This window comes from Paraburkholderia sp. MM5477-R1 (assembly GCF_050436385.1).
Classification (GTDB): Bacteria; Pseudomonadota; Gammaproteobacteria; order Burkholderiales; family Burkholderiaceae; genus Paraburkholderia; species Paraburkholderia tuberum.
In genome coordinates this window covers 396674-454344 of the sequence record NZ_JBNDMC010000007.1, presented here as the reverse complement: position 1 = coordinate 454344, position 57671 = coordinate 396674, and the positions used below count along the sequence as shown (strand labels likewise).

General features: G+C 56.7%; 51 protein-coding genes and 3 pseudogenes (2 of these 54 running past the window's edge). 28 read left to right on the top strand and 26 right to left on the bottom strand.

Features of this window, described 5'->3' with window-relative positions; all coding sequences use genetic code 11:
• Nucleotides 1-329, top strand: the 3' portion of a protein-coding gene (locus tag OKW35_RS30910) for an enoyl-CoA hydratase-related protein (protein ID WP_429554056.1). The gene continues 10 nt to the left of window position 1, outside the view; only the last 329 of its 339 coding nucleotides appear in the window; the start codon falls outside the window, past its left edge; it ends in the stop codon at nt 327-329.
• A gap of 378 nt (nt 330-707) precedes the next feature.
• On the opposite strand, the gene OKW35_RS30905 is transcribed toward OKW35_RS30910, so the two are convergent.
• Together OKW35_RS30905 and OKW35_RS30900 are read right to left on the bottom strand one after the other, a co-directional pair.
• Nucleotides 708-1640, bottom strand: coding sequence for an SIR2 family NAD-dependent protein deacylase (locus tag OKW35_RS30905; RefSeq protein WP_429554055.1), 933 nt, complete (start codon nt 1638-1640; stop codon nt 708-710).
• A gap of 424 nt (nt 1641-2064) precedes the next feature.
• Nucleotides 2065-2985, bottom strand: coding sequence for a LysR family transcriptional regulator (locus OKW35_RS30900; RefSeq protein ID WP_429554054.1), 921 nt, complete (start codon nt 2983-2985; stop codon nt 2065-2067).
• Between the two features lie 94 nt (nt 2986-3079).
• Between OKW35_RS30900 and OKW35_RS30895 the strand changes: the two genes are divergently transcribed.
• The 3 genes from OKW35_RS30895 (at nt 3080) to OKW35_RS30885 (ending at nt 6538) form a co-directional block, all read left to right on the top strand.
• Entirely contained in the window at nt 3080-4072 is a 993-nt protein-coding gene (locus OKW35_RS30895; protein WP_429554053.1) for an LLM class oxidoreductase, read from the top strand.
• Between the two features lie 54 nt (nt 4073-4126).
• The gene (locus OKW35_RS30890) at nt 4127-5257 is read left to right on the top strand and encodes an alkene reductase (protein WP_429554052.1); all 1131 of its coding nucleotides are present in this window, start codon (nt 4127-4129) and stop codon (nt 5255-5257) included.
• A gap of 267 nt (nt 5258-5524) precedes the next feature.
• The gene (locus tag OKW35_RS30885; protein ID WP_429554051.1) at nt 5525-6538 is read left to right on the top strand and encodes an EthD domain-containing protein; all 1014 of its coding nucleotides are present in this window, start codon (nt 5525-5527) and stop codon (nt 6536-6538) included.
• A gap of 206 nt (nt 6539-6744) precedes the next feature.
• Here OKW35_RS30885 and OKW35_RS30880 read toward each other — a convergent pair whose 3' ends face one another.
• The 8 genes from OKW35_RS30880 to OKW35_RS30845 form a co-directional block, all read right to left on the bottom strand.
• The gene (locus tag OKW35_RS30880) at nt 6745-7731 is read right to left on the bottom strand and encodes a CocE/NonD family hydrolase C-terminal non-catalytic domain-containing protein (RefSeq protein WP_429554050.1); all 987 of its coding nucleotides are present in this window, start codon (nt 7729-7731) and stop codon (nt 6745-6747) included.
• Between the two features lie 90 nt (nt 7732-7821).
• Nucleotides 7822-8613: a CocE/NonD family hydrolase gene (locus OKW35_RS30875; RefSeq protein WP_429554049.1), complete on the bottom strand. Its 792-nt coding sequence runs from the start codon at nt 8611-8613 to the stop codon at nt 7822-7824.
• Between the two features lie 148 nt (nt 8614-8761).
• Nucleotides 8762-9451: an EthD domain-containing protein gene (locus OKW35_RS30870; protein ID WP_408279852.1), complete on the bottom strand. Its 690-nt coding sequence runs from the start codon at nt 9449-9451 to the stop codon at nt 8762-8764.
• Between the two features lie 42 nt (nt 9452-9493).
• Nucleotides 9494-10204 carry an ABC transporter ATP-binding protein gene (locus tag OKW35_RS30865; protein WP_106305395.1) on the bottom strand — a complete coding sequence of 237 codons (711 nt, stop codon included), beginning with the start codon at nt 10202-10204 and terminating at the stop codon, nt 9494-9496.
• A gap of 13 nt (nt 10205-10217) precedes the next feature.
• On the bottom strand, nt 10218-11999 hold the full coding sequence (locus OKW35_RS30860) for an ABC transporter permease subunit (RefSeq protein WP_429554048.1): 1782 nt from the start codon (nt 11997-11999) through the stop codon (nt 10218-10220).
• Entirely contained in the window at nt 11996-12919 is a 924-nt protein-coding gene (locus OKW35_RS30855; RefSeq protein ID WP_429555105.1) for a branched-chain amino acid ABC transporter permease, read from the bottom strand. Before OKW35_RS30855 ends, OKW35_RS30860 begins: the two co-directional genes overlap by 4 nt.
• A gap of 53 nt (nt 12920-12972) precedes the next feature.
• Nucleotides 12973-14169 (bottom strand): ABC transporter substrate-binding protein, encoded by a 1197-nt coding sequence (locus OKW35_RS30850; protein WP_429554047.1) that lies wholly within the window; start codon nt 14167-14169, stop codon nt 12973-12975.
• Nucleotides 14170-14233: 64 nt separating this feature from the next.
• Nucleotides 14234-15445: a porin gene (locus tag OKW35_RS30845; protein ID WP_429554046.1), complete on the bottom strand. Its 1212-nt coding sequence runs from the start codon at nt 15443-15445 to the stop codon at nt 14234-14236.
• Nucleotides 15446-15984: 539 nt separating this feature from the next.
• On the opposite strand from OKW35_RS30845, the gene OKW35_RS30840 reads away from it, so the two are divergent.
• On the top strand, nt 15985-16761 hold the full coding sequence (locus tag OKW35_RS30840) for a glucose 1-dehydrogenase (protein ID WP_128584350.1): 777 nt from the start codon (nt 15985-15987) through the stop codon (nt 16759-16761).
• Between the two features lie 230 nt (nt 16762-16991).
• Here OKW35_RS30840 and OKW35_RS30835 read toward each other — a convergent pair whose 3' ends face one another.
• Both OKW35_RS30835 and OKW35_RS30830 read right to left on the bottom strand, forming a co-directional pair.
• Entirely contained in the window at nt 16992-17780 is a 789-nt protein-coding gene (locus tag OKW35_RS30835) for an IclR family transcriptional regulator (protein ID WP_429489888.1), read from the bottom strand.
• A gap of 157 nt (nt 17781-17937) precedes the next feature.
• A complete protein-coding gene (locus OKW35_RS30830) occupies nt 17938-19701 on the bottom strand; it encodes an FAD-dependent oxidoreductase (protein ID WP_429554045.1) in 1764 nt (587 codons plus the stop codon).
• A 314-nt stretch (nt 19702-20015) separates the two neighbouring features.
• Between OKW35_RS30830 and OKW35_RS30825 the strand changes: the two genes are divergently transcribed.
• The gene (locus tag OKW35_RS30825; protein ID WP_429554044.1) at nt 20016-20669 is read left to right on the top strand and encodes an EthD domain-containing protein; all 654 of its coding nucleotides are present in this window, start codon (nt 20016-20018) and stop codon (nt 20667-20669) included.
• A 205-nt stretch (nt 20670-20874) separates the two neighbouring features.
• Here the strand turns inward: OKW35_RS30825 and OKW35_RS30820 are convergent, their stop codons facing one another.
• Entirely contained in the window at nt 20875-22218 is a 1344-nt protein-coding gene (locus OKW35_RS30820) for an MFS transporter (protein ID WP_116117925.1), read from the bottom strand.
• A gap of 422 nt (nt 22219-22640) precedes the next feature.
• On the opposite strand from OKW35_RS30820, the gene OKW35_RS30815 reads away from it, so the two are divergent.
• On the top strand, nt 22641-23810 hold the full coding sequence (locus tag OKW35_RS30815) for an MFS transporter (protein ID WP_429554043.1): 1170 nt from the start codon (nt 22641-22643) through the stop codon (nt 23808-23810).
• Between the two features lie 82 nt (nt 23811-23892).
• Here OKW35_RS30815 and OKW35_RS30810 read toward each other — a convergent pair whose 3' ends face one another.
• Nucleotides 23893-24726: an IclR family transcriptional regulator gene (locus OKW35_RS30810; protein ID WP_429554042.1), complete on the bottom strand. Its 834-nt coding sequence runs from the start codon at nt 24724-24726 to the stop codon at nt 23893-23895.
• Nucleotides 24727-24823: 97 nt separating this feature from the next.
• Between OKW35_RS30810 and OKW35_RS30805 the strand changes: the two genes are divergently transcribed.
• From OKW35_RS30805 to OKW35_RS30780, 6 genes are all read left to right on the top strand, one after another.
• Nucleotides 24824-25633, top strand: a complete 810-nt coding sequence (locus tag OKW35_RS30805; protein WP_429554041.1) for an IclR family transcriptional regulator — start codon at nt 24824-24826, stop codon at nt 25631-25633.
• 653 nt (nt 25634-26286) lie between these two features.
• Nucleotides 26287-27243 (top strand): MBL fold metallo-hydrolase, encoded by a 957-nt coding sequence (locus OKW35_RS30800; RefSeq protein WP_429554040.1) that lies wholly within the window; start codon nt 26287-26289, stop codon nt 27241-27243.
• Between the two features lie 146 nt (nt 27244-27389).
• Nucleotides 27390-28724 carry a homogentisate 1,2-dioxygenase gene (gene hmgA, locus OKW35_RS30795; RefSeq protein ID WP_429555104.1) on the top strand — a complete coding sequence of 445 codons (1335 nt, stop codon included), beginning with the start codon at nt 27390-27392 and terminating at the stop codon, nt 28722-28724.
• Entirely contained in the window at nt 28724-30106 is a 1383-nt protein-coding gene (fahA, locus tag OKW35_RS30790) for a fumarylacetoacetase (protein ID WP_429554039.1), read from the top strand. Before hmgA ends, fahA begins: the two co-directional genes overlap by 1 nt.
• Nucleotides 30103-30750: a maleylacetoacetate isomerase gene (gene maiA / locus OKW35_RS30785; RefSeq protein WP_429554038.1), complete on the top strand. Its 648-nt coding sequence runs from the start codon at nt 30103-30105 to the stop codon at nt 30748-30750. The genes fahA and maiA overlap by 4 nt, the downstream gene beginning before the upstream one ends.
• A gap of 225 nt (nt 30751-30975) precedes the next feature.
• Nucleotides 30976-32967: an acyl CoA:acetate/3-ketoacid CoA transferase gene (locus OKW35_RS30780; RefSeq protein WP_429554037.1), complete on the top strand. Its 1992-nt coding sequence runs from the start codon at nt 30976-30978 to the stop codon at nt 32965-32967.
• A 209-nt stretch (nt 32968-33176) separates the two neighbouring features.
• On the opposite strand, the gene OKW35_RS30775 is transcribed toward OKW35_RS30780, so the two are convergent.
• Nucleotides 33177-33683, bottom strand: coding sequence for a phasin family protein (locus OKW35_RS30775; protein ID WP_429554036.1), 507 nt, complete (start codon nt 33681-33683; stop codon nt 33177-33179).
• 275 nt (nt 33684-33958) lie between these two features.
• Between OKW35_RS30775 and OKW35_RS30770 the strand changes: the two genes are divergently transcribed.
• Nucleotides 33959-34705 carry a lipase family alpha/beta hydrolase gene (locus OKW35_RS30770; protein ID WP_429554035.1) on the top strand — a complete coding sequence of 249 codons (747 nt, stop codon included), beginning with the start codon at nt 33959-33961 and terminating at the stop codon, nt 34703-34705.
• 826 nt (nt 34706-35531) lie between these two features.
• On the opposite strand, the gene OKW35_RS30765 is transcribed toward OKW35_RS30770, so the two are convergent.
• The 5 genes from OKW35_RS30765 to OKW35_RS30745 all read right to left on the bottom strand — a co-directional run bounded on the left by OKW35_RS30765 (nt 35532) and on the right by OKW35_RS30745 (nt 38473).
• Complete coding sequence (locus tag OKW35_RS30765; RefSeq protein ID WP_429554034.1) at nt 35532-35822, bottom strand: putative phosphothreonine lyase domain-containg protein; 291 nt, start codon at nt 35820-35822, stop codon at nt 35532-35534.
• A gap of 311 nt (nt 35823-36133) precedes the next feature.
• Nucleotides 36134-36754: an RNA 2'-phosphotransferase gene (locus OKW35_RS30760; protein WP_429554033.1), complete on the bottom strand. Its 621-nt coding sequence runs from the start codon at nt 36752-36754 to the stop codon at nt 36134-36136.
• An 82-nt stretch (nt 36755-36836) separates the two neighbouring features.
• Entirely contained in the window at nt 36837-37220 is a 384-nt protein-coding gene (locus OKW35_RS30755) for a hypothetical protein (protein ID WP_429554032.1), read from the bottom strand.
• Between the two features lie 33 nt (nt 37221-37253).
• The gene (locus tag OKW35_RS30750) at nt 37254-37937 is read right to left on the bottom strand and encodes a hypothetical protein (protein WP_429554031.1); all 684 of its coding nucleotides are present in this window, start codon (nt 37935-37937) and stop codon (nt 37254-37256) included.
• A 152-nt stretch (nt 37938-38089) separates the two neighbouring features.
• Nucleotides 38090-38473 (bottom strand): hypothetical protein, encoded by a 384-nt coding sequence (locus OKW35_RS30745; RefSeq protein WP_429554030.1) that lies wholly within the window; start codon nt 38471-38473, stop codon nt 38090-38092.
• Nucleotides 38474-38630: 157 nt separating this feature from the next.
• Between OKW35_RS30745 and OKW35_RS30740 the strand changes: the two genes are divergently transcribed.
• From OKW35_RS30740 to OKW35_RS30715, 6 genes and pseudogenes are all read left to right on the top strand, one after another.
• On the top strand, nt 38631-38990 hold the full coding sequence (locus tag OKW35_RS30740; protein WP_429554029.1) for a helix-turn-helix domain-containing protein: 360 nt from the start codon (nt 38631-38633) through the stop codon (nt 38988-38990).
• 918 nt (nt 38991-39908) lie between these two features.
• Nucleotides 39909-41468 carry a hypothetical protein gene (locus OKW35_RS30735; protein WP_429554028.1) on the top strand — a complete coding sequence of 520 codons (1560 nt, stop codon included), beginning with the start codon at nt 39909-39911 and terminating at the stop codon, nt 41466-41468.
• A gap of 655 nt (nt 41469-42123) precedes the next feature.
• Nucleotides 42124-43764, top strand: a complete 1641-nt coding sequence (locus OKW35_RS30730) for a VPA1269 family protein (RefSeq protein WP_429554027.1) — start codon at nt 42124-42126, stop codon at nt 43762-43764.
• 98 nt (nt 43765-43862) lie between these two features.
• Complete coding sequence (locus OKW35_RS30725) at nt 43863-44507, top strand: hypothetical protein (protein WP_429554026.1); 645 nt, start codon at nt 43863-43865, stop codon at nt 44505-44507.
• A 70-nt stretch (nt 44508-44577) separates the two neighbouring features.
• Nucleotides 44578-45273 carry a hypothetical protein gene (locus tag OKW35_RS30720; RefSeq protein WP_429554025.1) on the top strand — a complete coding sequence of 232 codons (696 nt, stop codon included), beginning with the start codon at nt 44578-44580 and terminating at the stop codon, nt 45271-45273.
• A 400-nt stretch (nt 45274-45673) separates the two neighbouring features.
• Nucleotides 45674-45994: pseudogene (locus OKW35_RS30715) on the top strand (Arm DNA-binding domain-containing protein); the annotation flags it as partial.
• Nucleotides 45995-46288: 294 nt separating this feature from the next.
• Here OKW35_RS30715 and OKW35_RS30710 read toward each other — a convergent pair.
• Both OKW35_RS30710 and OKW35_RS30705 read right to left on the bottom strand, forming a co-directional pair.
• The gene (locus tag OKW35_RS30710) at nt 46289-46705 is read right to left on the bottom strand and encodes a DUF4279 domain-containing protein (RefSeq protein WP_090801512.1); all 417 of its coding nucleotides are present in this window, start codon (nt 46703-46705) and stop codon (nt 46289-46291) included.
• A gap of 10 nt (nt 46706-46715) precedes the next feature.
• Nucleotides 46716-47492, bottom strand: a complete 777-nt coding sequence (locus OKW35_RS30705; RefSeq protein WP_429554024.1) for a hypothetical protein — start codon at nt 47490-47492, stop codon at nt 46716-46718.
• Between the two features lie 631 nt (nt 47493-48123).
• Here OKW35_RS30705 and OKW35_RS30700 point away from each other — a divergent pair.
• The 3 genes and pseudogenes from OKW35_RS30700 (at nt 48124) to OKW35_RS30690 (ending at nt 50351) form a co-directional block, all read left to right on the top strand.
• Nucleotides 48124-48978 (top strand): PA4780 family RIO1-like protein kinase, encoded by an 855-nt coding sequence (locus tag OKW35_RS30700; protein ID WP_184051664.1) that lies wholly within the window; start codon nt 48124-48126, stop codon nt 48976-48978.
• Nucleotides 48979-49077: 99 nt separating this feature from the next.
• Nucleotides 49078-49702, top strand: a pseudogene (locus OKW35_RS30695) (tyrosine-type recombinase/integrase).
• 115 nt (nt 49703-49817) lie between these two features.
• Nucleotides 49818-50351, top strand: coding sequence for a GNAT family N-acetyltransferase (locus OKW35_RS30690; protein ID WP_429335195.1), 534 nt, complete (start codon nt 49818-49820; stop codon nt 50349-50351).
• Between the two features lie 97 nt (nt 50352-50448).
• Here the strand turns inward: OKW35_RS30690 and catB are convergent.
• Both catB and OKW35_RS30680 read right to left on the bottom strand, forming a co-directional pair.
• Nucleotides 50449-51090 (bottom strand): annotated as a pseudogene (gene catB / locus OKW35_RS30685) (type B chloramphenicol O-acetyltransferase).
• Nucleotides 51091-51315: 225 nt separating this feature from the next.
• Nucleotides 51316-51867 carry a GNAT family N-acetyltransferase gene (locus tag OKW35_RS30680; protein ID WP_429554023.1) on the bottom strand — a complete coding sequence of 184 codons (552 nt, stop codon included), beginning with the start codon at nt 51865-51867 and terminating at the stop codon, nt 51316-51318.
• Nucleotides 51868-52461: 594 nt separating this feature from the next.
• Here OKW35_RS30680 and OKW35_RS30675 point away from each other — a divergent pair.
• The 3 genes from OKW35_RS30675 to OKW35_RS30665 all read left to right on the top strand — a co-directional run bounded on the left by OKW35_RS30675 (nt 52462) and on the right by OKW35_RS30665 (nt 54189).
• Nucleotides 52462-52998: a hypothetical protein gene (locus tag OKW35_RS30675; protein ID WP_429554022.1), complete on the top strand. Its 537-nt coding sequence runs from the start codon at nt 52462-52464 to the stop codon at nt 52996-52998.
• Nucleotides 52999-53033: 35 nt separating this feature from the next.
• Entirely contained in the window at nt 53034-53453 is a 420-nt protein-coding gene (locus tag OKW35_RS30670) for a hypothetical protein (protein ID WP_429554021.1), read from the top strand.
• A gap of 175 nt (nt 53454-53628) precedes the next feature.
• Entirely contained in the window at nt 53629-54189 is a 561-nt protein-coding gene (locus tag OKW35_RS30665; protein WP_429554020.1) for a hypothetical protein, read from the top strand.
• Between the two features lie 448 nt (nt 54190-54637).
• Here the strand turns inward: OKW35_RS30665 and OKW35_RS30660 are convergent, their stop codons facing one another.
• A complete protein-coding gene (locus OKW35_RS30660) occupies nt 54638-55900 on the bottom strand; it encodes a glycosyltransferase family 87 protein (protein WP_429554019.1) in 1263 nt (420 codons plus the stop codon).
• 104 nt (nt 55901-56004) lie between these two features.
• Between OKW35_RS30660 and OKW35_RS30655 the strand changes: the two genes are divergently transcribed.
• Together OKW35_RS30655 and OKW35_RS30650 are read left to right on the top strand one after the other, a co-directional pair.
• Nucleotides 56005-56259 (top strand): hypothetical protein, encoded by a 255-nt coding sequence (locus OKW35_RS30655; RefSeq protein ID WP_429554018.1) that lies wholly within the window; start codon nt 56005-56007, stop codon nt 56257-56259.
• Nucleotides 56260-56575: 316 nt separating this feature from the next.
• Nucleotides 56576-57469, top strand: a complete 894-nt coding sequence (locus tag OKW35_RS30650) for an alpha/beta fold hydrolase (protein WP_184072613.1) — start codon at nt 56576-56578, stop codon at nt 57467-57469.
• A gap of 24 nt (nt 57470-57493) precedes the next feature.
• On the opposite strand, the gene OKW35_RS30645 is transcribed toward OKW35_RS30650, so the two are convergent.
• Nucleotides 57494-57671: the 3' end of a M55 family metallopeptidase gene (locus tag OKW35_RS30645; RefSeq protein ID WP_184058140.1), read on the bottom strand. The gene runs 656 nt beyond the window's last position; 178 of the gene's 834 nt are visible here — the last part of the coding sequence; its start codon lies off the right edge, out of view; it ends in the stop codon at nt 57494-57496.

The following is a 57671-nucleotide window of genomic DNA, read 5'->3' as shown; positions in this document are numbered from 1 at the left end:
GCCGAAGTGACGACGTAATCGTTCAGTTTACTGACGGCCGGCTTGATATTGTCTTCAATCGTCCTACGCGAAAAAACGCACTGACGGACGCGATGTGTCGGACGGTCATTGGGGCGCTAGAACAGGCAGATAAAGCGAGCGACGTGAAGGTTGTCGTTCTGTCGGGCAAAGACGGTAACCTTACGGCAGGCCATGACCTTGAGGCGTTTCTCTCGACACCACCAAGGAATGTCGATGCCCCTGTGTTCTCATTTGTGCGGACGCTCAGTCAATTGAGCAAACCTGTTATCGCGGCTGTGGAAGGACTTGCTGTCGGGATTCTCGCCTGACAGCCTGAGCGACTGCAGTTCGACGAGAGTGATAAGGTCGTGAAAAGACGGCTGGCGCTAGATGGCGCACAACGGTTCGTTCGTCTGCGCTAGTCAACGCGTTTTTCTACGTTTGGCGGCCACGCCCGCGCAGCAACGATGCAGTATCGCTTCCGTGTATGGAAAAGACCGGCAGTGGTTTGCCCCTTGCGGCATTCGAAACTGGGCTCGCTCATCCATTAGCATTCCAACGGCAGAACTGGGCTGATGGCCGTTGGGCGCAGCAAGTCGGTTGGGGACCGAGTCGGCGATATTGTCAGCTTGACTGGGCCAAAACTTCATCGGCGATACGTGCGTTAGGCCCAATGTGCGCGTTAGAGGTTGCGTCTAGTGCGCGCTTCATAGCCGTGCGTCGAAAAGCTTAAGCATTGCCGCGGCACCACCCTCAATTCCGACACCGTGCGACGGATTGGTACCTGCCTCACGAGGATTAATCCGGATGAGCCGGCTCCGCGCGCTTTTTTCGCTGAACCGTCGTACTGTCGGCAGGGCTTTTCCTGCACCGAGCTCAACGACGACCAGCTTCGATACGAACGAAGTCCAAGCTGCCAGGCGCTCGCGTTGCTTTTCATACGGCACATCGACCCACGACCAATCTCCGAACATGAGGATATTCGGTCGCGCAAGAGAGCCGCAGCGCGGGCACCGGGGCATTGGGCTTTCCAGAAGGGACGTCTTCTCATTTACGAGCGGGAGAAACTCCTCTGCTGACCATGTATCGTTCGTGTAGACATCCAGGCATTGGAGTGTGTGAATCGACCCGTGGCATTCGTGGACACAACTCTCGGAGAACCCGGCCTTCTGAAACTGCCCATCAACGTTGCTCGTAAATACGAAGGCGCCATGGACCATGCGGTCCGCCCACCGGCGCAAAATCGCGAAGCCCTCGTGCGGTACGGTTTCACGATAAAGCTTCAGGCGGTGTCCGTAGAAGCCCCATGCGAGTTCCGGATGTCTCGTGAAAGCTGCAGGGTTTGCCATGTCCTCGAACGATAAGCCTCGGTGCTGAAGCGCGGGATAGGCGCGCCAGAAGCCGTCTCGGCCGCAAAAGTCAGGAAGGCCCGAATCGACCCCCATGCCCGCGCCAGCGGTGATGAGCAAACCATCGGCTTGTCGCAGTTCGCATCCGGCAAATTTTTTGGCAGGCAAATCTCCCCCCGCTCGCGGCCAGATTTCTCCATGCGGCGTGGCCGTTGCGAAGTCATCACCCCTGTTGCGCGGTATACATAGTGCTGTCCGTTCCGCGGTGCAGCCGCGCGACTGGTCGGACATCAACGACAGCGGTCGCGGGACAACCGGTACTGTGGGATAGCCTTGAGATACCGGACAGGGTGGCGAAGTTAGCGCCCTGAGGCGAACGGCTGACGGGCGACGCTGGCTCCGAGGGGCATCTCAACGATGCTTTGGAACGTGTCTGAAGGCCTCGCTCAGGATAAGGCGGGGCTCAACTTCACCAAGGGGCATTCACAGAAACAAAGATGTACGCCAGAGAACATGCTCAAACGTAGGAAGGTGGAACGAGAGCGTTACTGGGTTACGCCGCGAGACGACGCTTGCGGCTCGGCCGGCGGCGGTCGTGCCGGATGGCGAAGAGCGACGCTGGGTCCTTCGGGTCGAGACGCACCCAGCCTTCGCCGTATCTTGCGACAGCACGGGTCTGGTACCGAGTTCCGCGAGACCATCCGACGCCTGATATTCAAGGCTTGAACCCGGAGCTGACGTCGCTGGACAACCGGATGAGCTCGTCAATCACCACGCGGACCCGTGGCTGGACATATTTTGTTCTCGGCCAGATGACATGAACCGGCATCTCCCCCCCAGACCATTCCTTGAGGATTTCAATCAGGTCCCCGTTGCGAAGATGCGCACCCACAAGCCAAGTTGGAAGCTGAGCCACGCCGCAACCCGCTACCGCAGCATTTAGCATCGCCTCACCGTCACCCCACTCATGCCGCGCTCTCACCGGCGTGAGTTCAAATTCGCCAGCGTTATTCCGAAGCAGCCACGCGGGCCGGCGACTTCGCTGTAACCCCGCAATGCAGTCGTGATTCAGAATCAGGTCTGCCTTGTCTTTAGGCTTCCCGTGTTCTTTAAAGTATTGAGGCGAGGCGCAAATCACCAGACGCTGTTCCCCAAGTCGTCGCGCGGCAATGTCAGCGTCATCCTTCAATTCGCCGATTCGAACGGCAACATCGACGCCTTCGGCGATAAGGTCGACCAGCCGCTCGCTGAAATTCGCCGAGATGTCCAGCCGAGGATAGCGGCGCGAAAGTTCGAGCAGCGACGGAAGCACGTGTTGCCGGCCAAAGGTGGCCGGCAACTCAATTTTGACCCGGCCCACCGGTTCCTGGTGTCCTGTGGCCAAAAAGCTCTCCGTCTCGTCCAAATCCTCAAGCACGCGCAGACAGCTGGCCAGGTAAGCCTCTCCTTCGTTCGTTAGGGTGAGCCGCCGCGTGGTTCGATGAACCAGCTTGGCCCCGATACGTCCCTCTAACCGCGTGACGGCTTTGCCGACCGCACTGCTGGTCAAACCAAGCCGAGCGCCGGCCGCCGTGAAGCTTCCCTCCTGGGCTGACAGGACGAACTCGTTGAGTCCATCGAATCTATCTTTCGACATGATTTGAGAATCGAGGGATTAAGTAAATGGAATTCTAGGCGGTTAATGCCTTTCTCGGACGAAATTAAAATGGAGCCAACATGGGAGAACCCGTATGAACGCCAACGTTGAACAGGGCTTCAGCCGCGCCCAGCTATCTGAACAGCCCGCTTATGCGCGGCTCTTTTTGCGAGAGAAGCTGACCGTCGGCCTAATTCTGCCGCTTGAAACCCACCCGAACAGGCCGGCGCCGACGATGCGAGACCACGTTACGATGGCTCAGAAAGCCGATAGTCTCGGCTTTGCTGCCCTCTGGATGCGCGACGTCCCCTTCTATGACCCAGACTACGGCGATGTCGGTCAGGTTTTCGACCCCATTCCGTACATCGCCTATCTCGCTGCCTTTACTCGGAAAATAGCGCTCGGAACGGCAGGAATCGTCTTGCCGATGCGTGAGCCGTTGATTCTTGCCAAGCAGATAGCTTCGCTTGACCAACTATCGGGCGGGCGCATGGTCTTGGGCCTCTCATCTGGCGACCGCCCGGCCGAGTACCCTCTCTTCGGCATCGACTTTGAGACAAGAGGCGAGCGCTTCCGTGATGCTTTCGATGTCTTCACCAGAGTGCTACACGACGATTTTCCCCGGTTCTCTTCGCCCAGATTCGGAAGCTCGCGTGGAACGCACGACCTTGTACCGAAGCCACCATTCGGTGGGACGCCGACTGTTGCCATCGGGCGAGCCCAACAAAGCTTGGCCTGGATTGCTGAGAACATGGACGGATTCATTGGCTCCTCCCCGGTGCCCGAACAGCTGCCATCGTTCGCGAAACAATGGCGCGCTCAGGTTGAACAGACCTGCGGTCCCGAAGAATTCAAGCCTCTTGGTATTGGTGGATTTCTCGACTTGGTAGAGGACCAGAATGAGCCGCTTATCCGCACGCGCGGCGGATTTCGAGCCGGGAGCAAAGGCCTTGCGAACTTTCTGCACGACGCTCAGACGGCGGGCGTGAATCACATCGCGCTGAATCCCAAGGTTAGTCGACGCCCGTACGCTGAGCTGATGGATGAGCTCGCTTCCGAAGTCCTTCCGCACTTTCCTTCACACTGAACGATGTCCACTCAAGTGCACGCTGGCTCCCTGACGTGGTCGCGTAATCCATCTATGAAAACCATTTTCGAACCATTCAATCTCTCTGGCACCGCACTGAAGAATCGCATCGTCATGGCTCCGCTCACGCGAGCACGCGCGTCGCGCGAAGTCGCTGATGAACGCATTGCTCTCTATTACACGCAGCGCGCTACTGCTGGTCTGATTGTCAGCGAAGGCACTTCGATTTCGCGAGAAGGAACAGGGTATCTGTTCAACCCAGGCATCTACACGCCGGAGCAAATCGACGGCTGGCGCCTGACAACTGATTCCGTTCACGCCGTCGGCGGAAAGATTTTCGCGCAACTCTGGCACGTCGGCCGCGTTTCCCATCATTCAATCCAGGAAGGCGGGAAGGCCCCCGTCAGCGCCAGTTCCAAACAGGCAGTGAACGCGAAGGCCTTCGCCTACGACGATAGCAGGAAGCCCAACCCCGTAGACACGCCCACGCCTCGCCAGCTCGAAACGCAGGAAGTTCGGCGTATCGTCCAGGATTTTGCTCAGGCTGCCGAGAATGCTATGAAGGCAGGGTTTGACGGGGTCGAAATTCATGGCGCGAACGGCTATCTGTTCGAGCAGTTTATGAACCCGCTCGTCAATGACCGGAGCGATTGCTACTCAGCCGACAACATTGGGAATCGGTTGCGCTTCACTCTCGAAGTCATCGATGCCGTTGCTGGACGTATTGGTGTTGAGCGGGTCGGCATTCGAATTTCGCCTTACGGCAAGCTATTCGACATGCCCTTCTATCCGACCATTGATGCGACATACAGTGAGCTCTGCCGCGAAATCGGGAAGCGAAAGCTCGCGTATGTTCACGTCATGAATCAGTCGGGATACTCGCGCCTGGACAACGCTCTCGAACCGGAAGCCGAGTCCGGATTCATGGCCCTCCTGCGTCTCCTGAAGGGCTTTCTGCCACATACTGCGCTCATTCTTGCAGGTGGTATGTCGCGAGAACTTGCGGAGGAAATGATTGCCGCTGACGTCATCGACCTCGTTGCATTCGGCGCAGCATTCATCAGCAACCCTGACCTCGTTGCCCGCCTTCAGAATGATTGGCCACTGAGCCCCGCGAATCCGGCGACCTTCTATGGTGGCAGCGCAGAGGGCTACGTGGATTACGCTCCCTACGCTCCGTCTTGAGGGTAATCGTGGTGCCAGATGCTAACGTTATTGACCTGGGCAGATTTCAAGACTCTATCTTCCAGACGAAACCCACGTCGCGGACAGCGAGTGACAATGAACTCAAAATAGCCCTTCGTCAGTATGTCGGCGTCGAGACTCCGCAGGTTTCGCCTTCGTGCCGTTTTCGCTTATCGAAGAGCGCTTTGGGCGATGAGATGTCAGCGTGGGTGAGGGAGACGTCTCGACTCCCCATTTTTTTCTTTCAAATCGTCCCAAGGTCAACCCATGTCTAAGTTCGTTGCCGAGAAGCTGTTTCGACCGCCCTACGTCCAAACTCGACGAGGGGGAAGCGGGCCGCTGACAGTTCTCTTTTCGTTGCTTTCCCGTGCGGATACGACGCCAATCGACGCACGTCGAGTGGGTGATGGTTACACGCTCGACAAGTCTGGCCGTCCATTACGAGACCCGGCGGAAAACTCCTCCGCCATTGGCTTCGAGAGTAATCCCAACGTCAGCTTCGAGCACTGGGGCGAGTATTGGCGAAAGGTGCATGGCGTTCGTTTCACCCACATCGAAGAGGACGACGACCGCAGCTTAGAGCGAATGTTGCGTTATGACCAACTGCATCGATTCGCTCCAGGGCCAACAAGCTTTAACGCGCCCCCATACCGCGCTCCGGTCGACGAAAGCGGAATGCTCTGGCCGACAATTCTCGGACACATTGAACCGTATCAACGGCCGCGCTGGGACGGCGTCGCGTATCTCAACTTTGAGAGCATCGATGACATCGCTGCTGTGTTCGCTAACGAGCGAGTGCGCACCAAAATTCTTCCTGAAGACTTGACCATGTTTCGTGACATCGCGCCGGTACTTGCTCGGCAGCACATCATTATTCCCAGCGAATCGGGAAATGAAGCAGTCACATTGGTCAAGCTACATGTGCGTCGAAAAGACGAGGCGCGCGAGTCATTCCAGCGGTGGTGGCTCGAGGACCATGGCCCCTATGTCAGCAGTCACTGCCAAGGCAGTCAGTTGGTCAAACGTTATGCCCAGCTTCACAACATCGGTGGCCGAGAACCCGGCCAGCCTTTTTTTCACCCTGACGCAGCGACGCTTGATGGAATAAGTCTCATGAGCTTTTCAAGCCTCGCAGACCTCGAAGATTTTCTGGTGAGCCCGATGAACGCAAGTATTGTCGAGCACGAGTCCCTTAAGACTGAGCAAGCAGCGTCAGAATATTGGACGACCATCAGCATGATGATTGTCAACCGCATCCGCCCCGAGGTTCGCACCGCCTAACGAATTCCGCTGCGGCGTTGTAGCGACCGGCCGCACTCACCTGTCCGAATATGCGCCGCGTTATCGATTTGTTCGCCGAGCCATCACCACTGAAAGCACTAGGAGTCGACTGCATTGGGGCAACCTGTTAATTCGGAAATTTCCCACTCCCGCGAAACGCCCCGTCCCTTAGGACGGGGCGAACTACTTACCGCATCGAATACCGCTCAGTCGTCGTCTGCCTCCTGGCATACGGGACCGTCCTTCTTCGCCGAATCAGAGTCCCAGTATGGGACACTCGTGTTGCCTTCGGACTTGAAGCAGCCTGCTTTGAGCAAAGGCAAATTCAAGGACGACGGGAGGCTTGCGCCAACATACAGTGAGACGGTACTTCCCGTCAGAGAGACCGCCTGAGGATGCGTCGGAAAGCATGCGTCGGTGCCGAGTACGGGAGAGCATTGCGAGTTTGCCGGAGGCGGCGACCCGATGCCGTTCGACTGCTGCGAGGGAGTCTGGGTGCTGACTATGAGGCGGACCTTGCTTCCTGCGGGGATGGAAGCAAACTTTGGCGATATGACGAAGTCGTACCGTCGAATGTTGCCTGCTGGCACATAGTGGTCAGCGAAATACTCGCCATAGGGCTTTACCGGCACTCCGTTCTTATCAAGCCAAGACCGATTTGGGTCGTTCTTTGAAAGGCTCCCAAGAACAGTACCACTGGAAAGTGGTGTGACGGTCCCATCGGCACCCACAAGCTGCACCGTCGCGATAAGTTCCAGATTCGGCGTTGTCGACGAGGCATAGAATGACGCGCTCATCGGGCCGGCCAGCGTCGCTCCCTTTTTCAGGACCGGCCCATCAAATTGCGCCGTGCTCCCGGCGCCTGGCTGCGCCCAAAGTAGATTAACTTCCGCCGATTGATTCGAAGGCTTCTTTGAAAGCGCTCCCTTGGGCGTAAGGAAGTATTGCTTGTACACAGGCGCAACCGGGTAAGCCGACGTGCTAATCCAGTTGTTGGAAATTAGCTCGTGGACGTGAACTGGTTGCTTAGTGTCCGCCATCCCTGTCTTCTTACCTTTGAGCCAGGTATCGAACCATTCCAGCGTGATGTTGTTTGTAATGTTCTGCCCAGTCGTCTGCTCCTCAAATTGGCAGTGACCGCCCTGGCTGATAATCACCTGGTAGCGGCCTGTGACATCCTGGTTCGGACGCATGGGACCGTATACGTATTGGCCGCTTCTCGCGTTCTGCAAATATGCGTACATGGACATAGAGCTCTCAGCGTAAATGTCCTGGTGCGTGCTTTAAATCAGAGTCGGAATGTCGAGGTCTGCGAGTTGACGCGCGAATGTGCCGGGAGAGCGCACTTTCCAAAAATCCCTGTCATAAGCCCTGGGGCCACCCGCGTTGATTTCGTCGACCATTGCCTGGCCGTATGCGGTCGCGCCATGATTATTACCAACCGCCGCACCGAAACCTAGTGGGAACTGGCCCGTTTGCGTAGGGATGCCGCCTGCGAAATACGTCTCACGGTAAAACTCGGCTCCTGCACAAAACGGTGCTAGAGCCTTGATTGGTGAATTTTTTCCGGCTGCCAGCGCCGTCGTGTATTGGTTCAGTCCTGACCATGAACCGCCTTGCAGAGCAATCTTGCCGTTTGAGTTCTGCAGCTTCGTCGCGGCCCATTGGACTATCTCCGCACCATCCTTCCCGTCGTTGCCGAAGAACGAAAATTCGCCGCCTGAGTTTCGAGTCCCTCTGACCGATGCTGTCACATAGATGTAGCCTCGCTGAACGAAGTAATCACCAGCCGTGGACGGATTCCCAAGGTATGGCGTTTGAGTGACAATGACAGGGAACGGACCCTTCGCCCGAGCACCGGTATGCAAGTCGGTGGGATAGGACACATCGACCATAAGCACCGTTCCATCGCTCATGGTGACCGGGACGCTTTTGTCTAGTGCGGTCCCGTAAGTCGGATTACCCGGGCTCCATACTCCACCCGGAAAAGGTGTAGACGCAAGCGCGGGAACTGCCGCACCGGATAACAGAATTGCCGCGGCTGCAAGCAGCGCTGCACGACTTGAACGCTTCATGACGACCTCCATCGGTGTCTCGCCAATCGTTAGATAAACTTACTCTCCATTCCTAACTTTATTTACAAGACGTAATCCACTTACGCCAGCACCACAACCGCGGCCCCCGCCGTCGCAGGGACGCGGCACCCACTCAATTCCAGGGACGTCAGATGATTCGGTGCTCCTCGACCAGGAACGCGGTGATGCCGGCGAGGAATGTTTTTGCATGTTCCATCGTCTTCACGCCGACCTCTGATTCGAACGCCTTTTGCAGCGACTCAGTGCTTTCGAACCAGAACTCAACGACCCCATCAATGGGTAGGTCGTCGTAATTGCAAGGCCTGCCTTTCTGAAGCTCTCGCTGCACTACCGCGTTCTGCCGATAGCCTTTGACGCCAGGCATCGTGCGAACGAAATCCGCATGTACTTTCCACTCGTTCAGAAAGTCCTGCTCCGAAAGCTCGGGGCGACGGCGGATGAGAGAAATCCGCTTCTTGAGCTTTGCACGAGACGCGTCTTCCGGCACTTCTACTACCGTCGTCTGCCTGACGGTCAGGATATGAAGGCGGCCGAGGAAATGGTTCTCGTCTTCGATGATTCTTTGCGGCAGCTCCCCCTCTCCGAACGGCTTGTTCGGGTCCGAAATCCACAGTTGCGAGAAACCGTCGAACTCCCACGGCTCCCGCTCGAAGTCGATTCCGCGCTGAACACGGTCGACAATGTGGTTCTGCCAATACTGACTGAGTCCAGGTGCGTTTTTCACCAACGGGCCGTGATGGCCGAGCCAATGCTTGTAAAACTCATCGTTCGACCATTCGGGCTTCTTTGAAATAAGCCCCATGCGTACCGTGCTCATCAATCCTCCAGTGTCGTGACTTAGGTCGAAAGCTCGGCGCGGTCAATGCGCGCCTAAATATGCCGCCTTGACTTTTGGGTCGTTCAGCAAGTCGCGCCCAGACCCCTCCAGCGTGATGTTGCCAACCTCAAGCACATATGCCCTGTCAGCGACCCCCAAGGCCTGCTTCGCCATCTGCTCGACCAGCAGAATGGTGAGGCCATCCTCGCGCAGACTACGGATGGCATCGAAAATGTCGCGGATGACCAGCGGAGCCAGGCCCAACGAAGGCTCATCGAGAAGAAGCATGCGCGGCTGACTCATCAATGCGCGCGAAATGGCGAGCATTTGCTGCTCGCCCCCGGAAAGCGTTCCCGAGAGCTGGTTCTGACGTTCGCGAAGACGTGGAAACCGGTCAAACTCCCGCTCCATCGCTACCTCAGTCGCGGACATCGGCTGCTTGCGGGAATAGGCTCCGAGAAGGAGGTTCTCACGCACGGTCTGGTCGGGAAACACGCCGCGACCTTCGGGCGACAGGGCAATACCGAGGCCGAGGCGCATGTGTGCAGGCAACTGGGTGCAGTCGCGACCGCCAACCGTGATGCGGCCGGAGGAGACCGCCTGCAGCCCCGCGATGCTCTTTAGAAGGCTGCTTTTCCCGGCACCGTTCGCGCCGATGATGGTGACGACTTCGCCTTCCCTCACCTCGAGGCTCACACCCTTCACGGCCTGAATAGCGCCGTAAGAGACCTTTACTGAATCGACTTTGAGCATCGTTGCTCCTCTCTCATGCGGCTTCAGCTTCGTCGACGCCGAGATATGCTTCGACGACGCGCGGGTTGGCCTGGACGTCTGCAGGCTTGCCTTCGGCAATCTTGATGCCGTAGTCAAGCACGATGACGTGGTCGGAAATCGACATGACGAGGTCCATGTGGTGCTCGACCATCAGGATGCTCACGCCATATTTGCTGATACGAAGGAGCAGCTGTCCCAGCTCCGCCGTTTCCTGTGGATTCAAACCCGCTGCCGGCTCATCCAGCAGTAACAGCTGCGGTTCGGTGGCCAGTGCACGGGCGAGCTCGGCCCGGCGTTGCAGGCCATAAGGCAGACTCCCTGCGGGACGGCTCGCCAGGTGACCGAGGTCAACCAGCTCAAGCAGCTCGCGCGCAAGTTGCCTCGTGATTTCCTCCTCTTGACGCGCCTTCGAGGTCGCGAACAAGGAAGCAAACAAGCCGTTCTTCATCCGGCTGTGCCGACCAAGCATTACATTGTCGAGAACCGACAAATCGGCGAAGAGTCTCAGGTTCTGGAAGGTACGGCCCATACCGAGGCAACAGATGGAATGAACCGCGCTTCCACCTATCTCCTTCCCGTTGAAGCGAATCGACCCGCTGTCCGGACGGACGATGCCCGTTACCATGTTAATCATCGTGCTCTTCCCGGCACCATTCGGGCCGATGAGCGCGTGGATATGACCGCGCTTCAAGGCGAACGAAATGTCTTGAGCCGGTTTCACGCCACCATAGGCTTTCGAGAGCTTGGTAACCGTCAGCAACTCTCCACCGTTCGAACGGCCGCCGCGCAAGAGCGTCGTGACCTGCCCGCCCGGGGCAGCGTATTCTTCCTTCGTATCTTGACTCTTGCGTCCGACCAGCTTCGATAGCGTTCCGACTACTCCGCCAGGCATCACATACAACGCGAACAAGAGCAGCAGCCCATACAGCGTGTGCTGAACTGAAGGCCAACGTGCGAGAAGTGCATCAAGCAGGGTCAGGACGATTGCGCCAACGACGGGCCCTAGCTTCGTTCCCGCTCCGCCAAAGAGGACGAGCAGCAGGATGAAAATGGAGAGCTGAAACGAGATGAAATCGGAATTGATGTACTGGTTTTGCTGAGCGACCATTGCGCCAGCAAGTCCACATGTCACCGCTGCAATCACGAACGCAATCACTTTGCCCCGATAGACACGAACGCCCACCGACGACGATGCAATTTCGTCAGCCTGAAGCGAAAGGAAGGCACGGCCAAACCTTCCATTCAGCAGGTTGCGAAGCAACAGGTGAGTAACCGCGCAGAAAACGAGCCCGACGCACACCCATTGACCGAGCGACATCGGCTGCCCACCCATTTCCGGGCTACGAATCCCGTAGATGCCTTGGGCTCCGCCAAACACATCTGTCCAGTCGCTGACCAGCCGTTCCACAACGATACCGAACGCGAGTGTGACCATGGCCAGGTACGGCCCTTTGACACGAAGCGACGGCAGCGCGATGAGCACCCCGCAGACGCCCGAGATGGCCGTTGCGATGGCCATGGCTGCCCACGGATTGATTTCCGTCTGCGATGTGAGAAGTGCGACTGCGTAAGCTCCCGCCCCGAACAGTCCCGCCTGACCGAGCGACTTCTGCCCTGCGAAGTCGACAAGGACGTTCATGCCGGCGGCGCACAGGTAGTAGACGCACATCATGAACGCGATGTGCAGGTAATAGTCATTTCCGATAGACAGCGCGGCGGCGCCGAGCACGACCGCGATGGCGCACACGCCTGCTATGTGGCTGTACTTTTTCATACTTTCTCCACGAGGCGGCTGCCAAAGAGGCCCGTCGGCTTGAAAGCCAGGACGAGAATCACCACAGCGAACACCGCAATCTCACGCCACTGCGCCTGCCACAAATTGACCGTTGACTCGAACACTCCGAGAGCAAAGCCACCGATAACGCAACCGCGGGGATTGTTGAGACCACCTACCATCGCGCCAGAAAAGCCCTTCAGTCCAATGGCCAGGCCCATGAAGAGAGACGCCTGCGTGATGGGTGCAATGAGAAAGCCAGACAGCCCAGCCAACGCCGAGCTCACCACGAAGGAACCAATCATCACTGCGTTCGTGTTGATGCCCATCAGGCTCGCGACGTTACCGTTGGCGGCGACAGCGCGCATCATCTTTCCAACCATCGTCTTTCGCATGACGATGTCAAAGGCAAGCATCACGAGGACGGCCACCGCCAGGAGAAGCAGCTCTTGCGGACGGACGCCGATTCCGAAAAGTTGAATAACGGAGTCACCAACAGGGGACGGCACCACAACCGGTTTAGGGCCCCAGGTGGCCAGCCCAATGCTGTCCAAGACCACACCGAACCCGAGAGTGCTCATGACCCACGCCATTCCAGGCTGTTTTGCGAAAGGACGCACGCCGACGGCATACAGGAGCCATCCGAGCGCGCCCATCACCACGAGTGCGGCAACCAGCGCCAACAATTGCGCACTCACGCTGGGAACCGCCCCGCCGAAAGTTGTCGAGGTGATTGGCTTTCCCAAGAGGAGCAGCATCGCGCTCATTCCAATGAATGCGCCGCTCGATACAAACTCGCCGTGCGAGAAGTTGAGCGTTTTCGTCGTGGTGAACGTGATGCTGAAGCCCAGCGCCACAAGCGCATATGCGCCGCCGACCGCCAGCCCACTGATTACCGCCTGAAAGATAGCTTCCATGATGAGTGTTCTCCGCTGTGACGGCACCTGCGGTGCCGCCATCATCAATGGGACCGTTACTGCTTGTAGTCCGCCGGGGTCAGGGACGCAACGAGCGCATCGCTGTACGGCACGAGTCGGCCATCTTTCCAGTGCACCCAAACGAAGTCCTTTGCTACCAGTGCTTCGTGATTTGTCTTGCTGAAAGGCTTGTTGTAGGTTTTAAGCAAACCTTGCACCGGTGCATTGAGGTTCTCGAGCGCAACACGGATTGCCGCGCCATCGGTACTGTTCGCCTGCTTGATTGCCTGAACCAGAATCATCACGGAGTCGTAGCCGTGCAGCGCAAACGAGAACGAACTCGGCGCCTTCAGCTGAGACCCGACGCGGGTGAACAACTTGTCCTGCGCCGGGGTCCGATTTTCACTGACGGTACGCAGAAAGAGCGGCTTCTCTGCCAACGTCCTTCCGGCTGCATCATAGAAAGTAATGTTGTCCGCCGCCCAGGAACTGAGCGTACGCGGGTAGTAGTTGATTTTCTCCATGCTCCGCATAACCTGAGCGATAGGCGTACCCTGCGCCCAAATGATGACCGTGTCGACACCCGCCTCCTTGAGCTTGTTCAACTGTGAAGTCATGTCGGTGTCGCTGACGCCAAATTGTTCGATGGCAGCGGGAGTGATTCCCTGCATCTCGGCGATGGACTTCATGTCTTTGAGAGCACCTTGACCGTAGCCTGTCGTCTCGGTCATGAAGCCAACTTTCTTTGCATTACCCGTCTTCTTCACATACGCCATCAGCGCCGCGACTTGCTCACGGTCGACCATCGAGACACGGAACATGTAGTTGTCCGCACCGGGGCTCATCGGCTTGGTGATGTCCGTTCCCGACGAGACATTGTCAATCACCGGCATCTTCTTCTGATTGACGATGTGCTTCCATGCCATTGCGTTTCCAGAGTTCGTCGGACCGAAGACGGCAACAACCTTTTCGTTGTCGATGAGGTCCGTCATGTTCTGGATGGACTTGGGCGGCTGTGATACATCGTCGCGCACGACGAGCGTCAGTTTTTTGCCGAGCAGTCCACCCGCCGCATTCACATCAGCTATTGCAGCTTGCATGCCAAGGACAGCGGCTTGTCCGCTCTGTGCCGAGGGCGACGCAGAAAGGTCGCCGTTGAAGCCAATCTTTATTTCCTGCGCCGACGCGGCGGGGACCGCCGCAGCAAAACTGAGCGAGGCTACGATTCCTGCGATGACGCGAATTGCTTTCATGATGTCTCCAACCTGTTGCTTCAGCATTCGATGGGCGTATTCATCCCATCGTCGTTTCAATCAATCAGAACTTGCTCACGACACCCAGACTGACCGCGACCAAGGAGCGGCTCGCCCCCGGGGTCGTCTGGAAGCTGTCACCGATGGCCGGTGTGGCATTAATAATTGCGCCAGTCCCCGGGTTACCCAGCGTCTGGCCCGACGCACGCTGGTATCCTTCAAGCGCGTATAAACCTGTACGCTTCGAAAGCGCGTAATACTGGGAGAGAACGACCTGGTGATACTTGGCTGCGTCCGAGATGTTGTTCGCCTTGGAAGCCCACGTGTAGCTGTAGCCAAGTGCCAAATCGAACGCAACGGCCGGCTTCCAATGAAGCACACTGCCTACCGTGTTCCAGACGGCCGTGTCGGTGAACTTGGAATTCACGCCCGGGACGTACTGCACGTTCGAATATGCGAACGAGATGTCCCAGTTCTGGTTGAAGACATAGCCGCCGTCGACAGCGAAGCGCTGTTGAGCCTGGGCTTGGCTGTAGCCATTTGTGATGGCCGACACGCCCTGCTGACCGGATGAGTTCACAGAAGATTCCGCGCCGTATGGGCCACCGCCGGGGGTTGAGTTATTGATGCGCCAGAAGCCCGCGGCAAGACCAAAATTTCCGCCCTTGTATTGAAGTCCCCCGCTCCACGTCGACCCCTGGTTCAAGCTTCCAGGTACGCCGGCAGGAGCAAATTGGCCACTCGCCGTAATGCCGTAAAACGTCGGCGTCGTATAGGAAATCGCATTGTTCGAGCGATAGTAGGTATCCATGCCGTCGAGGTCACCGGGATGCGAACCGTACCCGGTCACATAGAACGCGGGAACCCACGGTGAAAGCATCACGTAATAAGCGCTATATTGACGGCCCACTGACAAGGCCCCATAGGCGGGGTTCGACAACTCGATACGCGCCTGTCTGCCAAACATCGCATTCGTGAACTGCTGTCCGCCATTCGCGATATTGAATCCCGACTCCAGGACAAACAACGTCTGATAACCGTTACCGAGGTCCTCTGTGCCACGAAGCCCCCAACGGTCTCCGTTCCACACACCCGACTGCATGCGAACGTTGGACTTTCCCGGCGTCGTCGAGCCGAGAGTTGTTTGACTGTTTTGATAGGTGATAGACGTGTCGACAATGCCGTACAGAATCACGCTCGACTGAGCAAATGCAGGAAGAACAGCCAAACCAAGAATCGCACCTACTGCACATCGAACAACTCTCTTCTTCGCCATTAAAAGTCTCCTTAATAATTTTTTAGTCCGAGTCGTCAGCGGCGGCGTCTGATTGCCATCACTTGTCGCGGCCTCTCGTGGGCAACAGGGCCAATTCGGCTTGCTATATGTAGGATAACGAATCGGTGTAGCGATTTACTCTCACTGGATTCGAGAGGAACGCACCGTGTTACGCGCGGCGCGCAGATTGACCTATTTGCGGCGCTCGTTGTCTTGAGGGAGGGCTGCCTCCCCCGATAGCCCAGATACTACGCCACAAAATTAAACATACGCCACTACTTTTGCATAGGTGCAAATCTATATCGGGCAGCTTCACATTCATCTCAAAGACCATCGGACGGCGAGAACCCACACACCGTGTGGGTTCCAGCCGGAGCCATACGCTAAGTCGCAAGCAACGCATCAGCGCTATCGCCATATCGATGGAATGTGGTGTCTGGATGTGGGTAATTATACCTATGCAATCACATATGTTTACGTGAAACACTAACGCAGCGGGCGTTGCTAACCGTATATCCATCAGACATCAAGGAGAAATCATGTCGTTCCCTCAATACGTCGCGCCACGTTTGCTCGAAGACCGCGTGGCTTTCGTAACCGGCGCAGGACAAGGCAATGGCCGTGCACTCGCGCTCGGCCTTGCCCAGGCCGGCGCCAAGGTTGTGGTTAGCGACATTGCTTTTGAACACGTCAGGGAAACCGCCGCGCTCATTGAGAAGGAAGGTGGGAAAGCGTGGCCGTTCGAGCTGGATGTCACCAACGCAGACGCTTGCTACACCCTTGCCGAAAAGGTCTCCAACGACATCGGCTGTGTCGACCTGCTTGTGAATAATGCGGGCATCATTATTCGTGAGAACTTGACAAGCCCGAATGCAGCCAAGAACTGGAAGAAAGTGATGGACGTGAACGTTCAAGGGACGTTCAATGTCACGCACGCGTTTCTCGAGGCTATCAAGACGACCAAAGGCGTGATTATCAACGTTGCATCTATCGCCGCTTATGCTGGACAAGGCGCTAGCCTCGGCTATTCCCCGTCCAAAGGTGCAATCAAGATGTTCACGCAGTCTCTAGCGGCCGAACTCGCGCCTCACGGGGTACGCGTAAATGCATTGGCGCCCGGCGTCATCGAAACCCCTATGACGGCTGCAACACGCGAGAATCCGGCGCGTCTCGAGGCGTTTATGTCACGCATCCCTATGGGTCGGGTTGGCCAAACGGAGGACCTCGTCGGCCCGACAATATTCCTGGCGTCTGGAATGTCGCGCTACGTGACGGGGGTAACCCTCGCGGTAGATGGCGGATTTCTAGCTATCTAAGGTCTGTCTTGCAAAAGCCCGCCCAGCGGGCTTTTTTTGGTACAACAGCGTCGACGCCGGAGCAGTCAGAAGCGAGTCCTTCGCTGTTCTCGCGGCGAAATCCGTTTGCGGATAGCACGTGCCGACGCCGGCACCAGAAGCTGCACATTTTCGAGAACCTCCCTCTAATCATCCTTTCCACCAGCTTGCTGGGCAGGCATGGACCACCCGGGTCTTCGATTCCCAAGGCGTTAAGAAGACAGCTTTTCAGAAAGCTGAAGCAGTCCGCTCGCAACGGTTCCGGTATCAGAGGTATCCAGCGTGCTTGACGGGCCGAAAATGGTAACTGAAAGCACCATCTGCCCGCGGTCGAAAACAGGCGCGCTCAGGCTGTCGACGCCAGGGATTGGCACACCCAGCGTTCGTGACAGATGTGTGCCCCGCACATCTCCTGCGAAGTTCTCAATTACATCAACAAAGCATCGCGCTGAGACCGCATCGGCCTTCGCAACTTCACGAGCAAGCATCGGTTCTATCGTCTGCCTCGGAAGGAACGCGGCGAACAGTCGTCCTGTGCTGCTGTGGGCGATTGACATTACCGACCCCACGTGCAAGCCGACATGCAGGTACATTTCGGGGCCGTGGTATCGAATGACGGTGGGGCCGTGGTCTGTCCATATCGCCACAAACGCGCCGTGATTATCGTCTTTAAGCAGTTCAATGGCCAACTCCACCGTCTTATGCAATGGGTGGAGCTGCGCTAAAGCTCGCAGGCCGAGCTTCAACGCAAGTGGTCCGGGCTCAAAGCTGTGGGTCGTTGAATCACGTCTAACCAGTCCTGTGCGAACCAAGCTGACCATGTATGTGAAGACCTGATTCAAAGGTAAGGCGGTTGCAGCGCTCAGCCCCAGCATCGAAACAGGTTTTCCGGCGTCAGCCAGATGCTGCAAAAGCGTCCCTCCAACCTCCATCGCATGGATTCCACGCTGCTTCCTGGTTCTTCTCGGAGCAAGTTGCTCGACGCATTCGGCAGCCTCCATATCTCCCCTCCTTTGCGAGCATCGTCCCGGACCTGGTGATGCCAAACGGTCGGCACGTCGCGTTTTCTCGACAAGGTCCGACATGCGAAAAAAAGCCGCGGCCGCTGGGCAACAGCAACCGCGGCAAATGCACACCCATCGGAATTCCTACGCTTCGTTAATGGGACACCACTGCAAATTTGGTAGCCGGAGCGTCCATCACAGTGTCTTCCTTCCGAACCTCCGTGGTAGCTGCGATTGCTTTGCCTGCGATGTAGCCGAAAGTCAGCGCCGGTCCCAGCGTAATGCCGGCGCCGGGGTAGTTCCCGCCCATGATGCTGCATGCGTCGTTGCCAACCGCGAACAGCCCGTGGATTGGCGCGCCGTCGGAGTTGAGCACGCGGCATGAAGAATCAGTCTTCAGGCCAGCGAATGTGCCAATGTCACCGATGCGAATTTTGAGAGCATAGAAAGGGCCTTTCTCGATAGGCGCGACACACGGATTCGGCGAATGAAGAGCGTCACCCTGATAACGGTTATATGCTGTGCTTCCCTTCCCGAAGAGTGAGTCGCGACCTAGTCGCGCCTCGGCGTTATAGCCTCGCACGGTCTCTTTGAAGTTGAGCGCATTGACGCCAATCTTCTCGGCCAGCTCGTCTACGGTTGATGCTTTCGTCAGGTAGCCGACGCGCAGATAGCGGCCAATGGGCATCGGGAACGGAGCAACACTACCTAGGCCATACGTTCGGAGAGTCTTGTGGTCGCAGATGAGATGTGCGGAAATCTCTTCTCCCGCCGGCGTTGACTTCACCAGGGCTTGCACGAAATCATGGTACGAGTGGCCTTCGTTCGTGAACCGGCGGCCGTCGCGCAGCACGGAGATGACGCCGGGCTTCGCGCGGTCGATAAAGTGCGGCATGATGCCTGTTGTTCCGTCTTTTCTGGTCAGCGTCGAAACCGGCACCCAGGCAGCCGCGTTCGGCAGCGTTGTCGTCACTTGAGCGCCGACTGCTTCAGCCATGCGCAATCCGTCGCCCGTGTTACCGGTCGGAGAAGGCGAGAAATGTTCGGAACCCGTCGGAGCGTGTGGGAAGAGTTGCTTGCGACGTTCGATGTCGTACGGAAAACCGCCGCTCGCCAAGATAACAGCACGATTCGCGGTCACACGTACTTTCGAACCGGCCCGGTCAAGGACCGCTCCGGTGATTCGGCCGTTGTCGTTGGTGAGGCTGAGCGCCTTGGTGTTGAGCCAAAGAGGAACGTTCAGGTCGAAGAGCGACTTTGCGAGACGACCGGCAAGCGCGTTGCCGTTCGTCAGCGTCATGCCGCGACCATGCTTCAAAACGTCTGCAAAGTGGCGAGAGAGACGCTTGGTGACGTACCAGGCAGACTTGATTGACTTCGTCACCCGCATGAAGTGCACAATTTCCTTGCCCGAACCAAGCATCATTCCGAATACGGTGAGTTCGGGCAGCGCAGGAGCGAGGTCCTTGATTGCCGTGCCGAGTTCGCGGCCGTCAAACGGACGAGTGACCATGGAACGACCACCTTGCGTACCGCCGGGCGCCTCGGCGTGATAGTCGGGAAACACGAGAGGCATGTCGAAGCGTACAGCTGTCTTCGCTGTGAAGAAGTCTACAGCTTCCGGCCCATTCTTGATGAAGGCGTCGACGCGCTCACCATCAAAGCTCGACCCCGCCTCGTGCTGGAGATACGTACGCGCGGCATCTTCTGCCTCGTAAATCCCTTGCACCTTTGCAAGCGCTGTATTCGGAATCCAGAGCCAACCGCCCGAGCGAGCTGTTGAGCCGCCGAACTTCGGCTCTTTCTCGATAACGAGGACATTGAGCCCCTCAGACGCGGCCGTGATTGCCGCGGACATTCCCGAGCATCCCGAACCAATAACAAGCACGTCACAGCTGAATTCGCTTTCCTGCTTCATCACGCATCTCCGATAGCGAGGACGCGTCACCTCAGGTGCGTCCTCATAATCCATCCCCGTCTTCTGGGCCATGGTCAAATCATACGCCGTAATTACATATACGCGTATATATTTGCGTACGTACAATCCCTATGCCGGATTCCATCGTCTCGGATGTAAATTGAGGACTCCATGGGAAAGGCTTGTGCCCTTCCGCTTGGATGCGGTTGGCGGCCTTGTGCGCAGGCGCTGCGCTCGCCACCTTTGTCATCGAATTTCCGGCTACCCGACGGTCTGTCGCCGGTACCGTTTGCTTCACCTACTCTGGAGACGACATGATTAAACGTATGACTTTGCTGGCGCGCAAAGAAGGCACTTCGGTAAGCGACTTTCGTGCGTACTGGTCTGGCTGTCATGCTCAACTCGCTTTGTGCATGGATGGCATTGCGAAATACACGCAAAACAGGGTCGAGAAAACCCTCTGGAAGTCCGGAGGTGGTTCTGGATGTTTTGATGTCGATGGCATCGTCGAGCTCTACTTCGAAAGCGATGAACTCATGTCCGAAGCGCAACGTTCCGCGGTCGGGAGTCGACACATTCCTGAAGACGAGCCAAACTTCCTGCGTGGATGGACGCTCTGCGTGGTCGACCACGAGGATGAAGCCAAAGAGCAAACAGGCGTGAAGGTCATCCTCGTCGCTGCTCTAAGGGCAGGTGTCTCACGAATCGAGTTCGAGAAGGTAATCGTCGAATCCGAGGAGGGACAACCGACGCCGGCGACAACATCGCTCAATTGGACGACCAGAAGCGCGAAACGTGAACGCCTTTGGGCAGAGCCGGTTGTGCCCACCGTGCTTGCCGCGCTGTGGTTCAAGAATCTTGCGGAAGCGCATGACGCGTTTCGAGTTGAGAGCAGCCTCGTGCAAAGCATTGACGGCTTAGCCGACCGTGCGGCTGCGTACCTTATCAACCCGCTCGTGGTCAGGTAATCCGAATGGTCGTCGGCATCGGATGCGGGTAACCATTTCAGACCGGTAGCCGGTTTGGTGGGCGCGTCGCCCCCTCTCTCTACGGAAACCATAGCGCGCTGCGATTCGGAAATTGCTACGAAACCGCACCGTCAGCCCGTACCAAAAAAACAAAACGGGCGCTGAAGCTCCGAGCGCCCGGTGCATCTCATTTTCGGCGCTCAGCTCACGCTTTATGCAGATTCCTCGCCCGGTCGGACCGTAACGCAAAAAACATCGCTGTGCAGGCAAGAAGCAGCATGAATGCAATGAAATAGAACGCGTTGTTCATGCTTCCAGTGTAGGTCTTGATAAGACCGATTAGATACGGGGTGATGGTTCCGCTGGTGACCCCGATAGTGCTGACCAGCGCGATGCTCGCAGGAGCGCTGGAACCGCGAAAGAAGCTAGCGGGCACAGACCAGAAGATGGGATGAGCCGCGTAAATAAATACGGCCGCCGCAGTCAAGAGCGCCATGGATAGTGCGAAGCCCAGGCCATGCGAAGTCAGTAGCGCGAGCGCCGCAGCGGCGCCAGCGCCACAGACGATGAAATGCCATTTGCGTTCGTTGCGTCGGTCAGAACGACGAGCAATCAAAATCACGCCCACAGCGCCGATTGCATTCGGGATTGCCGAGTACAGACTAATCTGAACGATGTCGGTAATTCCGAATTCGCGAATCATCGTCGGCATCCAGAATAGCAACAGGAGGATGCCCGAGGTCAGGCAGAAGTACACAAACGCGAACACATAGACGTACGGGTTACCCACTGCCGCAAGCAGGGAATGGCTATGCTCAGCAGGCTTTCCGTCGTTCGCCAGCACGTCTTCCAACCGCCGCTTCTCACCTGCGCTAAGCCACGGTGCAGCGGACGGCCTGTCCTTCAAGAAGAAGAATGCGATAACACCCAGCAGGATTGCGGGAGCACCCTCGATGGCCAGCATCCACTGCCACCCGTGGACACCATGGACCCCATCCATGCCGCGCATAATCCAGCCAGAGACCAGACCGCCAAGCACACCGGCGACGGCGACACCAGCATAAAAGACGGATAGCGCTCCTGCGCGACGGCGTGCCGGGAACCAGTACGTCAGATATAAAACGATGCCTGGGAAGAAGCCGGCCTCGAATACACCGAGAAGAAAGCGTAAGACGTAAAACTGCGTGCTGTTGGATACCGCGACCATCACCACCGAACACGCGCCCCACAACACCATGATTCGTGCGAAGGTCTTCCTGGCTCCGTACTTATGCAAGAGTATGTTGCTGGGCACTTCGAAGAGGACGTACCCGACAAAAAAGAACACTGCGCCCAAACTGTACGCGGCGTCAGTGAAGGAAAGGTCGTGCTTCATCTGCAACTGAGCGAACCCGATGTTGTTCCGGTCCAGGATTGCAATGACGTAACAGAAGAAGAGAAACGGAATGATTCGCAGCGTCACTTTGCGAAACAAGGTGTCATCCGATGTGCCGACAGATGGGGGATTCGTCGGTGCAGGGACCGTGCCGACTGAACTTCGCGTTGTCATCAGAAACTCCAGTGCAGTTTTTCAGTTGTGGTCCGCTGTCAGTCGAGGCACCTACGCCACCTCACTGACCGCCAACCCACTCAGAAGGTAACCGCACCATGGCAGGTCCACGCTTCTTTATTACATATTAACGCTGCACTTCGCACATATATAATTCTCGTTTGTACCTATCTGGGTCCTTCTGGACCGCGAACGGCTTCGAAGTGCTGGTAAACACCTAACGTGCCTGCGACTGGTTCGTCAGATGTCGCACAGGCCGAGACCGGCAAGTTCGAATTGGCCGCCCTTGCCTCGAATTCGCTTTGCCTGGCGGCCCGCAGCGCCACCAAGCACGTTTTGTTTTACGCTCATACGTTTGCGTATATATAATAAAGCACGAGTGAGCTGCTACGTACAGCGATTGCATCGTTAAGGAGACCGGTTTGTCCGCGAGAATGTTGTGGCTTCTGAGCGCGTGCTGCTTTGCCAGCATGGCGTCAATGCGGGTCTGCGATTCGCTGTTACCGTCACTGCAGGCGGAGTTTGGTGTGAACATGGGGCACGCCGCCCTCGCAATTTCAGGATTCGCCCTCGCATACGGCCTTACGCAACTTGTCTTCGGGCCTTTGGGAGACAAGTTTGGAAAAATCCGCGTAATCGCGCTGACCACGCTGGCCTGCACGGTAGGAAACCTTGGTGCAGCATTGTCCGTTCATATGGGCCAATTGGTAGCGGCCCGGGTCTTGTCCGGGGCTGCTGCCGCGGGAATCGTGCCTTTAACTATGGCGTGGATTGGCGACACAGTGCCTTATGAACGGCGTCAAGAAATCCTTGCGCGGCTGCTCGGCGCGACAGTTTTCGGGATGATTGCCGGTCAGTGGCTAGGGGCATTGCTCGCCGACGCGGCTGCCTGGCGAATCTCGTTTGCCTCACTGGCCCTGATTTATCTGGTTGCGGGGCTCTTCGTCTTGCGAGAAGTCAATTCGTGGGACATGACGCGCAAGTCGACGCCCGGCCGTTTCGCGTACCGTGCTTTTGAGGTGTTGGCGATTCCTTGGGCTCGAACAGTGCTCCTCGTTACCTTCATCGAAGGCTCGCTCGCGTTTAGCGCGCTCTCGTTCATCCCGACCTATCTACACGGGACATTCGAACTTCCGATGTCGAGGGCGGGCGCGATTGTGGCTCTTTATGGGGTAGGCGGTTTAACGTACAGCCGATGCGCCCGCCTCTTGGTCCGTCGCTTGGGGGAAGCCAATCTGGCGAGGCTTGGCGGTGTCTGTCTCGCAGTGTCATATGGTGGACTCGCGCTTCTCAACACCTGGTTGCTCGCATTGCCCGCCTGCTTCATGGCTGGGTTTGGCTTCTACGCTTTGCACAACACCTTGCAGACCCATGCCACGCAGATGGCACCGAGCGCCCGCGGAACCGCCGTGTCACTCTTTTCGTGCTTTCTTTTCTTTGGGCAATCACTAGGCGTTGCTTGCGCTGCGTGGTTCATCGACAGATTTTCAGCGCCGCCCGTTTTTATAGGCTGTGCTTTCGGCCTTTTTCTAGTCGCAGTCGTGTTTTCGTCGCTGGTTTCTCGCCAAACCGCACAGCTGGCGAGGACCTAGCGGAATGCCGACGGAGGAGATACCTAGGGTGGCCGCGAGCTGGCAAAGGAAGCGCACGGCAAACCAGATGGAACAGGCGTGCCTAGACGGCCGGTACCGTCGGCGCGGAATTCTGTTCGGTCAACAGCTTGGTGGTCGCAAGAAGACTGGTAACCAGCGGGCCTTTCCAGGAAACGTCGAAATTCGCGGCAACGCCGAAGAGCGTCAAAACAAGAACAATCTCTCCGTTGTTGTCAAAAACCGGCGCGCTGATGCTGTTGATTCCTGGAATCGGCATACCTTCTCCTCGCGCGACTCCTCGCCTTCGAATATCCGCCAGAATGGCGTCGAACTGCGTGATGGTCAGACGCTCGCCATCAGGCGTTTGCGACCCGAAGTCCGCCCCGACGAGCTCGTCGAGCGTGGAACTCTGCTTGTATGCAGCAAACACGCGGCCAGTCGTCGAATGCGTGAGGGACATAACCGTGCCGACGTGAACACCTGCATGCAGCGAGGCGGCCGGCTCGATGCTTTGCAGAACGGTTGGACCGCGGTCTCCCCACGCGGCGAGAAGCACACTTTGCTCGACGCGCGTCGCAAGGTCGGTGGAAGGCTGCATTGCATTACGGACTGCGGGCACCATGCGAAGCGCATGCAACCCCATGCGGAGAGACAAAGGCCCTGGCTCGAAACGCGAGGTGACGGGGTCCCGTTTGACGAGGCCGGTACGAAGCAGGCTCACCATATAGGTGAACACCTGATTCGTGGGAATGCCGCTGCGCGCGCTGAGCTCCGCAAGTGTCACTGGTTCGCCAGCGTCCGCGAGATACTGAAGGAAGCGGCCACCAACTTCCATGCTCTGAATGCCGCGTTGCTCCTTTCGGGCACTTGAATCGAGGCTTTCCGGATTTTCTTTTGCCCGCTGCTTCGTTACCATGCAATCCTCTGTGCACGAACACATTATGTTTCGCCGATTTTACCGGCTTCTTGGTCACCGTAAGGCACTTGGATTCTGAATCCGACAAGATACGCAAATGGACACCGAAAGCACCGAAAAAGCCCAGCGGGGAATCCAGTCAGTTGAAGTGGGCAGCGAAATTCTGCTGGCACTCACACAATCTGACTCGCCCATGCCGCTCAAAGAGATTTCGCGGGTCACCGGCATGTCTCCCGCCAAACTTTTCCCGTATCTGGTCAGCCTCATCAAGCTTCAACTGGTACAGCGAATGGAACCGTCAGGCGATTATGCCCCAGGTGCCCTGGCGCTGCGGCTTGGCCTGTACGGACTGCAACGACTGAATCCTCTGCGCGAAGCCGAGGCAGACGTATTGGCTCTAGCCTCGAAAACGGGACAAAGCGTTTTTTTGACGACTTGGGGGCCAAACGGACCGGTCGTCGTCAGGCAGGAAGACCCTTCGTATCCGCTGCATCTCACCTTGCGAGTCGGCACGGTCATGTCGCTCGTCAACACGGCAACCGGACGACTTTTCGGCGCGTATATGCCAGAGTCCTTGGTTCAGAAGGCTCTCGCAGACGAGAACATACGGCTCAGCGGTGCAACCGCACTGAAGACAACGGAAAAGCAGGAGCTGTTCAAGGAGTATCGTAAGATTCGCGAGGAAGGCATGACGCGAACTTCGGGCCATCCTTTGCCGGGTGTAAATGCTATCGCGGCACCTGTATTCCTGTTCACGGGGTCCATAGCGCTCGCCATCACTCTCGTTGGGCCCGCAGGTACGTTCGATACAAGTTGGGACGGGGAACTTGCGTTGACCCTGCGCCAGACCACACTGGACCTGTCCTACCGACTAGGCTACTCGGCCATCCCGGGCGACGAGGCCTAGTTCATCGCGATGCGGCAGCAACGCCCGAGAAATGCGAAGACAATTCGCGGCTGCCTCGGGCGTCGCCAGTCAGCGACTTGGGACCTTTCCAACGCGCGCTGGCGGCGCTCCCGCAAGCCCCCTTCAAATCCCTGCAGCGCTTTGATGCCAATTGCGCAGGCGAGCCTGGAAAACCTGGGCTCACTTGCGCGGCCACCTCTCTGAAACCCTTCGAAACACAGAAGCCCTGACGCGAGCACATATCAGTGTGGCATGTCGGCCCACTTGGCCGCCAAGAACAAGCAACACGCGTGTCGGCCTCACGGTATTTCGCCGCAACGCGCCCTCCCATTACCGAACACATTCACCGACGCAAGTGTGCCGTCCGACAATCACACGAAATGAATCCACGCTTGCGTCTTAGCGTCGCGCCAGTTCGTCCCCGCTTCCGCCGCTCGTCGGCAGCCAGCGCCCCCATATACCAGCGTGCTTCGGATGTCTGTGATTGCAGAGAGCAAGCAGGACTGGCAGCCCAGGTTTTGGGGACAGTTTAAGGTGTACGGGAAATTATCTATATGCGACTGTGTTCGCTTATGCATAATAAACTTCAACGTCAGGGTCGCTGGATAAAACCCACCCTGTCCCTTCAATTACTCCTGTAGAGGTCTCCGACCATGGCGACAGAAAAGAAGTTTGCTTCCCACGCGGACGTTGAAGAAAAGAAAGTCACGTTCGAGCAGCTTTCCGAACATGCCTACGCGTACACCGCTGAAGGCGACCCGAACACCGGCATCATCATTGGGGACGATGCCGTGCTCGTGGCCGATACACAGGCGACGCCCGTGATGGCTCAGGACGTCATCCGCCGCATCCGCGAAGTCACCGACAAGCCCATCAAGTATGTTTTGCTGACTCACTATCACGCTGTCCGGGTGCTCGGTGCGTCGGCCTATAAACCTGAGCAAATCATCGCCAGCCAGGACACCTACGACCTCATCGTCGAACGCGGTGAGCAGGATATGAAGAGCGAGATTGAGCGCTTCCCGCGTCTCTTCAATGCGGTCGAATCGGTGCCGGGTCTCACGTGGCCGACCCTTACGTTCCAGAAAAAGATGACGCTCTGGATGGGCAAGCTCGAAGTTCAAATCCTGCAGCTTGGTCGCGGGCACACGAAGGGCGATACCGTAGTCTGGCTGCCGCAGGAAAAGACGCTTCTTTCCGGTGACCTGGTCGAGTACGGCGCAACGCCGTATGCCGGCGACGCGTATTTTCAGGATTGGCCGGCCACCCTTGATGCCATCGCTGCGCTGAAGCCTGAAAAGCTCGTCCCCGGCCGAGGCGCTGCTCTCAAGACGCCGCAGGAAGTTGCCGACGGTCTGGCTGGAACTCGCGCTTTCGTCAGCGAGCTCTACAGCAAGGTCAAGTCTGGTGCCAGCGAAGGCAAAGACCTGAACGCCATTTACAAAGAAACCTACGCCACGCTGAAGCCGAAGTTCGGCGACTGGGTCATCTTTGACCACTGCATGCCGTTCGACGTCACACGGGCACACGACGAAGCGACGCAGTACCCGGACCCACGTATCTGGACTGCTCAGCGCGATAAGGAAATGTGGGAAACCCTCGAGGGTTGACCGGCTCCCGCGCCAGCCTGCGAGCATCAGGAGCACGCAGGCTGCAACGACAAGTCCAATCTGGAGACATCAAAGTGCAACAGCCGACGCGAGACACATCAAGCCGCCGTGAACCTGTTCAGGGCGGCACGTTCTGCAACACCGCATTGGAACGCGCATCGTCCGCGTCTGCGTTCTCTGCTCATCCAGATGGCTATCAGTCGGGATTTGCCAGTGAGTTCGCCACCGAGGCACTCCCTGGCGCGCTTCCCGTTGGTCGGAATTCACCCCAGCGTGCTCCCTACGGCCTGTACGCAGAACAACTCTCGGGCACGGCCTTCACTGCACCTCGCTCCCACAACCGTCGTTCATGGTTGTATCGCGTGCGACCGGCAGCGGTTCACATGCCATTCACGCCACTCGAGAGCAGCAGACTGGTCAGCGACTTTTCACGCGTACCACCGACTCCTCCCAATCAGTTGCGCTGGGACCCGCTTCCGATGCCGGAAACGCCGACAGATTTCGTTGACGGTCTGGTCACAATGGCGGGCAACGGCTCGGCGGATGCGATGTCGGGATGTGCCATCCACATGTACTCAACGAACCGGTCGATGACGGACCGGTTCTTCTACAGCGCTGACGGAGAACTGCTGATTGTTCCGCAAGAAGGTCGCCTCAGCATTGCGACAGAACTCGGCCTTCTGGACATCGAGCCGCAAGAAATTGCAGTAATCCCGCGTGGCGTACGCTTCCGCGTCGAGCTGCCAGATGGCAAAGCGCGCGGATACATCTGCGAAAACTTTGGGGCGCTGCTACGCCTACCTGACCTCGGACCCATCGGTTCGAACGGTCTCGCCAACCCGCGCGACTTCCTGACACCTCAGGCAGCGTATGAAATTCGTGAAGGCAATTTTGAACTCGTAGCGAAACTTAACGGCCATCTCTGGCGCGCAGACATAGGTCACTCGCCGCTGGACGTGGTCGCCTGGCATGGCAACTACGCGCCGTACAAATACGACCTGCGACGTTTCAACACCATTGGCTCGATAAGCTTCGACCATCCGGACCCGTCAATCTTTCTGGTGCTGCACTCACCGAGTGATACGCCCGGCGTTGACACTGTCGATTTCGTCATCTTCCCGCCTCGGTGGCTTGCCGCCGAAGACACCTTCCGCCCGCCCTGGTTCCATCGGAATTTCGCTAGCGAGTTCATGGGGCTGATTCATGGCGAGTACGATGCCAAAGCCGAAGGTTTTGCGCCGGGTGGCGCCAGCCTCCATAACTGTATGTCGGGACATGGTCCCGACGCTGGCACGTTTGAAAAGGCATCGGTGTCTGACACGACGCAGCCAATGAAGGTCGATTCGACCATGGCTTTCATGTTTGAGACGCGCAATCTCATCAAGCCGACTCAGTTCGCTCTGGAAACCTCGCAGTTGCAGGCACAGTATTTTGAATGCTGGCAGGGCCTCGGAAACAACTTCAAACCGGACGTCAAGTGATGCCTGCCAATACAGAAGACACGTTAATGCTGCGTAGAACAACGAGCTCAGACCTCAAAAGCTGGGTAGAGTCGGCGAACCGCGCCAGCACAGATTTCCCCATTCAGAACCTGCCTTTCGGAGTTTTCTCGGATGGCAAGTCAAGTGCAGGCCGGGTCGGCGTTGCAATTGGAGACCTGATTATCGACCTGTCGGTCATCGAAGCTGCAGGGCTGATTGCCGTGCCACATGTTGTCACCGATGATGCCGGCCACCCCAAGAGCGTCTTTCGTCAGGCGCGCCTCAATGATTTCGTAGCCTTGGGAAAAGCCGCGTGGACCAGCATCCGGATTCAGCTCTCGACGCTACTGTCTGCAGACAACGCGACGCTCCGGGACGACCCAGAGTTGCGAGAGCGAGCATTCGTGCGCCAAAGCGATGTGGTCATGCACCTCCCCTTCGATATACCTGGTTACACCGATTTCTACTCATCCCGAGAACATGCGACGAATGTCGGCGCGATGTTCCGCGACCCGAAAAACGCGTTGATGCCGAATTGGCTCGAGATTCCTATCGGGTATAACGGGCGAGCGTCGTCTGTGGTCGTCAGTGGTACGCCCATTCGTCGACCGAACGGCCAACGCAAAGAGCCGAACGCTGAACGTCCCACTTTTGGACCTTGTCGTAAGCTCGACATCGAACTGGAAACGGGCTTTTTCGTGGGCGTGGGCAACGCGCTCGGCTCGACTATCAGTGCAACCGACGCCGACGGTCATATCTTCGGCATGGTCCTTCTTAACGACTGGAGCGCGCGCGACATCCAGCAGTGGGAGTACCAACCGCTTGGACCGTTCAATTCGAAAGGATTCGCGACAACCATTTCTCCGTGGGTGGTCACCATGGAAGCACTGGAACCGTTCCGAGTCGAACAACCCCCGCAAGAGCCGAAGCCTCTGTCTTACCTCCGCGGAGCTACGCGCGCTGGAGTCGACCTGCATCTTGAGGTACAGCTGAAGCCGCAGTCCGCTACGTCGCCAACGACTATCGCCAAGACCAACTTCAAGCATATGTATTGGTCGATGGCGCAGCAGCTGGTGCACCACACTTCCGCAGGCTGCAACACTCGTGTCGGTGACTTGCTTGGTTCCGGAACTATCAGTGGACCAAAATCTGAATCGACCGATGACAAAATTGGGACTTTCGGAAGTTTGCTCGAGCTCACTTGGAACGGACAATCCCCGCTCAAGCTAGATAACGGTGAAACACGTGGCTTTATCGAGGATGGCGACGAATTGACTCTGATTGGCTGGTGCCAAGGCGACGGCTATCGGGTCGGGTTCGGTTCATGTTTCGGCACCATCTTGCCCGCGCTTGGGGTCCCAAGCTCGGAGGATAGCGAATGAAGCTGTATAGCTACTTTCGGAGCTCGGCATCTTATCGAGTTCGTATTGCGCTTGCTTTAAAGGAACTACAGTTTCAGTATGAAGCCGTCCATCTTTTGAAAGATGGCGGTCAACAGCTCGCGCCGGAATACCGCCTGGTGAACCCCGACGGTATCGTCCCTGCTCTTGAGGACGGACCCGAAGTTCTAACGCAGTCTCTGGCAATAATTGAATATCTTGATGAAGTACATCCCGAACCACCGCTCCTTCCAAGGAGCGCTGCGGACCGTGCTTATGTACGCTCGGTTGCCCTACAGGTCGCATGCGAAATTCACCCGGTCGATAACCTGCGCGTCCTTAAATACCTGAAGACCAACTTCGGTATATCGGACGAGCAGAAGTCACAGTGGTACAGGCATTGGATTGACGTCGGCTTCGGCTCTTTGGAGGCTCGCCTCACGGTCGAAAAGCGCGTTGGAGACTTCGCGTTCGGCGACACGCCGACAGTCGCCGACATTTGTTTGGTTCCGCAAATTTGGAATGCACGACGATTCGACATACCCTTGGATTCCTATCCGACGCTGAATCGCTTTGCCAACAATGCGATGGCTCTAAACGCGTTCAAACATGCGGAACCCTCAAACCAACCGGATGCGGAAGGTTGAACTGGTGTCGCAACGTTTTTTGCGGGCGCGGGGTCAACCAATAGCCAACCAATCAGGCAAAATTCGGTTGTGGGCGTGTGGGCCGCGGTCTTCCCAGACGCAGACCGCACGTACTAGATGATTCAACAATAAAAAGCAGACAAGAGCGCGTGGTTAAGTTTCAGCAAGTCCTAACTAATAGATAGCGCCGGAGCTGCGCGCTCCATGGTGCAGTTTGGAGACATCATGACCGCAGGCTTCCAACATCCATTTCCCACGGCGACAAGCAACGTCGCGCGCGGCAAAATCGTCAGTGCACAAGAGGCCGTCAGGCTGATTCGTCCCGGCAACACCGTCGCAACTGGTGGATTTGTTGGCATAGGCTTCGCAGAGGAAGTTGCGGTCGCGCTGGAGCAGCTGTTTCTTGACTCAGGCCAGAGCGGCACGGATGTGGCTCGAGACCTAACGCTCGTTTATGCGGGTGGTCAGGGCGATGGCGCCGGGAGAGGTCTGAATCACCTAGCTCACGAAGGACTTGTTCGGCGAGTAATCGGTGGCCATTGGGGGCTTGTGCCGAAGCTTCAACGCTTGGCTGTCGAAGGCCACATCGAAGCCTACAACCTCCCGCAAGGCGTAATTTCACAGCTGTTTCGAGACATCGCGGCGCATCGTCCTGGCCACCTGTCGACAGTCGGACTCGGTACGTTCGTGGACCCTCGAAACGGCGGCGGTAAGCTCAACGACAAAACGACGGAAGATTTGGTGAGCCTCACATCTGTCAACGGGGCTGAATGTCTTCTGTACAAGACATTCCCCATCGATGTCGCTATCGTGCGCGGCACCACGGCCGACGCAAACGGGAACGTAACGATGGAGAAGGAAGCGCTCACCCTCGAGTCGCTTTCAATCGCTATGGCCGCACGTAACTCCGGTGGCATCGTGATAGTTCAGGTAGAGCGAATTGCAGAGTCTGGCACGTTGAATCCTCGACAGGTCAAGATACCCGGCATTCTGGTCGATTGTGTTGTGGTCGCGAAGCCCGAAAATCACTGGCAGACCTTTGCCGAACCGTACAGTGCAGGCTTCGCAAGCGAGCTTCGCGTTTCGGCTGGCTCGATTGCCCCGATGTCGTTGACGGAGCGGAAAGTCATAGCGCGACGAGCCTCGTTCGAGCTGATGGCTAACAGCGTGGTGAATCTTGGAATTGGGATGCCGGAAGGCATAGCGAGCGTCGCCAACGAGGAGAAGGTGTGCGACCTCTTCACGATGACGACGGAGCCTGGCGTCATCGGCGGGATACCTGCGGGTGGACTGAATTTTGGCGCCGCGACCAATACTGACGCCATCATTGACCAGCCGTACCAGTTCGACTTCTATGACGGCGGCGGCTTGGACATTGCATTCCTCGGACTGGCTCAGGTTGACCGCGAAGGCAACATTAATGTGAGCAAGTTCGGGCCGAAGCTGGCAGGTGCGGGCGGCTTCATCAATATTTCTCAGAGCGCGAAGAAGGTGGTTTTTCTCGGCACGTTTAACGCCGGCAACCTCGATGTGAGTATCAAAGACGGTCGGTTGACAATTCTTCGGGACAGCGTCTGTCGGAATTTCGTGGACGAGGTGGAGCATCGCACGTTCGGCGGTCGCTACGCGAATGAGCGCCACCAGCCTGTTCTGTACATTACGGAACGCTGTGTCTTTTCTCTGAGTCCGGGCGGCCTTGAACTCGTGGAAATTGCGCCAGGAGTCGACTTGCAGAGGGACATCATTTCACAGATGGGCTTCGCACCCATCATGAAGTCGCCGCCGCGCCTCATGGACGCCCGTATTTTCGAAAGCAAGCCGATGGGACTGCGAAGCGTGCTTCTGCGATTGCGACTTCGTGAGCGCTTCAGCTACGACGCGGATAAAAACATGTTCTTCATCAACTTGGAAGGGCACAAGGTCGCGACTGAAGAGGACGTGGAGGCTATTCGCTCCGAGGTTGAATTGGCTCTGTCCGGACTCGAGGTACGTCCCCACGCTATCGTGAACTATGACAACTTTTCGATAACTCCGGAGGTCATCGACGCTTATTCGGATATGGTGACCGGGCTCGTCTCCCGCTTTTACTCGGATGTGACCCGATACACCACGAGCAGCTTTCTCCGGATGAAACTAGGTGACGCGCTGCAACGTCGCAATGTCGCAACCTATATCTACGAAACTCCCGAAGAGGTGACGGCGTACATGTCGCGTTAATTGCTGCCAGCCGTTTCTTCGGGTGTCTGGACCGCCAGGCTTATGCGCTAAGACTTCGCACACGCAGGATGCTATTCCCCGTTTTGTTTTGGGAGTCTCGGTCCGAAGACCGGGACTTCTTCCCCTGCTACTCGACCTGGAGCTTCATTGTCGCGCTCACTCGCAGACTTTCTCGCGCCAGTGTTAAGGTCTCCAGGCACGAGCGAATACTACGCTTCGCTGACCGCGGTTTTGACAGTCTTTGTAGCCGACTTCGTGGCAGTTGCATACGCCGCGCTAGCAGACTGGTTCGCCGCGCCCAGACCCGACTTCCAGACGGCCAGAAACGCGTCGCTGCCCGGCAATGCATTTTTCGACATGTTGTCGAACCACGCCTTCGCGTCAAATGAAGGTTGCTTGATGACCGCTTTGCCCACCGCTGTGAATTCAGCCTGGATGCTCGACACAATTTCCTTCACGTGTGTCCAATAGGCCTGAGTCTTCTGAAAACCGGCGCGTAGCTGGTCTTCCTCAACTGCAAACGCTGCTTGCGGCGCATTGCTAGTGAGCGACTTGGCAGCGAAACCTTGCGCCTCGGCAAGCGTCGTCCTGACCGTCTGCGCATTGAGTTCAACGAGCTTTTCGAATCCTTGAAAAACCTTGCTCGCCAGACCGAAGGCTGTGTCGACGCTTGCCTTGGATGCAACAATCGTTTGTTCGGGGATGAGGTTGGTCATATTCGACTCCAAAAAAGGCAGGGCCGGATGTCGCCCCGTTCACATGCTGCGGTGCAGCAATTCGGTTTCATGATAGCTGCAATTCTAGTGAAGTCAAATTCTTATTTTGCCCATCGTCTTTTGTGACTTGCCTTCATTCCCGCTTCAGTACAGCGTAGCAAGATAGCTCCTGCAGCAAGGTGGCCTCCCGCTATGACAACTTCAAATTCATGCTGCGCCGCAGCAATCTTGGTGCATACTGACGTGTCGCACGAACTCGCGCTCTTGGAGATGCAATGAAACGCGTTGAACTCACGCCGCCGTCAGCAACACTTTTTGTTCTTGAACCGCTTCGCGCGGCAGCCGACTACATTGCCGGCATGGCTCCCCTCTCTGTCCCATTGCCGCCGGGCGACGGTCATCCGGTACTGGTGTTCCCCGGGTTAGGTGTCAACGGGGCCGCGACGTCGGACCTGCGCAATCGTCTGCAGCAAGTGGGATACGAAGTTCACGATTGGGAACAAGGTGTCAATTTCGGGCCAGGTGCCGACCATGGCCTAATGCTCGAACGCCTGGGTGACCATCTGAAGCAGATACATGCGTGGCATCGAAGTTCGGTCTCCCTGGTCGGCTGGAGCTATGGAGGTATCTACGCCCGTGAGTTAGCGGCGAAACATTCAGAACTTGTGCGCCAGGTCATCACGCTGGCTACACCTGTTGCCGACAACTGGGAAGCCACCCACGTCGGATGGCTGCTGAACATGCTCAGCAGCGGCATTGCTCCAATGAGCCAGGTTTCAACGCGCCGCTCCGATGCCGATGTGCCTGTCCCATGGGCTTCGGTCTACTCGAAGACGGACGGCATTGTTGCGTGGGAAGCATGCGTGTCGACCGGGTCAACAAACCACCGCAACATCGAAGTGGAAGACGTGAGCCATCTGGGCATGGTCCAGCATCCGGAAGTGCTACGCGTGGTGGCGGGCCTCCTCGCCCAGCATCGTGACGGTCCTGGGCAGGCGATAATGCGGGCCGCAGGTCAATAGTTTCTCGAATGCGACTTCCCAACAGGCTAAGGAGGTTGTTCCAGCTTGAAATTGACTCTATGCAAGCGCACAAGAGTCCCCGGCGACTACCAGGTGGCATTGGCTGCGCGGTCCGAAAACTGTCTCGCAGACGCCATCGGCCAATGCGAAATCCAAACATCCACGTTGCGACCGTGACGGTCTCAAGCTGGTCAGCGCGTACTCCGACAAGTCGAAAGGAGTTGCCGACAAATCGTGGTCGCTCCACAATCAAAGCGATTCGAATGCATGGGACTGGGAATCGGTCCTGGCCTAAGGGAACACGAATGGGCGCCCCGCTGGCCGCGAGGCGCTCGACTGACTCTTTGACAACCGAGGCCTTCAGCACGCCTTGATAACTACCTATGGTTCGACCAGAACTTTGCCAAGTCTGCTCCGCTCAGCGAGCATCGCAAATGCTTGTTGGGCCTCGTCCAATGAATGCTCGATGTACGTCACGGGCTGCAGCGACATATTCGCAAATTGCTGGAACAACGCGCCGGCCGCGGCAAGCGCCTCCTGTTTGTGAGCGCCGATAAAATGCCGGACATCCACTCCGATAAGACTCGCCGATTTAAGTAACGCAAGATTCGTCGGCAGCTTCGGTATGGTCCCGGACGCAAAGCCTACAACGAGATGTCGACCGCACCCACAGTTGCTCCTCGGTGGGACCGCTTTGATAGCGCCCGTCGACTTCGCGAACGAGAAGTTTTGGTTGAACCCCGGTTACAGCACCTGGGTCCGGCTCTCTCGGAAAATCATCAGGCACACGTCGGTCCGTCATTCGTTCCTCCATGACTGTTGCAGACTACGCGCGCAAGTGCCACTCATCGGGGCCGTATTTCCTTCTCCGAGTATCAATGTCACGCTTGTAGCCGCGTTCCTTCACGAATCCCAGTGACTGCAACACTGCGCGGGCGCGCATGACGTACTGCCTATCGGCCCAATCGCGCGTGTAGACACAGATGACGTGCCCATCGCGGCCCATGCTACGCAGAGCGGTGGACACCTTGGCACACAAAAGCGTATCTTCCTCGACGGCGACTCTAACTTTGGTCCATGCGAGGTCGACATCGGACGAAGGCACAAAAATGCCCATTTACCTGTCGTCGGACCCGAGAAAAATATGCCGCAGCTAGGGGATTTGCTCATGTGCCATGACCGGCTGAGGTCTTCGGATGGTCTCTCCGCAGCCCCAGATGCTCGCTCGCCGATGGAACGCTCACTTTGTGTGGTCATATATTGGTTCCTTCCGTCGGAGAAATTCAGCCTCGCTACTCACACGGCCGGCTTTCGCATCTTGTAGGCCGGACACGACATCAGTGAGTAGCAACTCTCTCGCGCGCTCCAGACGCAGCCCGCGTCTTTGAACCTGTTTCGCAGTGAGAGATTGCACTCGCGAACGCAGCTTCATGAGCTCGGCCCGCGGTCGTCCGTCCACTTTGACAGGTATGCCGCCGGCACAGCCGGAGTAAGCCAAACGCCGTTATCCGACCGCGAGAAAGCGTACCCGTCAACGTGCATCTGCGCGGCGTCCACGACCAAAACCAGCGGTTGACCGTGGCGTGCACCTACGCGCGTTGCCATGTCAACGTCTGTGCTCAGATGGACGGCGTGCCTGGTCTGAGGCGTTAATCCATCAGCAGCAATACTCTCCCAGTTGCTCCAAGCGGTGCCGTGATAAAGAACAGCCGGCGGCTCCATATCGGCATATCCAAGGTCCACGCCTATCGAGTGACCCTGTGCCGCGCGTATCCGCAGGCCATCCGGTGATAGCGAAAAGCGCTGTTTGTCGTTTGTGGCCACGACCGCCAGGATGACATCTCGCGTGATTGCTGGCAATGTCCTCAGTCGCTTCGGCGCACTCGCCTTACGTGCGGTACGTTCTATTGCGCGTATCAGCTCATCAATAGATACCCAGCCTTGGCCGTCGAGACGGATACCGACTATCTCGGGTTCGTGGCGCAGAATCTTCGAGAGAAGTCTGCTAACCGCGACGTGGTCAGTTGGAAGACGCGAATCGGCTTTCATGTTTATAGAGGTTACACGCCTGCGGGGGCACCCAGAATGTACAGCCAAGCTAGCTCACAGCTGCCGCGACGTTGCGCTCGTTTCAATCCATTCTCTGCCGCGTGCCGCGCAACTGTTCCAGCTCTTTGCTGAGCGCATCTATTTGCGCTTGCATGCCGCCCGCTCGTTTCAGTAGCTCTCCGACTTGATACCAGTAGGCATAGCCCAAGTCCCCGTCCTCCAGGCCCAATTCATGAAGCTTGCGAAGCGCAATCTCAAGGTCAATATCGTTATCCGCGCTCATGTCTTGTTCCGCTGATTTTGATGCGCAGTTGCCGCGCTCCGTAGCAGGCTTGCGCCCGAACAAAATCCCTTCATTCACGTATCTCCTTTTGATGCGCACCACGACCAGGCTGAGTACGAACCCGACTGCCGGCACGACCAGAAGTGCGGGGTTATTGAGCGCGAAGGTCAGGAGTTCTTTCATGGCGAGCAGACGTAAGAAACTGCGGTCTTGTGCCTATGGAAACAGTCGGGCGTATTGTTCTGCGAAGGTCGTGGCTTCCTCAACTACCGGCGCAATATCTCCGGCCGATAGCCGTTGGAGTGGCGTAGCACCGTTCAGCGACTCAATCGGCGTCGTGAAGAAGTCGAACATGGACCACGGGTCGGTTTTGCCAAGAATACGTATGACTTTTCTGAAGTCGCCGCGGAAAATCGTGGGCGAGAGGAAAAACGCAGGGTAGTAGGCTTCGGGCCCAAAGAAGACGCGGAACACGCGCTTCGAAGCGATAAACGCATCCAGCTTCTTTTCTGTGATGCCGGCCGCCTTGCAGAAGTCATGCGTTCGAAGCACTTTCCCTTGAAGCACGAGTGGATAACGTTCTGCGTGGGACTTGTTGGACCCGGGCAATGGGTCGCTTTCGGAAGCCTGCTTCGATGCACGTTTGACCCGCTTGCGAAGATTCTCTTCTTCCTCTTGAAGCGCAGGTAAGTCAATTCCGTACACCATGGCTATGCCGGCAGTTTGGCAGAGCCGGTTCTTGAACATCCGGCCCAACGCAGCATCAGGAATTTGCAGCAGCATTTCAGCGGCTTTCGGGTCAAACAAAATGGCGGCAACGACAGTACGACGGATGATATGTTGCACCCATTCGTCCTTGAGCGATGTTTCCTTTTTCGTATCACGCGTAGGTCGCGGCATGGTCATTCCTTAATCGAGCGAGACCTTTGGGGCTTGCATGGTGTCCAGACTGCATTTCCAAATCGCTGCAGTATCTCTGCCGCTCGCTTCGTACGGCCTTCACGGATAAGCTCGTTCTGCTGCTCGACGCAGATTTCGAGTCTCGCTCGTACTCAGCCGTTTTCGAAGCTCAATACTTTCACTAACCGTGGTCTCTTAACACGCCTACCGGATGCCGCAGGCGAACACCGTCTTGTCTCTCCGGCGGTGGTCGAATACCAGTAGTGCACGACGTCCGAATCTTTGGCTTGAACCTCCTGCCACAGCCCGCTTACTCGACAGAGCGTGACGGAAGCGTCATCCTCATTACGACCCAACAGGTGAACCGAAAAGGTTACATCGCCAAGATGCAATACCAGTTCAATCAGCGCCTCGGCACCGTCCACCACCCAACCATCCGGGCTCGCGCAGTCCGCACCGCCAGATGAGGCAACGACAAAGAAGTTCAGCGTGAGGTCCGACCACCCAACGCAGCGCCACGGAAGAAGTGGCTGCATGAGCCTCTTCTTTATGGGATGCGGTTCTTCCCAACTGCTGTCAGTAAATAGCATCAGAGTGACCAACGAAATGAGCAAGGTTGCAACAAGTCAACCGCGAGAGTTGCTATTGGGAGCCTAGGCGACTGCCAGGGCATCCATGCCTCGGCCATTGACCATGTTCACGTACAAACTGCGATATGCGATTTTAGCATATGCTATTTTGGCATATACGAATTTGGACTGCAAGCTGTTCGCCTTGTGCCAGCTCGGTCCAACCGTGGAAAAATCTATATACACACAACAGTACGGTCTCTTTCTTGCCACCCTTCGGAAGGCAAGGGAGTCCGCAGGCCTCTTGCAAAGCGAGCTAGCCGCGAGGCTTAATGTCGACCAACCGTTCGTCAGCAAATGCGAGAGCGGGCTGCGCCGGCTCGACTTCATTGAAGTTCGTGAGTGGTGCGCGGCCATCGGCATCACGCTGAAAGAGCTCACCGATAGTTTTGAAGAAGCCATAGCCAAGGCGGGAAGCACGTGAGAGCAGTTTCGCGAAAATGCCTCGACCGCGAGAGGTGTGCGACGGTCACGCGTCTGCAGTGACAGTGTCCTCGAGGCAATACGAGTCGTTTAACTACGACTCCCAACCCTTTCTGAGAACACCGCTCTGCACACAAACACTCACCAAATTCCGGTGCTGCCGGCAACGACCAGCGCGTCGACCCTTTTTGGCGAAGTGTGCTGGCAATTGAGAAAACGTGCGTTAGTGAGGATGTTCGTCTCCGTTGGTGCAAATGAATTCCGCGACTATCTCAAGACATACTCCCGTCCATTTTTTCACTCGGCTTCCTCCGAGAATCCGTTTGATGTATTGTCGAAAGCTTACGTCGATAGTTTGTTTCAGTCGCCGCACTCGACGGAGTTGGACGGAATTATGCACCACGCATCCTCACGACCCCTATCTTGTAAATATAGGTAAAACCAATTAACGCATGTAAAATTATTTAAATACCGCCCTTCATCTGACAAAATTAATTGTCTAAACTGCGACCATCGCAACTTGCCGTCTTTCTCTCACGGCTCGAATAAGTTGGGCGAATTGCTTGGTAGCTCTCACTACGCAGGTCATGCATTGACTGCCCATAATGACTTCCCGTTGTTTGCGGCCAGCTGCTGGAGAAATTTCAGAAAGCAACAAAATCCCTACAACAAAATACATTTCCGGACAAGATTATTCGCATCTTCCTTCGAAATCGTGCATTTGTTTTCTCAAATGGATGCTGACATATTAATCGTACTTTGCGATTACCTAGGCGTTGATTTTTGCGCCCTTGATGATTTGAACCTGCAAACTATCATGAGTGAAATGACCAAGCGGAGGAGAACATCACGGAGGAACTGCTGATAATTTATCGGTTGGTTTAGCACGTCCACGCTTTCTTTCGACAGGACGACGGCAATGAAATCGCTTCTTTCACTATCCGGTCAATCGCACACGGTCGTACGCTGCATAGTCTCCAAATCATTTGGTAGAAGCCTGGGCTGGACCTGCCAAGTTTTGGTTATATGGCGGCGCAACTGCCCACAAGAAGCACAAATTCATTGGCCGGTCTTCAGTTTTATAAACGCTCATCCGAGATTCAGCGCGGCATGGCAACGGTGCATTTGTAGAAGCGTCGGCTTGTATTGGGATTACGCCCAGGTCGCCGTGCCTTTGCTCGATGTTCTCGAATCTCCGGACCTTCTGCACCGAAAGCTTCTCCGTGGATTTGGCGACGCGCTTTTGGACGGAACAATCGACGCAGATTGCCTTGACCCTCTGGGCCTATATTGGATTGGACAGAAGGCTAACGTAGTGTCGCGCATCTGCACTGCAGTCGAAGATTTCTGCAAATGGCACTTTAAAGATTCAGGTATGCGAGACATTTTCAAGCCGAATCCTACAACTTACGAACGAGTAATTTATTCAGCCATTGCGGTCGCCAAACAAGGATACAGCTTGCTCGGGTATATCCAAACGGGTCGCGGGCCGGCAAGCAGAGAACACTTCGTACAACTCCCTCCTGGCCAGGCGCAAAACAATATTCTGCTAGCAAGTCCGCCAACCTTCCCGGCAGCCTTTGTGGAAGATGTACTTTGGATTGGTTTCATTCGCAGAGGGCGCAGGGGCGACTGCCCGGACGACTTCCTTTTGAGAGATATGATGATATTTCTCTTGCAGGTGAATTGGGGACTACGAGAACACGAGCCTTTCCATATTTGGGTGCAGGATGTGGTTGAAGACCCGTCACATCCAGGCGAGGCGTCAATTTTCCTCTACCACCCGTCTAAGGGACTTGCGTTTCTCGAAGACCTAGACGGGAGGCCGCTCCGTAGTTCTCGGCAGGAGAAGCTTCTGCACACCTACGGCCTACCCCCAAGAACTCTGGGCACAGGCTCTTATCGCGTAGGCTGGAAAAACTCCCTTACGTTGACGAAGGATAACTGCGCCCCACTGATTTCGCTGGACCCATTGGCTGCCCAGCTCTTTTTCAAGCTCTATAAGGATTATTTGCCTCAGCGGGAGCTGCTAATGCGCAGGCGCCTAGCATTGGGCTACGGAGACCATCCGTTTCTTTTTATTTCCGAGCAGGAAAATCGCGCAGCTGCAGACGGTCTCAGCAGCATTGGAGCGCCAGCTAGCATTGCATCCTACGAACGCTCGCTAGCCCGAGCAGTGGCCCGGTGCGGATTGGACTCGACAAAAGAGAATGGCACTTCGTCGCATGGTCCGCGGCACCTCTACGCCAATACACTAAAGAGGTATGACGAAGGGCCAATCGTCCTCCAAATGGCACTGCGTCATCATCATCCCGAAAGCCAAGAGCGCTATGGCCGCCCGTCCCCAATGCAGGTCAACGAGGAACTGCGCGCAAAGACTCAGGCGAATTCTGATTACCGAGGCACGCTTCAAGACGGAGACGCGCAGAATGCCGAATTCGCCGAAAGATACCCTCCCTACCGCACGAGGGCTATATGAGCGAAACGATATGCGTTGATGCGACCGTCGAAGCTCGAGGCTTCACCGTCAGCTCGGACCCATACCGTTGGTCAGTTATCCGCGTAGCGACCTTGGATGAGGCAAAGAAACTTCTATCCATGAACGCATTTACGGATTTTGACGAATTTGTGTGCCCGGAAAATCTGACTTCGTCCAGGGAGATTTGCAACGCGCTCGCTCGAATAGATGCATCTCCGCGCTCGAAGCAACTGAAGCTGTCCGCGTTCGTTTCCCTTTTCCGTGCTGGTGTACTCGTAGCCGGCTATGGAGAAGAAGGATACGACAGAGTGCCTAAATCACCTCGTTTTCGCATTAGCGATTTTTACAAAACGGAAGCTGAAACATTTGTCTATAGGTGTGAGTCAATCCTTGGCGGGAAGCAGGACCAGAGAATTCGACGCCTCCTTTTTAAATTGTGGCTTTGCACGGTGGAAGGTCGCAATCACGAAGCGAGCCTTGAGTTAATAAAAAATTGGGTACGCTTCCATCTGACACAAGAAAACCTAAAAAACCGGAAGTGGCTGCCTGTTATTGGGAAAAGCATGCGCGAGGTGCTTCCGATTCTCGCCGCAAAATTGCGGATACCCGAGGTCCACTATAAATATAGTCCGCGAAAAAAAGCCTCGAAACAGTCGTGGAGTCTAAATTTTTCAATGACTGGGAAGTCGCTTTTTCGAATTGGATTGAGAGCAGACGCTACGCAGACGTTGCGAATGCCAAGCAAGCGTTCCTCTATTTACAGACATACTGGTCTGACCATCTAATTCTCCTGGAGCCAGAGTTATTTTTTAGCGCCCACTTGAAAAGAGAATCGCTATTAGAGTGGGCCAGTAAGCCAAATCTTACGATAAGCAGCGCAAAAAAACTCAAGTTGGTAAATCAGTTTATAAGAGCGTTTGTCGCAAGCACGCCGTTTTTCGCCATTCCGGACGAATTCGATGAAGAGATTTTTTTGAAGGACTGCTATGCCTGGCCCATTTCAAACTCGGACCTATCTGTCATTTCAAATAAACTTGGCGAAGAAGGGCGTAATGGCAAGTCAAATAATGTTTCACTTCCAGAACATCTGATACGCCAAATCGAAATAATCCTTACCGAGAACGATATGAATTGGCCGAAGAAACGAACGGGTGATTGGATAACCGTGCCGGCCTCACATAACAGCCCGACAAAAAGAGTTTACTGTCCCGTCCTCCCAAACATGATTCTGATTTTATTAAAACTTCCTCTACGAGGTGTCCAAATTCGCCGATTGGATTCGGGCGAGGGAGACGATTACACCTATGATATACAAAATCGTCAGTTCATTCCAAACCCCAGTCAACACTGCGGATACTGGACACGGCAATCTGATGTTCGAAATTGTCGCCGCGGAGTGCTCAGAAAGTTTGTGGATTCAGCGGTCCAGCAAGAATTTTGTGGTTTTTATATAAATTCAAACAAAACGCAAGACCGCAAAGTTCTTTTCGACGAAAACAGCGGCTATGAGATTTTTTGGGAATTCGATGAGGTAATCGAAATAATACTTAAAACCAGAAAATGGCAGGAAACTTATAACGCCGTCTTAGGCCCTATCGATTTCGGAGACTTGCCCGCGACAGTCTTCGCTGAGCCGTCAGACACCGTGAAACTTAAAAAGCCGGCTTGCTTTTACTTGTTTCGCTATCCGTGTGGTAATAAACCGAACTGCGAGGCTCCGCCAACCTCGCAGGTTTTGCGAAACTTCTGGTATGAAACTCTTGCCGAACTGGAACGGCGCCTAGCGACCGAGATGGATTCCCCGCCAATCCTAATCGATAGATGGGACGGAAAAGTCCCGATGTCGAGCCCATATCATGTGCACGGGCTTAGGCTGGGCGGACTCACCCGGCTGGCCAAAGTCGGCGTTAGCCCATGGATTTTGCAGAATGTGGTCGGAGGTCATGCAAATTGGGTAATGACCGCCTTCTATATTAAACCAGGGTTCGGATTCATCACTGCACATCTGAACGAACGTTACATCCAAGCGATGCAGAATTCGCAAAAAGAATTTGCCCAATTTCTGACAGAGGCAACCATTGAGAATGTGCATCGAATGGCGCTAATCAACAACCCGCGGGCCGAAGCCGGACTCTTGGCGGTTCGCGCGCACAAGTCTGCGTACTTGATGGCCACACTAGAAAATGGAATTTGCCCCAATTGCCAAACGCTATGCGATGAAGGATTCGAAATAATACAGTGGCTGGACTACAAACCGAAGGAGTTGCAAAAAAATACGGACCCGTTCCGATATTGACATCCGGAAAGCGAGATTGCGGTCGCTGTGTGTATCTAATAACGGGCACGCCGTTTATGGATGGAGCCGCAATAAGATGCAACGAGATTAGCGTCTCATTGGACGATAGCGTAAGCCGACAACGAGATTTCATTCGACAAATTGATAACCTTGAAAGCGAACGTCTGCAAGCAATTAAGAAAGACCAAAAGCTCCCCCCGTCGCAATACCAAGAGCTTCAGGTATTTCGGTCAGAATACAAAAGTGAAAGCGATAACATGGTTGAACTGGCGAGCAGTCTGGACGCGAATCTACGTAGGCTGGAGGAAATTAAAGCACTTCGCCGGCGACTCGCAACTGATGGTCAAACGGGTCCAGCTTTGATTTCGACGATGGACGAACCACAATTCAGTTGGGGATTGATTCATCGCTTCGAAGCCATTGATGAGCTCTGCCGAGCTGCTCGTTGGTTCAAGTCTGTCAAGGTTGCTCCCTTGCAGAACGAAAGACTCGCGATGCTATTGAAAATCTTCGCGAGGGAAAATAGGCAGCCACCGCTAGCACTACTTGATAGGGATGAATCCGACGCCGCCATTGAGGCACTTACGGCGTTAATCCGCCGACGGCTTGACCGTCAATCGGTTGGCGCATTAGCCGAGGGTTATGAAACGTTCGAGTCGTTGGGGTTGACAGTTGATGTTGATAAAACCCTTGAGCGTCTGCCAGTCTGGAAGACAGAACGCCTTGAGACTGCCCCACGATGAACGACAAAACCTAGTTTTTCTTGACTCTTGAGTTTCGCCGAAAGGCTATCTATCTCCGATGGTGTGAGCAATGACTGCATCGGTCAAAACCGCAGCGGACGCCCAGCGCGATAGGACTATTGAATCGTTGCTGGAAAACTCGAAGGTCCGTCCGTCCGTCAAGCATCGTGCAAGGCGAATCAGCGAAGCATGCGACCGGTTGACACAGCAATCTCGCCCATTGTCGGTTCCCAACGTCATTGAAGCCGTGAAAGCACTGTTCCCCGACGAGAACATCGCTTCCTCGACTGTTTGGAACAAAACAGATTCCGGTGCCCTTTACCGTGGCGTCGTCGACGCGTGGGAAGTATGGTTATTGGCAATGGGGCGCGTCAAATCCCCGCGTCAGTCAACAAATATTGAGGTGGACATTCCGGATTCGATTGTCACCCGTATCGAGCCTCGAGAGGTCCGAACAATGGTGATATTAATGCGGGAGAGTCTTCGCAATGCGATTGCACAGTTAAACGGCATACGGAGCCTCACCGCGGACAGGCTCATAAGGCAAGGGAATAGCGACAGGGGAAATCAAAGCAAGGTCTCGACCGAACCGTTGCCGCAGGCTGACTTTGCAAACATCGCGAATTTCATCGACGAACACGAACTACGGCTCCGAGGCTTTTGCTGGGGCGAGAACGGAGAGCTTGTCTCTGAGAAAGGGGCCGCCCGCTCGGGGCCAGGGCTCCGGGACGCTCTCACGGCGGCGCTGAAATGCCTTAAGCCATAGCACGGCAAGTCGCGAGCTGTTTGTTGGTTTAACACGAACAATTATTTTCGGGGCGTCGGGGTATCTTTGTTCACACGCTATGAACAGTGAACACAATTCCGGTAGATACAGGTAAGTCTAAACTACAGCCTAAACGACGCAGGGGACTCAAAATCCCCCGCCGAAAGGCGTGCCGGTTCGATTCCGGCCTTGGGCACCAAACACTCTTCAACCGGTTTCAACGGTTGACCACGAAGCCCCGACAGCTAGCGCTGAGCGGGGCTTTTGTTTGCTGCAGTCTCCAAGGGTTCACCAGCGATTACAACCCCCACCAAGGGGTCATTTGGGGGGTTGCCACGATTCAAGCGCCCGTCGGATGGAAAACGCCCCCAGCAGCGGCGCGACAACCGGAGACGCAAACATGGCGCTGACGGATGCCACGATCCGTAACACGAAGCCGGGTGAAAAACAGCAGAAGCTGTACGACGGTGGCGGCCTGCTGCTGCTTGTCACGCCAACGGGCAGCAAGCGATGGATTTTCAAGTACCGTTTCGCCGGAAAGGAAAAGAGCCTCGCACTTGGCGTCTATCCAGACGTGCCGCTTGCCGATGCCCGCAAGCGTCGGGACTACGCCCGCGAAAAACTGGCGGCAAACATTGATCCGGAGGAAGCTAAAAAGGCCGGGAAACGCGCCGCCCGCCTTGCTGCTGCCAATTCATTCGAAGCCGTTGCGCTCGCCTGGATGGAAGAGCGCGGTCAGTCCGTTGAAAGCGGGTCGATATCGCTGGGCCGATTACCTTGACCGGATCAAGGCCGGGGCCGAAGTCATTCCGATCAAAGGCGGGACGGTCGCCTTACTACCTCAGCGGGACAACCATTTGGAACAGCGCCGCCCGATGATGGAAGCGTGGGCCGTGTATGTTTGCGGCATAGAGGATTAATTCAGAAGTGCGGCCCATAACACTCGCGCTGTGCCTTACAAGCTCGCACAAAAAAGCCGACTCGCGAGGATCGGCTTGTGCATTCGAGCGAGGCTCTATCGATATTCATCAATCTCAACCGTGCCGCCCATGGCTTCCATCATGGTGCGAATATCGTCGGGCACATCAGGCACGCGGTCGCCGCTCTCGTTGTACCAGTAACAGAAGAAGCGCATCCGAAGTCCCTTGTCTGCGAGCAGTTGGCCAAGTTCCGCTCTCGGCAGATTCAGGCGCCCAATCAGGTAACGCAAATGCGGCTCAAGTGAATCGCTACGAACTGCGCCCTCACTGCGCACGCCCCAAAGGCCAACGCGGCCCGGCGCGCTGCTCGGTCGCCCAGACGGTGTGGTGAACGGCTGTCCCTTGGTAATCGCTGTATCCGGCTTGATGTCGAAATACGCCGTCCAAAAGGCTGGCTCCAATGAGTCGCCGGATATGTAAAAGGTCGCATGCGCAAGTTGGTGATCTGCCATTGGAGCGGCCTCAGTTTGCCCAGTCATGAAAATTTCCGATGTGGTTACCATTAAAGTACACGTCGCCGTTGTCATGCCAGATGACGTTATCGGCTGGCCCCAAGCCATTGCCTGGCTTGAACCTGTGCAAGATAGCCCCAAACGTCTTGCGGTCATACCCCAGCATCTTCGCCGCGTAGTTTGGGTTGTTCGTGCTCGCGGCGAGTTCAACGACATCGCCGCTCAACGCGTCAGGCACATACTCAAACGGCTGCGCGTCGCCGAGCAGCGTTGATGCGCCTCTATCGCTAGCTCTGGCTGCGCGGGCAGCGTTCAGCCGGGTTTGCCAGGTGGCCGGATCATACTGGACAGACAGCACAGGTTCGCCGTCCGGGCGATTACCGGCCCTCGCTGCGATATCCCTCAACGGCGTGCTGCTGTAGCGTGACGGAGACAGGCTATCGCGAGGGCCTTTAATGGCAAGCAGGGCACCGCGGCGCACCTCTTCGAGAAGCGCAAGGATGACCCACCAGCCATCGGTGTCAGGGTTGCGGTCCCGTACGCTATGAAAAAACAGCCAGTTGCGGCCAATGAGATTCCTGACCAGTTTCCGGTCCTCCTCCCACTTCCTGTGATTCAGTTGGGCAATGTCAAGAAATTCCCGGGTCTCCGCACTGGCCCTCTGAAGGTCTGCGGCCTTGCCGAGGCACGCTTTATAGTGCCATTCGTCGCAGATGACATAACAGGCACCCGGTGGCCGCTGGCAGAACAGCTCCACGGAGTGCATTTCAAATACGGACAGGGACATAGGTGTGTCGATGGTCTATCTGAAGTCGCTGCCGGGGTTGACAGCAGTCAGATAATTACCGTGCGACAGGCAGTCCGTACATGGGCGACAGCCCAAAATCTCCACGGCTCTCGATGAAACGGAAAAACGCGCCCGCAGGAACATTGCGGTTTTTCGCGCCCGTAGCGCGGACGCTCGCGGGCAGCGACCGTACCGCTGGTCTATGACCTTTCCAGCCGTTGGCGGCACTCGCGCAGCAGATCTATTCGCCCGAAGCCGCTGTTCGCGCCAATACGGCGCGTACGTCCGCGAGCGCATCCTCGACGAGACCAAAAATCGACACCTGCGCAACCGTTGCCGCTTTGGAGAAAGTCGAATGCGCGTTGTGGTCGGGCGCTGCCCGTCGTGGCGAGTAGCCAGCGGCCAGGAGCGGCGACAATGCATCTGCGCAGTCGCCAGGAGATTTGATTTGAGTCGCCTCCCCCTCGCTCCCTTTATAATTCGGCATGACTCCCTCCACTCCCCATGCAGCAACCCGACGAGCGGAACCGCCCACGCGATTCATCGGTTCGCCGATTCCGCACATCTCGGCGACCCATTCGCCTTCCACGCATTTCGAACGCACGCGCCACGAGCCGCACTGGTCGGTCGTATGAAAATACCCAAACGGCTTGCACCGCTTCTTGACGAAGGACTCATCGACGAAGTGATCGGCCAGTTGATGAGCGGCAAGGAAGCAACCGTCTACGTCGTGCGCAGCGGCGACTCGATGCGATGTGCAAAGGTCTACAAGGACGCGAAGCAGCGCAGTTTCCGGCAAGCCGCATCGTATCGGGACGGCCGCAAGGTCAAGAACAGCCGGCAGGCGCGTGCGATGGAAAAAGGTACTCGCTATGGGCGCCAGATGCAGGAGGAGTTGTGGCAAAACGCCGAAGTCGACGCACTGTTCCGACTTGCCGACGGGGGCGTGCGAGTGCCGCAACCCTATATCTGTACCGATGGGGTGTTACTGATGGAACTGGTGGTCGACGCAACGGGTGACGTCGCGCCACGCCTCAACGACGTCCATCTGACTGAAGCGCGCGCCCTTGAACTGCACGCCCTGCTGCTCAACCAGGTTGTCCGCATGCTCTGCGCGGGTGTGATTCACGGCGACCTGTCCGAATACAACATCCTGCTGGCGGCTGATGGACCGGTGATCATCGATCTGCCTCAGGCCATCGACGCCGCCGCCAACAACGAAGCCGCCTCGATGCTCAAGCGTGACGTCGACAACCTCGCTGCGTACTTCGGACGGTTTGCACCGCAAATTCTCGGCGCGGATTATGGAACGGAGATCTGGGCGCTGTTCGAAGCAGGCGAGCTGAAAGTCGATGTCAAATTGACCGGCCGCATCGAGCTCGACACGCGACCAGTCGACCTCGATAGCGTGCTGCAGGAACTCGAAGAGACACGTCTTGACGAAGACGCGCGAGTGCGGCGACAGCAGGAACTGAGCGCGAACTGATAACCGTTATGGAGAAAATTGAACGACCCTTGCGGGTCGGGTATCGCCCATCGAGGTTGGCGCAGACTGATTTTCTCTTCACTTGAAAGGAGAGTCGAAATGGACGCGATCATCATCGGCAACGTGCCGCGCGTGCCGTGAAACAATGACAAGCTAACCGGGCAGAAGTCACCGCTGAAGCTCAAGGAGATTTGGGCCATTCGAATTCGCCTGCAATTGGGGGCGAAAACCCGTGATCTGGCGATGTTCAATCTGGCGATCGACAGCAAACTTCGAGCGTGCGACCTGACAAAACTTCGAGTCTGCGATGTCTGTCTGGGCACACGTAGCACCCCGGGCGACCGTTATGCAACAGAAAACGCAGCGGCCCGTGCAATTCGAGATCACCGAGCAAACGCGAGATAGCGTGGAAAGCTGGATCAAGGCAGCAGCTCTGTGTCCTTCAGATTTCCTGGTCCCGGGGCGAATACACGCGTCGCCCCATCTTTCGACCCGTCAGTACGCACGGATCGTCCATCGCTGGATAAAATCGATCGGGCTCGACGATTCCGCCTATGGCACGCACACGATGCGTCGGACGAAGGTCTCGTTGATCTATCGCCGTACGAAGAATCTCAGAGCCGTACAGCTTTTGCTTGGTCATACGAAGCTTGAAAGTACCCTCAGATATCTTGGCATCGAGGTTGACGACGCGCTTGAGATGGCCGAACAGACGGAAGACTGAGTGGTGATCGCCGGACAGCAATCGGACGCTGTCCGGTCAGGATGAGACATTCGACACACGTTTCTGATTCGTCGACAATCGGTGAATATAGACAAACCTCGACGGAAGACTTGAGATGATGCTGCGGCCGACAGAAATCCAAATTGAATCAACCCGGCTCTTGATCAAACCGTTCTCGGCCAACGACGCGGATGCTGCGTTCTCGTTCATCACCCCTTCGCTCACCCGTCATATGGCGTGGGAGCCGCCAGCATCCCGGCAGGATTTTGATGGTGTTTGGCGGTCCTGGGTACCGTCGATTGACGATGGGTCAGACTATGTGTTCGCGATACGTCAACGCACCGACGGGAGTTTCCTTGGGTTAGCCGGGCTTCACCGCGTCCGCACCGAGAGCCCGGAACTCGGTATCTGGATTCGTGAAGATCGTCATCGAAATGGGTTTGGTTGTGAAGCTGTGACCCTTGTTGCACACTGGGCAACGCGAACCATTGGTTGTGAAAGCTTTACCTATCCGGTTGCCGAAGAGAACCGTCCCAGCCGGCGCATCGCCGAATCGCTAGGCGGCGTCATTGTGGAAAGCCGCGCGACGCCAAAGTACAAGTCTGTGGTTTACAGAATTCCTCGCCAGCCAGTCGCAAGCGAGGTATAGGCGATTCTGCCTGTGGACTGGCTTCCGTCGGCCAAGATCGGTCAGTCAAGGTCAACGCCCAGATCGTCAACTGCGTGCGTGTCGGTCGACGCGAGTATTAGCGACCCGATAACGATGAGCTGCTCCAGCGTTCATACAATGCTGCGATATCCGTGGCACAGAGCAACTTCATCGACTTGCCGATCTCGTCCAGCGGCCAGTCCCACCAGTTCATCTCAAGGAGCATCCCGATCTCATCGTCCGAAAAGCGCTTTCGGATCGGCTTTGCCGGATTCCCGCCGATGATCGTATAGGGTTCAACGTCCTTCGTGACAACGGCGCAACTCCCGATCACGGCACCGTGACCAATGTGAACACCGGGCATGATCATCGCTTCGGAACCGATCCAGACGTCATTCCCGACAACCGTATCGCCGGCGGGTTCGAATGCATCGCAGGCGTCAGCAAACGCCGGCTCTTCCGTCATCTAGAAGAAGGGAAATGTGGTTACCCAATCGTTCCGGTGCCCCTGGTTGCCCGCCATCATGAACGTCGCACCACTTCCGATAGAGCAGAAGCTACCGATGATCAGCCGGTCGACACCTGTGCGGTCTGGCAGCAGGTAGCGTGCACAGTCATCAAAGGAGTGTCCGTGATAGTAGCCAGAGTAGTAGCTGTAACGCCCCACGATGATGTTGGGATTGGTGACCTGCCCTGAAAGCGGCTTCCCCTTGAAGGGGCTGTCGAAGTAATTCTTCATAAAGGGACAAGCTGTAGTCTGGGGTGCGTTTATCGTTCGAGCACGCAGCGGCAAACCTGAGCCGTGCGGCAGAATCTTTCGTCAATGACGGTCGGGACCAGTTTCGCCGGTTTTAGCCAACTCCGGTCAGTCGACGCCGCCGCGTAAATTCGCGACAATCAGAGAGAATTCCGGTCGCCCACGGCGCAGCGTCAAGTTCACATCCTGGCGTCAGCGAGTGGCCATCTACGCCCGACGATCACTTTCGAGCAGCCCGTACAGCGCGCTATCCGACACCTCATCGCCAACTATCCAGCGATCACGCAACAACCCTTCGCGGACAAATCCGAGCCGTTCGAGAAGAAGCGCTGAGGCTACATTTCGTGGGTCGATATCCGCCTCAATCCGGCGTAAATTCAGCGTGCCGAACGCGTGCTCGATCAGCGCGGAAACCGCCTCACTCATATATCCGTTTCCCCAATGCTTGCGTTGCAGACCAAAGCCTATCTCCGCGCGTCGGCATTGCTCGTCTGCATGAAAGAGAGCGCAATCACCGAGCACTTCGCCGGTTGTCTGCAACTCGACTGCACAGATGAAGTCCTGGCCGCCAGCTGACGTCTTCAATTTACATGCGACTCGATCCGTTGCCTGATCCAGGGAAGTCATCGCCGGAAACGAAAAATAGCGCATCGCATCCGCGTCCGACCAGATCGCGAACAGTGGTTGCGCGTCTTCATGACGAAGCGGCCGCAGAACGAGGCGTGGGGTAGTCAGCGTGACGGGCTCGAATAATGGCATGACGGGGGCAGGGCACCGGAAATACATGACCCAATTAGAACATGTGGGCCGAGAGCCAACAACCGCACGCGTCGAACCGCGTGGCAGCACAGCCTTTGTGCGGCTACTTTCGCGATTTACCTCTGTCGCTTACGGGTCGCGTGCTGCCGGTCATGACACGACACTTGTCGATCGCACAACGATTGGCAAGGTTCGGCCATGAAGCGTCATTCGCCCGGACCATCGCTTGGACATTCAGACGTCGCTTCCACCCACGAAGCGGCCATTCAATATGCGATGCCTGTTGATTGACCGGCCATAGGGCCATAGCCTGCTTTCGGGCAATAGCGAAGCGTTCTGCGCGTTCTGCGTTTGACTCTCTCATAAGGCCGTTCACGCCCCAAGCTACCAAGCAGGGTTTTTGTATCTAATGACTGTTGTACAAACAGATTGGCATGGAAAATGCGCCGTTGACGTTGATTCTGAAAGGGCGCATAAGTGGGAAGCCGCACTATCGAAATGCGTTGCCTTGATTCATACTGCAGTAATTAGGCGACATTTTGTCTAACTTTTGCAGCTATGCACGCATCTGCTCACCGAAGTGGGGAGTAAAACATGACTACCTATAACGACGACGATGGAACGTGGGTTTCCGCAGGATTTATTGGCGCGAGACCGACGCTCGGTGCCTTTATGCCGCACCACGCGCCTGCGGCATCGGTGACGGTCTTCTGGGCGGCGAAGGCAGCAATGGAGCCATTCGTTCGCTTCATTGAACAGATCGAGCGTAGGTTCGCCGGCAGCCGATTGAAAGCGTATGGTCCGACTCGGGAATCAATGCGCCCTATCGGAGGTCATCTATCGCCTTTGCTGCGCGACGGTGGTGCGCTGGCCCGCTTCAATGCATATCGAGCTGAGTTCAATTCGGAAGATGGCGAGGTGGTGGTGTGGGCGAACGTCACCGAAGTAGTACAGTCCGATAGCGACGAAGTCGGAGACAACATCGGAATGACGGTGCCTCGTAGCCTTTTCAACGAGGTGCGCCCGATTTTGACTGATGCAATCGTAGATACTGCAAACCGAGGTATAACGAAAGAATTTGTTTCCGCCGGTCTCGATGACATTTCGGATGACTTAAATATTCAACGCTAACTGCAAGCGCGCGCTCAATTCAACGGGAGACAATCATGGCTGTGGCGGTGGCCGGAACTTTCTCGATTTCGATGGAAGTGCGCGACATCGGCGGCACCCCGCTCCTTTCGCTTTCAGCGTCCGATGTGGGGGCAACACATCAAATCGAGGTCGAGAATATTTCGCAACTTCCACGTCGTGTCCGGTGCTCTTCGGTGCTTCCAACGAGGACAGTTCATCTGGAGTTCCTGCCGACGAGCGGTACGCCGTCGGATTGGTGGACGGACGATGTTCCGGCCAGTATCCCACCCGGAAACATCGGATATCTGCACTGCGGAATTAGGCGAAATGGCGGCCCAAATACTACGATTGTCCCGATTGAACTCGTTGAAGTCCAGGACAAGATCGGGGGAAAGCCCTGGAAACGGGTTTCGTCTTCCAACGTTCCATTTCAGATTAGTGTTGGTGCTGCATAGCGGTGTTAGTTCATCATTCTCGCTCTGGAGGATGAGTTCCACGTTGCGCGCTTGACTGTAGCTATCCGGAAAACTTGATTAATCATCAGCTATTTTTCCAACTTTGGAAACCTCCGCGCTCGCGTTCGCGATACTTCCTCCTGCGTTGGCGATGCTCGTCGAGTATCGAAGCCCAGTGTCGGACGACGCCATTCAGTTCAGTATCGAGCGTGATCTAGGTGATTTCAATGTTATTGACCCCGACGACGGCAACGTCGCCGGTGCCACTGGCAACAAAACCGGTCAGAGCGAGCTAGTCAAGGCCGCAGTTATCTCGACCAGGGCTGCAGTGGAGGTAAGTGGGCTCGCGCCAACAATTATTTCATGCGTCACGAGCGGCTTCGCGGTGGTGAATGAGATGGAGCCACCGCTGTGGTATGCAATTGGGTACGTGGTCGCCTTTATAGCACTAGGTCTTTTTGTCATTCGGATGCTTGCAGGACACAGTTTTCTGGAAATAGGCGCTAGAGAATATACGATATGCCTGCCCTGGAAGGGCGTGCAAATAAAGCGAACAAGAACCGAACTGGTTTCGTGGGCGATTTACGGCGCCAACAGTCTCCTGATCGCGGTGGCGTTACTTGTGTTTGTCATTTCACCTTTGAGTAGGCATCCTGGATCAATTGTGCCTTGCGAAACTACGACGCCTGCGGACCACTCGGCGAGTGCAAGTGGCAACGTGAAAGCTGAAAAATGACGGCTCCTCAGGTGAATACTCAACGTGCCGTTCGCCGCGACCGCCTTTCGGTAGCCTATTACGGCCACGCCGCGTCAGATGAGCGAGCGACGGCTTAGGCCGAAGTCACGTTTCCGCATGCGAGGCCACGAAAGGCCTGTTTTATCTCGCAAGCTGCCGTATATTTCGCGCTGGGTCGACCGGCTGCAACGGGTCGAACTCAGCCGACTGTAATATGCCCGGTTCGCCGATAAGCTTTCGCTCGCTCATTCCGGCAAATACGCACGCCCGGTGGTATTTTTGGTGGTATCCGTACCGGCAAAATTCCTCAAACCCGCTCAAGCAAAGCGATAGCAGGGGGTTTTTCATTCCGGCCCTGCCATCAAACAATCTTCCCGATTCCCAATCGTCCGGAAGACATCGCCAGTCGCATCTCCCATCAAAAACCATTTAACCACACCGGGATCATTCATCCAGGCTGGTAAGCACGCCCTCGCCGCCTCACCGACGGTGGAAAGTACCTTGCGACACAGAGCCCGTAAACGATCAGCGCCGCGACCGTGTACGACACGAATCGCGCCGCAAAGAACAGCAAGACTACGACGATCGCGGCCAGCAGCATCTCCAGTCTCGGACCGAGCGCCGACAGCTGCCCGCCGCGCGCTTCGAAGGCGGTCCCCAGCAAAATCAGCAACGGGATCAGCGCGAGCACCATGTGGATCGGCTCGAGGATCGGATAAGCCACGAGCATCGTCATCGAAGCGAGCGCGTAGTCGATGCGGCTGTCCCGATGGCGGCGAAACACCAGATACGCGGACAGCAGGCAAGCAGCCAGCACCAACGCATGCGAAGCAATCGACAGCAACGTACCGGACACCGGCATGCCGACCGTCGCCGATAGCGTCTGCAGCGCGCCCCTCACGGCATTGTTCATCGGCGCGCCGCCACCGCTCATCGCCAGTGCCATGCCGTTCAGGCGCGGCATGTCCGACACGAAGTAGTGCCACAAAACGTCGAAGCCGAGGCGCGCTCCGGTGATCAACGTCAACGCAATCGCAACGACGCTCGCCATCACGAACGTCCGCCATTCGCGACGCAGCAACAGCAGGCCGGCGACGGCCAGGGGCGTGAGCTTGATCGCGATCGCAAAGCCAAGAAAGAGTCCAGCGGCATAACCTTTGCCACGCTCGATCAGCGCGAAAGTCGCAACCAACAGGAAGAACAGCAGTTCGTTCGATTGGCCGTCGTAGGTATCTTCGACGAGCGGAAAGCTCAGCAGCGCGACCGCCACCAGCAGCAGGTTCACGCTGCGCTCCGTGCCGCGGTACGCCATCGTGACGACGAGATACAAAGCCACCGAGAACAACACGATCGACGCACTCACCCAGACGATTTTCGCGGCGAGCGGCGTCAGCAGCGCGAGCGGCGCAAACACCAGCGCGAACTGCGGCGGGTAGGCGTAGAAGATGTCGTCGCCCGTCGAGCGCGCGCCGATGCCCTGCAAAAACGCGATGAGCGCGTCGTGGTCGTACAGGCGCGCCGGGTCATGCAGCACGACGTTGAAGGCGTACAGGTAGAAATTGAAATCGCCGAAGGCGTCAGGGACGTTGCCACGAAACTTGGCGACGACGTGAAGGATACGCAGCGCGAGGCAGGCTGCCGCAATCAGCAAAAGGAGCGCGGCACCCGCGCCGAAGTTCGACCTGGTCCGTACGGCGCCTGCGTTGAACATGGTGTCTCTCCGCGGTACGTCAATCAACGTGGGAGTTGCTGCGCCCTTGAGACCCGCGCTAGCGGGGGCGTACCAGCAGACCATGTCGCCGGTACGGTCCGGGGATGGCCGCCATGGCCAGCCATGCCGGCTTCGTGCCGGACGACCGGACAGAGATTACCGATTCGCAAAAATCGATCTGTGCGCTCGCCCACACGAGACCGACCTATGTCGGGAACTTCGGCGCGCGAAGATCGTTCGTTGGCGGCGAATCGCCGTGTTCGCTGCGGAATGCCACGCACGTCGCGCCGATCGGCGCTTATCGGCTCGCGGCCCCCATGCCAGCGCGCGCAACCTCGCGGCGTCGCTTGATCATGTAGCCGCCCCACATCAGTACGAGCCATGCCGGCACCAGCCACACCGAGACCGACCAGCCTGGCGTCAGCGCCCCTGTGTTCGCCGCATGTCGCCGCTGGGCGTGGAACGCTGTCGAAGGCAGCGCTGTGGCAGATTGCACGGCTGGACCGTACGGTCCGGTCTGGCAAAACCGCTAACTTTACCCGACCGATATTCCTCTGACATTCGGAGCCGCCCGCTTCGTTCTGCGCCGCACTTAAGCGCGCGGATTGTGATTGTCACGGGGATGGCGCCCGGGTATGTTGCCGAAGTCCACTTTTCACGCCGCGGAGCTTCACTATGTTGCCCAAACGTCTGCTTTGCGCCGCCGTGTTGTGCCTCTGTTTCGCGGGCGTCAGTACGTCCGCGCTCGCGCAGACGGTGCCCGCCGCCCAGCAAACGGCCGATGACGCCGCGTCGCAGGCAAGCGGCCAGCCAGCGCCAGCGCCTGCCCCCGCTACTGCCAGCAAGCCGCCTGCCGCCGCGCTCGGCGGCCCGGTGCGCAACATCGTGCTCGTGCATGGCGCGTTCGTCGACGGATCGAGCTGGAACGGCGTGGTCGCGAAGCTGCAGCAAAAGGGTTATCACGTGAGCTCGGTGCAGAACCCGCTGACCTCGCTCGCCGACGACGTCGCCGCGACCCGCCGCGTGCTCGATCGCGAGAACGGTCCGGTGCTGCTGGTCGGGCACTCGTGGGGCGGCGTCGTGATCACCGAGGTCGCCGCGAACGCGCCGAACGTCGCCGGGCTCGTGTATGTCGCCGCGCTTGCGCCGCAGCTGCACGAATCGGCGATGGACGTGATGAAGGCCGGCGGCCCGATGCCGGCCGGCCAGAGCATCAGCAAGGACGCGAACGGGTTTTTGTGGATCGACCGCGCGCGCTATCACGCCGATCTCGCCGCCGACGTGCCCGAGACCGTCACACGCGTGCTCGCCGCCGCGCAGGTGCCGATCGCCGCGAGCGCATTCGACGAACCGGTCGATCAGGTCGGCTGGAAGGACAAACCGTCGTGGTACGTGCTGACGACGAAAGACCACGCGGTGTCGCCCGATCTGCAGAGAATGATCGCCGCGCGCATCGGCGCGAAGGTGGTGCCGGTCGCGTCGAGCCATCTCGCGCCGGTGTCGCACGCCGGGGCGGTGGCGGAGGCGATCGATCACGCGGCGCGCGAGTTGAGCCGGCAGCAGCAGTAAGCCGGCGGCTCGACGCCGCGCGGCTCAGCGCAGCATGAACGACATCGCCGACAGACAGTTCAGCATCCGCACCGCATGCTCGGCCGACGCCGCACTGAAGCGCAACCTCACGCCATCGACGCGCGTAAGCGTCGGCCATTGGCAGAACAGATCGGCGAGCCCGCTCGTTTGCACGCGCAGTTCGCAGTCGATCGTTCGCGGC

What these genes read in the sequence shown, in the direction of transcription:
- maiA (WP_429554038.1), top strand. Translation starts at nt 30,103, where the DNA reads ATGAAGCTGTATAGCTACTTTCGGAGCTCGGCATCTTATCGAGTTCGT.
- OKW35_RS30895 (WP_429554053.1), top strand. Translation starts at nt 3,080, where the DNA reads ATGAACGCCAACGTTGAACAGGGCTTCAGCCGCGCCCAGCTATCTGAA.
- OKW35_RS30825 (WP_429554044.1), top strand. Translation starts at nt 20,016, where the DNA reads ATGATTAAACGTATGACTTTGCTGGCGCGCAAAGAAGGCACTTCGGTA.
- OKW35_RS30875 (WP_429554049.1), bottom strand. Translation starts at nt 8,613, where the DNA reads ATGAAGCGTTCAAGTCGTGCAGCGCTGCTTGCAGCCGCGGCAATTCTG.
- OKW35_RS30735 (WP_429554028.1), top strand. Translation starts at nt 39,909, where the DNA reads ATGAAATCGCTTCTTTCACTATCCGGTCAATCGCACACGGTCGTACGC.
- OKW35_RS30660 (WP_429554019.1), bottom strand. Translation starts at nt 55,900, where the DNA reads ATGTTCAACGCAGGCGCCGTACGGACCAGGTCGAACTTCGGCGCGGGT.
- OKW35_RS30655 (WP_429554018.1), top strand. Translation starts at nt 56,005, where the DNA reads ATGGCCGCCATGGCCAGCCATGCCGGCTTCGTGCCGGACGACCGGACA.
- OKW35_RS30870 (WP_408279852.1), bottom strand. Translation starts at nt 9,451, where the DNA reads ATGAGCACGGTACGCATGGGGCTTATTTCAAAGAAGCCCGAATGGTCG.
- OKW35_RS30835 (WP_429489888.1), bottom strand. Translation starts at nt 17,780, where the DNA reads ATGGAGGCTGCCGAATGCGTCGAGCAACTTGCTCCGAGAAGAACCAGG.
- fahA (WP_429554039.1), top strand. Translation starts at nt 28,724, where the DNA reads ATGCCTGCCAATACAGAAGACACGTTAATGCTGCGTAGAACAACGAGC.
- OKW35_RS30710 (WP_090801512.1), bottom strand. Translation starts at nt 46,705, where the DNA reads ATGGCAGATCACCAACTTGCGCATGCGACCTTTTACATATCCGGCGAC.
- OKW35_RS30750 (WP_429554031.1), bottom strand. Translation starts at nt 37,937, where the DNA reads ATGCCGCGACCTACGCGTGATACGAAAAAGGAAACATCGCTCAAGGAC.
- OKW35_RS30805 (WP_429554041.1), top strand. Translation starts at nt 24,824, where the DNA reads ATGGACACCGAAAGCACCGAAAAAGCCCAGCGGGGAATCCAGTCAGTT.
- OKW35_RS30840 (WP_128584350.1), top strand. Translation starts at nt 15,985, where the DNA reads ATGTCGTTCCCTCAATACGTCGCGCCACGTTTGCTCGAAGACCGCGTG.
- OKW35_RS30885 (WP_429554051.1), top strand. Translation starts at nt 5,525, where the DNA reads ATGTCTAAGTTCGTTGCCGAGAAGCTGTTTCGACCGCCCTACGTCCAA.
- OKW35_RS30780 (WP_429554037.1), top strand. Translation starts at nt 30,976, where the DNA reads ATGACCGCAGGCTTCCAACATCCATTTCCCACGGCGACAAGCAACGTC.
- OKW35_RS30890 (WP_429554052.1), top strand. Translation starts at nt 4,127, where the DNA reads ATGAAAACCATTTTCGAACCATTCAATCTCTCTGGCACCGCACTGAAG.
- OKW35_RS30650 (WP_184072613.1), top strand. Translation starts at nt 56,576, where the DNA reads ATGTTGCCCAAACGTCTGCTTTGCGCCGCCGTGTTGTGCCTCTGTTTC.
- OKW35_RS30900 (WP_429554054.1), bottom strand. Translation starts at nt 2,985, where the DNA reads ATGTCGAAAGATAGATTCGATGGACTCAACGAGTTCGTCCTGTCAGCC.
- OKW35_RS30705 (WP_429554024.1), bottom strand. Translation starts at nt 47,492, where the DNA reads ATGTCCCTGTCCGTATTTGAAATGCACTCCGTGGAGCTGTTCTGCCAG.
- OKW35_RS30680 (WP_429554023.1), bottom strand. Translation starts at nt 51,867, where the DNA reads ATGCCATTATTCGAGCCCGTCACGCTGACTACCCCACGCCTCGTTCTG.
- OKW35_RS30770 (WP_429554035.1), top strand. Translation starts at nt 33,959, where the DNA reads ATGAAACGCGTTGAACTCACGCCGCCGTCAGCAACACTTTTTGTTCTT.
- OKW35_RS30830 (WP_429554045.1), bottom strand. Translation starts at nt 19,701, where the DNA reads ATGAAGCAGGAAAGCGAATTCAGCTGTGACGTGCTTGTTATTGGTTCG.
- OKW35_RS30905 (WP_429554055.1), bottom strand. Translation starts at nt 1,640, where the DNA reads ATGTCCGACCAGTCGCGCGGCTGCACCGCGGAACGGACAGCACTATGT.
- OKW35_RS30690 (WP_429335195.1), top strand. Translation starts at nt 49,818, where the DNA reads ATGATGCTGCGGCCGACAGAAATCCAAATTGAATCAACCCGGCTCTTG.
- OKW35_RS30740 (WP_429554029.1), top strand. Translation starts at nt 38,631, where the DNA reads ATGTTCACGTACAAACTGCGATATGCGATTTTAGCATATGCTATTTTG.
- OKW35_RS30850 (WP_429554047.1), bottom strand. Translation starts at nt 14,169, where the DNA reads ATGAAAGCAATTCGCGTCATCGCAGGAATCGTAGCCTCGCTCAGTTTT.
- OKW35_RS30670 (WP_429554021.1), top strand. Translation starts at nt 53,034, where the DNA reads ATGGCTGTGGCGGTGGCCGGAACTTTCTCGATTTCGATGGAAGTGCGC.
- OKW35_RS30845 (WP_429554046.1), bottom strand. Translation starts at nt 15,445, where the DNA reads ATGGCGAAGAAGAGAGTTGTTCGATGTGCAGTAGGTGCGATTCTTGGT.
- OKW35_RS30865 (WP_106305395.1), bottom strand. Translation starts at nt 10,204, where the DNA reads ATGCTCAAAGTCGATTCAGTAAAGGTCTCTTACGGCGCTATTCAGGCC.
- OKW35_RS30755 (WP_429554032.1), bottom strand. Translation starts at nt 37,220, where the DNA reads ATGAAAGAACTCCTGACCTTCGCGCTCAATAACCCCGCACTTCTGGTC.
- OKW35_RS30800 (WP_429554040.1), top strand. Translation starts at nt 26,287, where the DNA reads ATGGCGACAGAAAAGAAGTTTGCTTCCCACGCGGACGTTGAAGAAAAG.
- OKW35_RS30765 (WP_429554034.1), bottom strand. Translation starts at nt 35,822, where the DNA reads ATGGGCATTTTTGTGCCTTCGTCCGATGTCGACCTCGCATGGACCAAA.
- OKW35_RS30810 (WP_429554042.1), bottom strand. Translation starts at nt 24,726, where the DNA reads ATGGTAACGAAGCAGCGGGCAAAAGAAAATCCGGAAAGCCTCGATTCA.
- OKW35_RS30720 (WP_429554025.1), top strand. Translation starts at nt 44,578, where the DNA reads ATGACTGCATCGGTCAAAACCGCAGCGGACGCCCAGCGCGATAGGACT.
- OKW35_RS30775 (WP_429554036.1), bottom strand. Translation starts at nt 33,683, where the DNA reads ATGACCAACCTCATCCCCGAACAAACGATTGTTGCATCCAAGGCAAGC.
- OKW35_RS30820 (WP_116117925.1), bottom strand. Translation starts at nt 22,218, where the DNA reads ATGACAACGCGAAGTTCAGTCGGCACGGTCCCTGCACCGACGAATCCC.
- OKW35_RS30745 (WP_429554030.1), bottom strand. Translation starts at nt 38,473, where the DNA reads ATGCAGCCACTTCTTCCGTGGCGCTGCGTTGGGTGGTCGGACCTCACG.
- OKW35_RS30675 (WP_429554022.1), top strand. Translation starts at nt 52,462, where the DNA reads ATGACTACCTATAACGACGACGATGGAACGTGGGTTTCCGCAGGATTT.
- OKW35_RS30880 (WP_429554050.1), bottom strand. Translation starts at nt 7,731, where the DNA reads ATGCGTCCGAACCAGGATGTCACAGGCCGCTACCAGGTGATTATCAGC.
- OKW35_RS30700 (WP_184051664.1), top strand. Translation starts at nt 48,124, where the DNA reads ATGAAAATACCCAAACGGCTTGCACCGCTTCTTGACGAAGGACTCATC.
- OKW35_RS30760 (WP_429554033.1), bottom strand. Translation starts at nt 36,754, where the DNA reads ATGAAAGCCGATTCGCGTCTTCCAACTGACCACGTCGCGGTTAGCAGA.
- OKW35_RS30860 (WP_429554048.1), bottom strand. Translation starts at nt 11,999, where the DNA reads ATGAAAAAGTACAGCCACATAGCAGGCGTGTGCGCCATCGCGGTCGTG.